This window comes from Streptomyces sp. NPDC052396 (genome assembly GCF_044593195.1).
GTDB lineage: Bacteria > Actinomycetota > Actinomycetes > Streptomycetales > Streptomycetaceae > Streptomyces.
Genome location: NZ_JBIUAW010000005.1, coordinates 495,499 through 541,275 on the forward strand (window position 1 = coordinate 495,499; position 45,777 = coordinate 541,275).

Below are 45,777 nucleotides of genomic sequence, written 5' to 3' on the forward strand. Positions count from 1 at the left end.
GCCCGTTCGCCCGGGAGCGGCATGTCTGGCTGGGGCTGCACGCGGCCGCCACCCGCAGCCTGGGACAGGGCTCGATGATCGTCTTCAGTTGACCTCCGCGCCCCGAAAGGGGCGCGGGGCGGCTGCATGATGCGGCTCCGCCGCGTGGGCGCGACCAGCCCCGGACTGCCCGCAGCCGAAGTACCGCCCTTCCAGCGGAGCGCTCGGCGGAGCGCTCAGCGGGGCGACTCCGGCGGCCGCTGTCGCGGCATATTGGGCCGGGAACCCGGCGGCAGCGGAAAACGCCCAACCGGCCCGCCGTTCTCGCCCCTTGGGCCCCAGGACACCAGGGACTGGGTCAGCAGCGGCGCCGGTCCGGCCCGGAACTCCACCATCCAGTCGGCCGTTTCGGCCCGGACCAGCTCCGAGACATCCTCGGAGAACCGGCGCAGCACGGACAGACAGCGCTCGGCCGCCTCGCTGGCGGTGCCCTCGGTGGGGCCGAGGACCTCCCGTACACACTCCGAGGCCCAGTCGAACTGCAGGGCCTCCAGGCGCCGTTGCACCGCCTGCGAGGTGGCCACCGCGCGCATCCAGCCGGTGGTCAGCCCGAAGTAGCGGTCGCAGGCCACACAGGCCACCGCGCCCAGCAGCGCCAGGAACGCCCAGGACCCGGTGTGCACCACCCGGGTCAGCTCCAGCAGCGGCAGTGCCGCCCCCACCACCGCGAAGACCGCCGCGCTCACCCGCAGGCCGCGCGCCCAGCGCCGCTTCCAGGCGCGGTCGGCCAGATACCAGTCGGCCAGGTAGAGTGCACCGCCCTCCACCCACCGGTACAGCTCGTCAAGACGCTGAGCGGGCTCCCCCCAGTCGCCGAGCGGGAAGGTCCTGCCGCGCAGGTCGCCACGGTGCCTCCCGCCTTGCTCCGTGGGGAGCCCATCGGGCTGCATCTCAGGCTGGCTCACCCCTGAACTCCCTCTGTCGCCGCTGCGTACTACCCGTGACACCGGCCTCATTCCTACCGCCGAACGGCTGGGTTTGGGGGACGGAATCCGCCATTGCCGCCCGTAAGTGCTGGGGAATGGCAGGGGAGCGCGGCGCGGTCCACTCGAAAGAGTGGCCGCCGGGGGTGTCCCGCCCGGCCGCCGGGCGGGCCCGCCGACCTTGCCGGAGCGGCCATCCGGCGAGGCAATAGGGTGAGCCCCGTGAAGGTCCTCGTCATCGGCGGCGGCGCCCGCGAACACGCCCTGTGCCGCTCACTGTCCCTCGACCCCGACGTCACCGCCCTGCACTGCGCGCCCGGCAATGCCGGCATCGCGGAAGTCGCGGAACTGCACCCGGTGAATGCCCTGGACGGCGCGGCTGTCGCCGATCTCGCCGTCTCGCTGGGCGCCGGACTGGTGGTGGTCGGCCCGGAGGCCCCGCTGGTCGCGGGCGTCGCCGACGCGGTGCGCGAGCGCGGCATCCCGGTCTTCGGCCCGTCCGCGCGGGCGGCCGAGCTGGAGGGCTCCAAGGCCTTCGCCAAGTCCGTGATGGCCTCCGCCAATGTGCCCACCGCCCGCAGCTATGTCTGCACCACGCCGGAGGAGATCGACGAGGCGCTGGACGCCTTCGGCGCCCCCTATGTGGTCAAGGACGACGGACTGGCCGCCGGCAAGGGCGTGGTGGTCACCGGCGACCTGGCGGAGGCCCGGGAGCACGCACTGGCCTGTGACCGGGTGGTCATCGAGGAGTACCTGGACGGTCCCGAGGTCTCCCTGTTCGCCATTACCGACGGCGAGACCGTGGTGCCGCTGCAGCCCGCCCAGGACTTCAAGCGCGCCCTGGACGGCGACCAGGGGCCCAACACCGGCGGCATGGGCGCCTACTCCCCGCTGCCCTGGGCGGACCCCAAGCTGGTCGACGAGGTCCTGGGGACCGTGCTCCAGCCCACCGTGGACGAGCTGCGCCGCCGGGGCACGCCGTTCTCCGGGCTGCTCTACGCGGGGCTGGCGATCACCTCCCGGGGGGTGCGGGTGATCGAGTTCAACGCGCGCTTCGGCGATCCGGAGACCCAGGTGGTGCTGGCCCGGCTGAAGACCCCACTGGCCGGGCTGCTGCTGGCCGCCGCGACCGGCTCGCTGGCCGCCCTGCCGCCGCTGCGCTGGACCGAGGGCGCGGCCGTCACCGTGGTGGTGGCCGCGCACAACTACCCGGGCACCCCGCGCACCGGTGATGTGATCGAGGGCCTGGACGGGGCGGCGGAGACCGAGGGCGCCTATGTGCTGCACGCGGGCACCGCTCTGGACGACTCCGGCGCGGTGGTCAGCGCGGGCGGCCGGGTGCTCTCGGTGACCGCCACCGGCGGGGACCTGGCCGAGGCCCGGGAGCGCGCGTACCGGGCGGTGTCCCGTATCCGGCTGGCGGGCTCCCACCACCGGACGGACATCGCGGCGAAGGTCGCCGAGGGGCTGGCGGAAGGCTGACCGCGCCGGGTGAACCGGGAGGGTGGGCGGGCGGAATACGTGCCGCGGGCGCGGGCCCACCCACGGGCCCTGGGTCGCCGCACCCACCTTTACCCAAAGCCATCCCATCGAGTGACGACCCCGCCAACCGGCTGACGTGGCCCCCACCCCCAACTACCGTGCGGCGCAAGCCGTCCGTCCACTGGCCCACCGGCATTGCGATGTCCGAACCCGGTGCCACAGTGGTGGGTGGACCACGACGGCACGACGCCACGGAAGGCCAGGGGGTGATCGATCACATGGCAGCCACGGAAAACGGCGGCGGCGCTCACACCGCCCGCACCCGCGCCCTCGCCGTGCTGCGCATCCGCGGCACCGCCCTGGCCGTCGCCCTGCTGCCGGCCGCGGTCGCCGTGGTGCTGCTGGCCGGCACCCTCACCGGCCGCATCCCGGACGGCAGCGTGGGGGATGCCATCCGCCCCGCGGTCAGCGCCGCCGCGGTGGCCGCCCTGGCGCTGGCGGCGGTGGTGGCCGTGGTGGTGACCAGGGCCAGACCGGCGCTGAGCCCCACCGTGCCGATCCCCGAGGCGACCGCCCCCGACCTCTACCGCCTGGTCCGCGACCTCGCCGACCGGCTGGAGGTCCCGCCTCCCTCCGCCATAGCCCTCACCCCCGACTGCGACAGCTGGCTGGAGGACCGCACCCACCCGGCGCACGGCCAGGGGACCGGCCGGCGGCGCGCGGCCGCCGCCCCGGTGCTGGTGATCGGCTCGCCCTTTCTGTGGTGGATGCGGGTCGCCGAGCTGCGCGCCCTGCTGGCCCCGGTGGTGGCCGGCACCGGCCCGGCCGCCCATCCCGACATAGCGGCCGCCCGCCGCTTCGTCCGGGGCCTGGACGCCGCCGTGGCCGTCGCGGCGAGCAGGCCCCCCCTCGCGTTCGTCGGCTGGATCGCCCGGCTGCTGCTGCGCTCCTGCCGGGAGCATGCCGCCGAGATGGAGCGCGGGGTGGCCACCGCGGCCTCCGAGCGCGCCCAGACGGTGGACTACGGCCTGCGGATCGTCGCCCAGGAGCAGGTCGGCCTGGCCTACGCCGGCTGGGACCGGCTGCTCAACCGGGTCGCCCTGCCCGCCTGGCGGATGGGCCGCTGGCCCTCCCGGCTGGACGCGGGCGTGGTCTCCGCGCTCACCGAGCTCTCCCGCCGCGACCGCCTGGCCGAGGGCTTCGCCTCCCGGCTGGGCGAGCGACCCGCCTGTGACCTGCTGGAGGAGCCCGGTCTGATCGACGAGGCCGCCTCCCTGCTGGCCGCCCGGCTCTTCCACGGCGGCCCGGCCGAGTCCGGCCCCGGCTGGGCCCCGGTCAGCTGGAGCCAGTACCCGGAGGAGGTCGTCGACCGCACCTGGCGGCTGGAGGCGGCCCGGCTGCACCGCGTCCTGGACGACCTCGCCGCTCCGGCCGTCTGCTCCACGCCCGTCGCCCCCACCGTGGCCCGGGTCCTGGACCGGCTCACCGGCCCGGCGGCCGACGGCATGGGGGAGGAGCTGGGCGTCAGGCTGAGCGCCGAGGTGGCCCGCGAGGCCAGCCGGCTGGCCGCGGGCCGGGCCGAGTCCGGCGCCCTCCGGGTGGACGGACTGGCCCCCCTCTTCCCCCTCCAGCCACCGCGCAGCGGCCGGGAGCTCCTCACCGACCATGTCACCGCCCTGGTCTGCTGCGCCGCCGTGGACACCGCCGGGGCCGCCCCCGGCCTCGACTGGCTGGACGGCCCCGCCCTGCTCATCGGCGGCGCCCGCCGCGCGGACCTGCTGCGCTCCGTCCACAGCCTGATCGATGACGGCGACGGCGAGCCGCTGCGCGCCTGGCTGGGCGAGGTAGGCGTCCGCCCGGAGAAGCCGGTCCGGCTGGGGTGACCACCATTGCCCCCTCCCGGCCCCGCCACCCCTGACCCCGCCGCCGGCCCGGCGGTTCGTCCGCCCCGTACCGCCCGGCTCGCCGGATTCGCCACCGAACCCTCCGTCGCCCCCGGCGACTGCCTCGATCTGAGGGTCACCACCGACCCGCCGTCGCCCTTCACGGTGCGCGTCCACCGGGTGGGCCACTACCCGGGCCACCCCACCGCCCAGGTGGCCGTCAGCCCCCGGCTGCCCGGTCTGGTCCAGCCGGATCCGCTGGTGGTGGAGCGCACCGCCTCCTGCCACCACTGGTGGCTCTCCTGGCGGCTGCGGGTCCCGGCGGACTGGCGGCTGGGCGCCTATCTCGCCGAGCTGAGAACCGCCGACGGGCGGCGCGGCCACATTCCCTTCACGGTCCACGACGGCGGCCCCGCCGATCTCCTGCTGGTGCTGCCCGATCTCAGCTGGCAGGCGGCCAACACCTACCCCGAGGAGGACGGACCGGGGCCGGGCCAGGACCCGCCGGCGACCCTCTCCCTGGACCGGCCCTACGCGGGCGGCGGCCTCCCCCCGGGCCTGGACGGGGTGCACGACTTCATCCGCTGGGCCGAGCGCTACGGCTACGACCTGGCCTGCGCCGGCAGCCGCGACCTGCACACCGGCCGGATCGACCCGGCCCGCTATCGCGGCCTGGTCTTCCCCGGCCACCACGCCTACTGGACCGCCCCCATGCGGCGCGCCGTGGAGCGGGCCCGGGACGCCGGCACCTCGCTGGTCTTCCTCTCCGCCGGCGCCCTGTACCGCAGGGCGTCACTGGCCCCTTCCCCGGCCGGCCCCGACCGGTTGCTGACCCGTCGTACCCAGCGCCCGCTCTGGCGCGACGCGGGCCTGCCCGAGCAGCAGCTGCTGGGCATCCAGTCGGCGGGCCGGGTTCCGGTGGCGGCTCCGCTGGTGGTCCGCAACGCCGGCCACTGGCTGTGGGAGGGCACCGGCACCGCCGACGGCGAGGAACTGCCCGGTCTGGTGGCCGGCGAGGCCGACCGCTACCACCCGCGCACCGCGCTGCCCGCGCACACCGAGCGCATCCTGCTCGCCCACTCCCCGTACCGGGACGCCAGGGGCACCCGCCGCCACCAGGAGACCTCCCTCTACCGCGCCCCCGGCGGCGCCCTGGTGTTCGCCGCCGGCACCCTCGGCTGGACCCGCGCCCTGGACCGGCCCGGCCACGCCGATCCCCGAATCCAGCGGGCCACCGCCAATCTCCTCGACCACATCTGCAAACGGGTCTGACCCCGCGGTGAACGGGCCGGACCCCGCCTGGCGGGGCACCCGCCGCCATACGGCAGAATTCGAGGCGTTTGGACAAACCACCAGGAGGACGCGTGTCCGGATTCGTCGAGAAGCCCGAACCCGTGGAGGTGCCGGGCCTTGTGCATCTGCACACCGGAAAGGTTCGCGACCTCTACCGCACCGAGGGCGGCGAGCTGGTGATGGTCGCCAGCGACCGGATGTCCGCCTATGACTGGGTGCTGCCCACCGAGATCCCCGACAAGGGCCGGATCCTCACCCAGCTCTCCCTGTGGTGGTTCGACCGGCTCGCCGACCTGGTCCGCCACCATGTGCTGTCCACCGAGCTGCCGCCCGGCGCCCCCGCCGACTGGGCCGGACGCACCCTGATCTGCCGGCCGCTGGAGATGCTCCCGGTGGAGTGCGTGGCCCGCGGCTACCTGACCGGCTCCGGGCTGGCGGAGTACCGGCAGACCCGTACCGTCTGCGGCCTGGCCCTCCCCGAGGGCCTGACCGACGGCTCCGAGCTGCCCTCGCCGATCTTCACTCCGGCCACCAAGGCGGAGGTCGGCGAGCACGACGAGAACGTCTCCTACGAGGAAGTGGCCCGCAAGATCGGCGCCGAGACCGCCCACCGGCTGCGCCAGGCCACCCTCGCCGTCTACAGCCGGGGCCGGGAGATCGCCCGCGAGCGGGGCATCATCCTGGCCGACACCAAGCTGGAGTTCGGCTTCGAGGGCGAGGAACTGGTGCTGGCCGACGAGGTGCTCACCCCGGACTCGTCCCGGTTCTGGCCCGTCGACCAGTGGCAGCCGGGCCGCGTCCAGCCCTCCTTCGACAAGCAGTACGTCCGCGACTGGCTCGGCTCTCCGGAATCCGGCTGGGACCGCCATGGCCAACTGCCGCCGCCCGAGCTCCCGGCCGCCGTGGTGGAGCAGACCCGCGCCCGCTATATCGAGGCGTATGAGCGCATCACCGGCCTCAACTGGGCCTGATCGCTTGATCAACGCCGAAGGCCCCGGTCGTAGAACGACCGGGGCCTTCGATTCCTGAGCGGACGACGAGGCTCGAACTCGCGACCTCAACCTTGGCAAGGTTGCGCTCTACCAACTGAGCTACGTCCGCATTTCGCTGCCCTCTCGGGCGGTGCGGGTTCCACTATAGCCAACCCTGGGACCGTGCGATGCGCGCTGCCGCATGACGGTTCTCCGCCCCCAGCTTCGCGGCGGCCGAGGAGAGGTAGTTGCGCACCGTGCCACGGGTCAGCGAAGCCCGCTCCGCGATCTCCGCGACGGACGCTCCGTCCTCGGCCAGTTCGAGCAGTTCCGCCTCGCGCGCGGTCAGCGGTGAGTCGCCCGCGCTGATCGCGTCGGCCGCCAACTCCGGGTCCACATAACGGCTTCCGCCGTGCACGGCGCGGATGATCTCGGCCAGCCGCTGGGCGGAGAGCGTCTTGGGAACGAAGCCCCGGACGCCCGCCGCCAGGGCCCGCTTGAGGTGCCCGGGCCGGCCGTGCCCGGTCACGATCATGACCCGGCAGGAGGGGAGTTCGGCCCGCAGGGAAGTGGCCACCATCACACCGTCCGCCCCCGGCATCTGAAGATCCAGCACGGCCACATCCGGGCGGTGCGCCCGGGCCATCGCGATCGCCTCCGGCCCCGAGGCGGCCTCCGCGACCACCTCCAGGTCCTCCTCCAGCCCCAGCAACACCGCCAGCGCCCCCCGGATCAGATGCTCGTCATCCGCGAGCAGCAGCCGCACACTCATCAGCGCCTCCCTTTCACTCCCCGCCCCCGGCGGGCTGCTGTACGCCCGCGCATCCCGCGAGCCCGCGCTACGGTCCCTTCCCTCCGCCGGAAGGCGTGCTCACGCCGACGCGCTCTTCTTCGCGTCGCGCTCCGCGAGGCTGTGGTCCGGTCCGGATTCCCTGGCCGGTCCGGATTCCCTGCCCGGTCCGGATTCCCTGTCCGGGACGGACGATCCCGTCGGCGCGCTTCCTCCGAGGCCATGGTCCGGGCCGGGATCCGCACCCGGAAGTCGCGGTCCCATGGGCGCGCACTCCGCGAGCCCCTGGTCCGGTCCGGATTCTCCGTCCGGCAGGTCGGAAACACCCGGCCCGCACGGTCCCACCGCCGCCATCAGCCGGAAGACCCGCCCCCGCCGTTCCACGGCCAGCGCACCGCCCAGTGCGGCAAGCCGGTCCCGCAGCCCGGCCAGGCCCGAGCCCTCGCCCCCGGTGCCGTCATCGGCGCGCGCCCCGTCGTTCTCCACCACCAGGACCGCCACCCCGTCCGTCACCGACAGCCGCACCGCGCACCGCCGCGCGTCCGAATGCCGCAGCACATTGGTGGTGCCCTCCCGGACCACCCAGGCCAGCACCGACTGCACCGGACCGGGCAGCACCTCCCGGGCCGAGTCCTCCACCTGGCAGTCGATGCCCGCCGAGGCCAGCACCCCCCGGGCGCCCGTCAGCTCGGTGCGCAGGTCCACCTCGCGGTAGCCGCGGACCACCTCCCGCATGTCCCGCTGTGACTCCCGGGCGATCCGCTGCACCTCCGCCAGCTGCTCCAGCGCGGCCGGGGAGCCCGGCTCCGCCCGCCGCACCAACTGCCCGGCCAGTTCGGTCTTGAGCGCGATCACCGTCAGATTGCGACCCAGCACATCGTGCATGTCCCGGCCGAAGCGCAGCCGTTCCTCGGCCACCGCCAGCCTGGCCTGCACCCCGCGCGCCGACTCCGCCTCCCACAGCACCGAGAGCATCCAGGCCGAGGAGCGCATGGTCATGCTCCACAGGGCCTGCACGACGATCACCACAAACACCGCGGCCGCCGGGCCCGCGCTCGCCCCGCCCAACAGGATGGCCGCCGCCAGCGCCGCGCCCCCCGCCGCACTCCACAGCAGGTACCAGCGGATGCGCAGCAGCATGCTCAGCCCGCCGAAGAAGATGTATCCGGAGCCCTGCACCAGCCAGATCCGGGTGGTGACATGGACCGGCCCGGTGATCCGCACCAGCACCACCAGCAGCACGACCGAGGCCAGGAACAGCCCGCCGGAGACGGCCAGCCGCAGCCAGGGCGCGGGCCGGCCGCGCAGATAGTGAGCAAGGCCACGCTTGGTCAGGCCGATGCCGACGACGCACTGGGCGCAGCACAGGGCGAACAGCAGCCAGCGCAACACCCGGTCCGCGCCGCCGGTTTCGACCAGGGCACCCAGGCAGGCCAGTGGGAAAAGGAAGGGCACCAGATAGAGCGTCCAGCGCATAAAGCTGTCGACCTGGGCGGCCCGGCTGCGTCCCCGCCAGCCCACCAGCCGCCGCTGTATGCCGTCGCCCATGTGCGCGTGTTCCCCTCGTCAGGAGCCCGCAACAGCGGCCCGGTCAGCGCCCGTTGCCCCCGGTGCGTCCTCAACGGCCTTCTCCGGAACGGACGAAGGCCCCGGTCGTAGAACGACCGGGGCCTTCGATTCCTGAGCGGACGACGAGGCTCGAACTCGCGACCTCAACCTTGGCAAGGTTGCGCTCTACCAACTGAGCTACGTCCGCATTTCGCTGCCCTCTCGGGCGGTGCGAACACCACTGTACCTGATCCACTTGCGTGGTTGGTAAGCGATGAGAGCGGGTGACAGGAATCGCACACTGCGCCTCCCCCTTGGAAAGGGGGCGCTCTACTACTGAGCTACACCCGCGCGACCATCCACCGGGTCACTTGCGTGACCGGTAAACGGTGAGAGCGGGTGACAGGAATCGCACACTGCGCCTCCCCCTTGGAAAGGGGGCGCTCTACTACTGAGCTACACCCGCGCGTTCCGGGGAGTCCGGCCTTTCGGCCTCGCCCCTCGGCGTGCTCCAGACTCTAGCGGATCATGGGGGGTGCAACGCAAATCCGGTTCCGGGGGAGGCGGTCAGGGCCCGGGTGCGGGGGCGGCCGGAGGGGCCGCCGGCGGCCCCTCCGGGGCGGCAGCCGTCACGCCCCTTCCCGGTTGGCCGCGTTGAACTCCTCGTAGACCTTCTTGGGGATCCGGCCGCGCGGCGGCACATCCATCCCATGCGAGCGGGCCCAGGCGCGCACCGCCGCCGGATCCGGTGCCACCGAGGTACGGCGGTAGGTCCGGCCGGAGCGGGCGCGCTTGCGGCCCATCGCCATGTAAGGCGCCAGGATCTCCCGGAGTTTCTTGGCGTTGGCCTTGTTGAGGTCGATCTCGTACGACTTGCCGTCGATACCGAACACGACGGTCTCGTCGGCTTCTCCGCCGTCGATGTCGTCAGAGAGCATGACCACTACGCGCTGCGCCACAAAAAGGTCCTTTCAGCTTGCATCCCCGCGTTGACCTGCGGTGATGTAAGGATTCCGAGGGCTCTCGGTCAATGTCGAATCATTTGTACAACAAAGGTCATTGAGTGGTGAAGCCCAGTTAATTCCGTCAGCGTGCCCGGGTGCAATCACGGCGGCGGGCCCTTCCGTGTTTTTTCCGCGGTTTTTCTTGCCTCCGCAGGGGCCGCCCGGTAAACGCGAGTGGGTTCCGCTGGATATCTATGCGCGTAGATTTTTCCGGACTGTACGCTGGCCGTACCGCTTCAGCTCACGCACCACACACCGGGAGTGCCAGTGGCACGCGTCGTAGTCGACGTCATGCTCAAGCCGGAGATCCTCGACCCGCAGGGGCAGGCGGTGCAGCGCGCACTGCCACGCCTGGGTTTCGAGGGGATCGCCGACGTCCGTCAGGGCAAGCGCTTTGAACTCGAGGTGGAGGGCCCGGTCGACGAGGCCGCCCTCGCCCGAATCCATGAGATGGCGGAAACGTTTCTCGCCAACACCGTGATCGAAGACTTCACCGTGCGGGTCGACTCGTGACCACGCGCGTAGGAGTCGTCACTTTCCCCGGCACCCTTGACGACCGCGATACCCAGCGGGCGGTACGGATCGCCGGCCTTGAACCCGTACCGTTGTGGCACCGCGACCAGGACCTCAAGCAGGTGGACGCGGTGGTCCTGCCCGGCGGTTTCTCCTATGGCGACTATCTGCGGGCGGGCGCCATCTCCCGCTTCTCGCCGGTGATGGAGACCGTCATCGAGCAGGCGAAGGCGGGCATGCCCGTCCTCGGCATCTGCAATGGCTTCCAGGTGCTCACCGAGACGCATCTGCTGCCCGGCGCCATGCTCCGCAACAACCATCTGCACTTCATCTGCCGCGACCAGAAGCTGCGGGTGGAGAACGCGGGCACGGCCTGGACCGCCGATTACACGGCGGGCCAGGAGATCTCCGTCCCGCTGAAGAACATCGACGGCCGCTATGTCGCCGACGAGCGGACCCTGGACGAGCTGGAGGCCGAGGGCCGGGTGGTCTTCCGGTACCTCGACGGCAACCCCAATGGTTCGCTCCGGGACATCGCCGGCATCACCAACGCGGCGGGCAATGTGGTCGGCCTGATGCCGCACCCCGAGCACGCCGTGGAGCCGCTGATCGGCACCGGCCGCACGGACGGTCTCGGATTCTTCACCTCGCTCCTCAAGAAGCTGGTCACCTCATGAGCCTGGATACGGTCAAGCACGCGGCCGAAACCCCGGACACCGCCCAGCCCTGGGCCGAACTCGGCCTCAAGCAGGACGAGTACCAGCGCATCCGGGAGATCCTCGGCCGCCGCCCCACCGGCGCCGAGCTCGCCATGTACTCGGTGATGTGGTCCGAGCACTGCTCGTACAAGAGCAGCAAGGTCCACCTCCGCCAGTTCGGCGAGAAGGCCCCCGAGAACGATGCCCTGCTGGTGGGCATCGGCGAGAACGCCGGCGTGGTCGATGTGGGCCAGGGCTATGCGGTCACCTTCAAGGTGGAGTCGCACAACCACCCCTCGTATATCGAGCCCTACCAGGGCGCGGCCACCGGCGTGGGCGGCATCGTCCGCGACATCCTCGCCATGGGCGCCCGCCCGGTGGCCGTGATGGACCCGCTGCGCTTCGGCGCCGCCGATCACCCCGACACCAAGCGGGTGCTGCCCGGTGTGGTCGCGGGCATCGGCGGCTACGGCAACTGCCTGGGCCTGCCCAATATCGGCGGCGAGGTGGTCTTCGACCCCTGCTACCAGGGCAACCCGCTGGTCAACGCGCTGTGCGTGGGCGTGATGAAGCATGAGGACATCCACCTCGCCAAGGCTTCCGGCGCCGGCAACAAGGTCATCCTCTATGGCGCCCGCACCGGCGGCGACGGCATCGGCGGCGTCTCCGTGCTGGCCTCGGAGACCTTTGACTCCACCGGTCCCGCCAAGCGCCCCGCCGTCCAGGTCGGCGACCCCTTCCAGGAGAAGCTCCTGATCGAGTGCACCCTGGAGCTGTTCCGCGAGCACCTGGTGGAGGGCATCCAGGACCTGGGCGGCGCCGGCCTGTCCTGTGCCACCAGCGAGCTGGCCAGCGCCGGCTCCGGCGGTATGCGGGTGGAGCTGGACACCGTTCCGCTGCGTGACGCGACCCTCTCGCCCGAGGAAATCCTCATGAGCGAGTCGCAGGAGCGGATGTGCGCCATCGTGGAGCCCGGCAAGGTCGGGCGCTTCATGGAGATCTGCGAGAAGTGGGATGTGATCGCCACCGCGATCGGTGAGGTCACCGAGGGCGAGCGGCTGGAGATCTTCTGGCACGGCGAGCAGATCGTGGACGTACCGCCGCGCACCGTGGCCCATGAGGGCCCGGTGTACGAGCGTCCGTACGCCCGCCCCGACTGGCAGGACGCGCTCCAGGCGGACGACGCCAACAAGCTGGCCCGGCCGGTGGGTTCGGATGAGCTGCGCGACCAGGTGCTCAAGGTGCTGGCCTCGCCCAACCAGGCGTCCAAGTCCTGGATCACCGATCAGTACGACCGCTTTGTCCAGGGCAATACGGTGCTGGCGCAGCCGGAGGACTCCGGCATGGTCCGCGTCGACGAGGAGACCAACCTCGGTGTCGCCGTCGCCACGGACGGCAATGGCCGCTACGCCAAGCTCGACCCCTACGCGGGTGCGCAGCTCGCCCTGGCGGAGTCGTACCGCAACGTCGCCGCCACCGGCGCCCGTCCGCTGGCCATCTCCAACTGCCTGAACTTCGGCTCGCCCGAAGACCCGGGCGTGATGTGGCAGTTCGCCGAGGCCACCCGTGGACTGGCGGACGGCTGCCTGGCCCTGGGCACTCCGGTGACCGGCGGCAATGTCTCGCTGTACAACCAGACCGGGGAAACCGCCATCCACCCCACCCCGGTGGTCGCGGTGCTCGGCGTCATCGACGACGTCAACCGCCGTACGCCGATGGCCTTCGCGGAGCAGGGCCAGCTGCTGTACCTGCTCGGGGAGACCCATGAGGAGCTGGGCGGCTCGGCCTGGTCCCAGGTGATCCACGACCATCTGGGCGGTCTGCCGCCCCGGGTGGACCTGGCGCGGGAGAAGCTGCTCGCCGAGATCCTTATCGCCGCCTCCCGGGACGGCATGATCGACGCGGCGCACGACCTGTCCGACGGCGGTCTGGTGCAGGCGCTGGCCGAGTCCTGTCTGCGCGGCGGCAATGGCGCGCGGATCCTGGTCCCCGAGGGGCTCGACCCCTTTGTCTTCCTCTTCTCGGAGTCGGCGGGCCGGGCGGTGGTGTCGGTGCCGCGCAGCGAGGAGCTGCGCTTCACCGACATGTGCGGGGCACGCGGCCTGCCCGCCACCCGGATCGGCGTGGTGGACGGCGAATCGCTGGACGTCCAGGGCGAGTTCACCATCGCGCTGGACGAGCTGCGCACCGCGCACCAGGGGACCATTCCCGCGCTGTTCGGCTGAACCGCGGTGCCGGGCGGGCCGGTTGGCCCGTCCGGCACTACGGTCACTTGGCGTTGACCGGCACCACGGGGTGCCCGCCGGCCCGTCCGGCCGCGTCCGGCCCGTCCGTCCGGCCCGGAATCCGCAGCCGTACGGCCAGGACCACGGCCAGCACCATGGCGCCGGCGGCGCAGGCGAACACGGTGTCCACCGAGGTCACCAGCGCCCTTACCGCATGGGCGTGCGCCTCACCGGACAGCCGGGCGATGGTGCTGGTGGAGCCGCCGGGGACCTTGGACTCGTACATCCGGCTGAGCACCGTGCCGAACAGCGCGGTGCCCAGCGCGCCGCCCAGGCTCTGGAAGAAGCGGATGCCGGTGGTGGCCACGCCCAGCTGCTCGCGCGCCGTGGACTCCATGGCCAGGGTGAGCACCTGGCCCAGCAGCAGGCCGAACCCCACGCCGAGGACCAGCAGTTCGGCGCCCAGCAGCCAGAGGCTGGTGTGCACTCCGGTGAAGACCAGGGAGACGGCGGCGACGGCGTTGGTGATGGTGCCGGTGAGCAGGAAGGTGCGGTGGGTCCAGCCCCGCTTCTTCAACAGGCCGGCGGACAGGCCGGTTCCCACCAGGCCCGCGGCCATCGGGATCATAAAGAGGCTGGAGTCGCTGGCGCTGATGCCACGGGCGATCTGCAGATAGATCATGATGTAGACCACGGTGCCCATCAGGGCGATGCCCAGCATGCCCTGGAGCGCGAAGGCATTGCGCAGCACCGGGTTGCGGAACATGGCCAGTGGCAGCACGGGTTCGGCCGCGGTGGCCTGCCGCCACAGGAAGAGGGCGAGCAGGGCGACAAAGGCGGCGCTCAGTCCCAGGATGGTGGCCGAGCCCCAGGAGTACTCCTTGCCGCCCCACTCGGCGATCAGCAGCAGCGAGGTGGAGAAGGCGGCGGCCAGGGCCGCGCCCGGGTAGTCGATGCGGTGCCGGCTGGCCTGGTGCGGCAGCTTGATCAGTACGGCGGCGAGGACGAACACCGCGACGCCGATGGGCAGGTTGATGTAGAACACCCAGCGCCAGTTGGCGTGATCGGCCAGTGCGCCGCCGACCACCGGGCCCAGCGCCATCCCCGCACCGGCGATCACCGCGCCGATGCCGGCGATGCCGGGACCCTTGCCACCGGGCCCCTTGAGCTGGGCCATCACCACCATGGTGATGCTCATCAGCCCACCGCCGCCGAGTCCTTGCAGCGCCCGGAAGGCGATCAACTGCCCCATGGTGTGGGCGGTTCCGCACAGTGCGGAGCCCACCAGGAAGGTGGCCACCGCTCCCAGGAAGACCCGCTTGGCCCCGTAGGAGTCGCTCAGCTTGCCGTAGAGCGGCAGGGCGGCGGTGGCGGCCAGAGCGAAGGCGCTGATCAGCCAGGGGATCCGGTCGACGCCATGGTCCGGGTCCAGGTCCCGGACGATCGGGACGGTGGCGGCCGAGACGATGTTCTGGTCGAGGACGGCCAGCAGGATCGTCACTATGCACACGGCGAAGGAGATCCTGCGGCGCCCGGTGGAGCTGGACATGGGTGCCCCCTTGAAGTGCCCGCGGTCCACGGGCGGTTGTGGTCGGTGCGTCCCCCGGGACCACCATGGGGCATAGAGCTATACCGAGTCAATTTTTCGGCTGGGTATGTTTTTCGACTCGGACAAAACAGATCTTGCTAAGGTCTTGGTATGGGGACCGAAGGAGTCAGCCTCCGCGAGCGCAAGAAGCTCCAGACGCGGGCCGTCATCTGGAGCACGGCGGCTGAGCTGTTCATCGAGCGCGGCTATGACCATGTCTCGGTCGCCGAGGTCGCCGCGGCGGCCCAGGTGTCCAAGATGACCGTCTTCAACTATGTGTCCACCAAAGAGGATCTGATCCTCGGCCCCATGGAGGTGCACCTCGCCGACGCGGCGCACGCGGTGCGCGACCGGCGGCCCGGTGAGTCGGTGGTGGCGGCCGTCCGGGGCCAGTTCCTGCGGGCGCTGGCCGAACACGACGCCTCGGTGGGGCTCTGCGACAGCGAGGCGGTCCTGCGGGTACTGCGGCTGATCGACCGGACGCCCGCCCTGCGGGAGCGGCGCCACCAGTTCGCCCTGCGCGCCCAGCAACTGCTCACCGAGGAACTGGAGTCGGCGGTGCCGGGCGACCCGCACCTGGTCAAGGTGGCCGCCGCACAGCTGATGGGCGCGCGGTACGCGGTGATCGACCACAACAGCCAGCGCCTGCTGGCGGGGGAGTCCGCCGCGGCGGTCCACCCGGACGCGGTGGCGCTGGCCGAGCGGGCCTTCGCCATGGTGGAGTTCGGGCTGGGCGGCTATGGGGCGGAGGCCGCCGGATGACCGCCAGGCCCAGGGCCCGCGCCTATGACCCGGACCGGACCCGCACCGCCCTGCTCCGTGAGGCCGAGGCGGTACGGGCCATGGTGGCGGAGATCGGCTCCGAGGCGCTCGGCGCGCCAACGCGCCTTCCCGGCTGGACGGTCGGCGGACTGATCACGCACCTGGCCGCCGTGCTGGCGGCGCTGCCCGGGCAGGCCGCCGGGCCCGCCCCCGGCGGTCAACGCCTGGACATCCAGGGCTACTTGGCCGCGTACCGGCGCCCCGCCGCGGTCGCTCCGGACCCCGACCCGGCGGCCCGGCTGACGGCGGCCACCGGGGCGCTCGCCGGGGCGCACCCGGACCCGGGAGCGCTGACCGGCACCCCCCATGGGCCCATGACCGCAGGGGACTTCGCGCTCACCCGGGTACTGGAGACCGTGCTGTACGCCGACGATCTGGCGGCGGCCACCGGCCGTACCGCCGCCCATGACCGGCAGGCGCTGGCCATCACCACCCGGCTGCTGGCCGACGCGCTGGCCGCCAGGGCGCCCGGCGGCTCGGTGGAGGTGCGCATCCCGCCGTTCGCGGTGGTGCAGTGCGTCCAGGGCCCCCGGCACACCCGGGGCACCCCGCCCAATGTGGTGGAAACCGATCCGCTCACCTGGCTCCGGCTGGCAGCCGGCCGCATCGGCTGGGCCTCGGCGGTCGAGGAAGCGGCCGTCACTGCCAGTGGTGAACGAGCCGACATCTCCGCACAACTCCCCCTGCTCGATTGAGCGAACAGTGATTCGCTGTGCCTGCCGGGTGGCTGTGCGTGGTGTGAGACATCCCTGGTCGTCCCCGGTTCGGATGAACCTTCCGGCTGCCATAGACTCAAGGTGTGCCTCGTGGTGACGGACGACTCAACCACGACCTGCTTCCCGGCGAAAAGGGCCCCCAGGACGCTTGCGGCGTCTTCGGTGTCTGGGCTCCGGGAGAAGAGGTCGCCAAACTCACCTATTTCGGGCTGTATGCGCTGCAGCACCGTGGACAGGAGTCCGCGGGCATCGCGGTGAGCAACGGCTCCCAGATCCTGGTCTTCAAGGACATGGGACTGGTCTCCCAGGTCTTCGACGAGACCTCTCTCGGCTCCCTGCAGGGCCATATCGCGGTCGGTCACGCCCGCTACTCCACCACCGGAGCCTCGGTGTGGGAGAACGCCCAGCCCACCTTCCGGGCCACCGCCCATGGCTCCATCGCGCTGGGCCACAACGGCAACCTGGTCAATACGGCCGAGCTGGCCGAGATGGTGGCCGCCCTGCCCAAGGAGAACGGCCGGGCCACCCAGGTCGCCGCGACCAATGACACCGACCTGGTCACCGCCCTGCTCGCGGGCCAGACCGATGACGATGGCAAGCCGCTGACCGTGGAGGACGCCGCCAAGAAGGTCCTGCCGGACGTCCGGGGCGCCTTCTCGCTGGTCTTCATGGACGAGAACACCCTCTACGCCGCCCGTGACCCACAGGGCATCCGCCCGCTGGTGCTGGGCCGCCTGGAGCGCGGCTGGGTGTTCGCCTCGGAGACCGCCGCCCTGGACATCGTGGGCGCCAGCTTCGTCCGCGAGGTGGAGCCGGGCGAGCTGATCGCCATCGACGAGGACGGCGTGCGCAACAGCCGCTTCGCCGAGGCCCGCCCCAAGGGCTGTGTCTTCGAGTACGTCTACCTGGCCCGTCCGGACACCGACATCGCCGGCCGCAATGTCTACCTCTCCCGGGTGGAGATGGGCCGCCGGCTCGCCGCCGAGGCCCCGGCCGAGGCCGACCTGGTGATAGCGACCCCGGAGTCCGGCACCCCGGCCGCCGTGGGCTACGCCGAGGCCAGCGGGATCCCCTACAGCTCCGGCCTGGTCAAGAACAGCTATGTGGGCCGGACCTTCATCCAGCCCAGCCAGACCATCCGCCAGCTGGGCATCCGGCTGAAGCTCAACCCGCTGAAGGAAGTCATCCGCGGCAAGCGCCTGGTGGTGGTGGACGACTCCATCGTCCGCGGCAACACCCAGCGCGCCCTGGTCCGGATGCTGCGCGAGGCCGGCGCCGCCGAGGTGCACATCCGGATCTCCTCGCCGCCGATCAAGTGGCCCTGCTTCTTCGGTATCGACTTCGCCACCCGCGCCGAGCTGATCGCCAACGGGATGACCGTGGAGGAGATCGGCAAGTCGCTGGGCGCCGACTCCCTGGCGTACATCTCCATCGACGGCATGATCGAGGCCACCTCCATCCCCAAGGGCAACCTCTGCCGCGCCTGCTTCGACGGCGAGTACCCCATGGAGCTGCCCGACCCCCAGCTGCTCGGCAAGCACCTGCTGGAGACCGAGCTCGCAGGCGGCCCCGACGCCGCGGACGCCCTGCGCCGTCCGTAATCACGACACGAAAGATCTCAGGAATATGACTTCCGAGACCACCGGTGCCAGCTACGCAAGCGCGGGCGTCGACATCGAGGCGGGCGACCGCGCCGTCGAACTGATGAAGGAATGGGTGAAGAAGGCCACCCGCCCCGAGGTCGTCGGCGGCCTCGGCGGCTTCGCCGGCCTCTTCGACGCCAGCGCCCTCAAGCGCTATGAGCGCCCGCTGCTCGCCACCGCCACCGACGGCGTGGGCACCAAGGTGGACATCGCCCGCCGGATGGGCGTCTACGACACCATCGGCCATGACCTGGTCGGCATGGTGGTGGACGACCTGGTGGTGTGCGGTGCCGAGCCGCTGTTCATGACCGACTACATCTGTGTGGGCAAGGTCTTCCCCGACCGGGTGGCCGCCATCGTCAAGGGCATCGCCGAGGGCTGCGCCCTGGCCGGCTGCGCCCTGATCGGCGGGGAGACCGCCGAGCACCCCGGGCTGCTGGGTCCCGACGAGTTCGATGTGGCCGGCGCGGGCACCGGAGTGGTCGAGGCGGACCGAGTGCTGGGTGCCGATCTCATTCGCAAGGGTGATGTCGTCATCGCGATGGCGTCGTCCGGACTTCACTCGAACGGGTACTCGCTGGTCCGCCATGTGCTCTTCGACCGGGCCGGCTGGGCGCTGGACCGCGAGGTGCCCGAGTTCGGCCGCACCCTGGGCGAGGAACTGCTGGAGCCCACCCGGATCTATGCGCTGGACTGCCTGGCGCTCACCCGCACCGCCCGAGTGCATGCCTTTTCGCACATCACCGGCGGCGGACTGGCCAACAACCTGGCACGAGTGATCCCGGACCACCTCCATGCGAGCGTCGACCGGTCGACCTGGGCCCCGGGTGCGGTCTTCGACCTGGTGGGCCGGCTGGGCGAGGTGGCCCGGCCGGAGCTGGAGAAGACCCTCAACATGGGTGTCGGCATGATGGCCGTGGTGCCTCCGGAGTCCGTGGAGGTGGCGCTGGCCACCTGTGCCGACCGGGGCCTGGACGCCTGGGTCGCCGGGGAGATCACCGAGCGCGGTGGGCACCCCGAAGCGGTGGCGCTGACCGGTGACTACTCAGCCTGACCCGAGCCGGGCAGCACAGAACCCGGTCCGGGGCCAGGCCCCGGACCGGGTCAGTGAGAGTCTTCGCGTCAAGCGCGGCGACGGTATGCGGAGTGCTCGGACGGAGCGGTGTGCTCGTCCTCGTCCTCGTCATCGTTGTAACGCGCCGCGTACTGGGCGTACGGGTCGTCGTCCAGCTCGTCTTCGAGCGGCTCGCTGTTCGGCGGCTGCTTCGTCGACGGCTGCGTTGCGCCCAGCTCATTGGCCAGACGTGAGAGGTCGGTCCCGCCGCTGTTGTACTTCAGCTGGCGGGCGACCTTTGTCTGCTTGGCCTTGGCCCGGCCGCGCCCCATGGCTCGACCCCCTCAATGACGGGGCTCGACGGCCCCAGAGTCTTGACACGCGTTCATTGCTCAGAGCGGATCCCCGCTTAGGGATCCGGCCTGTAGGACTTCAACGGTACCTGCTTCCGCGGCCGTACGGTACGTCGCCCGCATGACGTGCCACGGAGCACAACCCGCGAGGAGCCCTGTCCATGCTGGTCAGCCGCGATTTTAACCGGTTCTTGGCGACGACCCGCCGAGGGGTGGTGAGAGAAGTCTCCCTTGCCACCCCCCGGCGGTGTGTCTGTGGGGACCGCTGTGCGGCTCCCATGCGCCCAATCGTTACCGCTGGGTCTGGCGGGGCACCCGGGTTCCCCGTGCCTCGGCCATCCGTGCCTCCGCCAGCCGGTCGGCGGCGACCGCCGGCGGTACCCCGTCCAGGCGTGCCCGGTCGAATATGGCCAGCGTGGTGTCGTAGATCGTGGCCGCCTTGGCCTTGGCCCGGTCGAAGTCGAAACCGTGCAGCTCATCGGCGACCTGGATCACACCGCCGGCGTTCACCACATAGTCGGGGGCGTAGAGGATGCCCCGGTCGGCCAGGTCCTTCTCCACCCCGGGGTGGGCCAGTTGGTTGTTGGCCGCGCCGCAGACCACGGTGGCGGTCAGCGCGGCCACCGTGACGTCGTCCAGCGCGCCGCCGAGCGCGCACGGGGCGTAGACGTCCAGCGGGGTACGGACCAGGGCCGCCGCGTCCGGCACCGCCGTCACCTCCGGGTGGCGTCCGGTGATCCGGGCCACCGCGTCCGCCCGCACATCGGTGATCACCACCTGGGCGCCGTCCTCGATCAGGTGCTCCACCAGGTGGTGGCCGACCTTGCCGACGCCGGCCACGCCCACCCGGCGGCCGCGCAGGGTGGGCTCGCCCCACTGGTGGGCGGCCGCGGCCCGCATGCCCTGGAAGACGCCGAAGGCGGTGAGCACCGAGGAGTCACCGGCGCCGCCCTGCTCCGGCGAACGGCCGGTGGCCCAGCGGCACTCCCGGGCCACCACGTCCATGTCCTGGACATAGGTGCCGACATCACAGGCGGTGACATAACGGCCGCCGAGGGAGGCCACGAACCGGCCGTAGGCGAGCAGGAGTTGTTCGGTCTTGATCTCATCGGGATCGCCGATGATCACGGCCTTTCCGCCGCCATGCTCCAGACCCGCCAGGGCGTTCTTGTAGGACATCCCGCGGGAGAGGTTGAGCGCGTCCTGTACCGCCTCCTCCTCGGAGGCGTAGGGGTGGAAACGCGTACCGCCCAGGGCGGGGCCCAGGGCGGTGGAGTGGAGGGCGATGACGGCCTTGAGGCCGGTGGCCCGGTCCTGGCAGAGCACCACCTGTTCATGGCCCGCGAGGTCGGACCGGAACAGGGTGTGGAGCACGCTTTCGGTGCCCGGGGAGTGCTTGGGGGAGGTGGGACGTACGTCAGTCACGGTGGTGACTCCATAGGTCGCGCGGAGTTGCCCTCCCGGGGTACCGGAGGGCCGGTTGGCACGAGGGTAGGGCCTGTACGGCCCTCGCACGGGTGCGGTGCTGAGGATCACTCTCCCGGGCTCCGGCGTCATGGGACGATTTGCACCGGGTGGGGAGCGGCCGGCCAACTCCCCGGTGTGATCCTCCGGCTTGAGGGAGCGAGTGTGGGTCTGGCGTCGTCGGTGACCGTCCCGTACGCGGCGTATCTCCGGGTTTACGAACCGCTGGGCGCCTTCCCCGAACCGGAGCGTTCCCACTGGGCCGGCTATGCCCGCCGCGAGGAGCTGCCCACCGCCCAGGACGAACTGCGCCGTTCGCTGGCCGACTTGCTGCCCACCCCGCCGGTGCCGGTGCCGGTGCACGAGATCGGCGACGCCTTTGTGGCCGTGCTGGACGGCGTGGTCTGCGTCTGCCCCTGGCGCACCCGGTTGCGCGGCTGGCTGGCGCTGGAGGAGCTGGCCGAGCGGTTTCCCGGGCCGGTGCTGGACGCGGTGCTGCCGCCGGTGGTGCGCCGCCAGGCGGAGTCGGACTACGCGCGCTGGCAGGAGCGCAATCCCGATGCCCGGCCGTGGATCCGCACCGCCACCTGGCAGGTGCCGCTGCGCTGGTTCGTCCTCTTCGCGGACGAGGAGCGGGAGTACGGCAAGGCGCCGCAGGACGGCGGGGGTTCCGGGGGCGGGCTGCGGCTGCGCTACCGCACTCCGATGGTGCAGGCCCGGCGGCGGGTGGCCCGGGGGCTGCGTACGCTGCGGGATGCCATCGAGGAGGGGCCGTTGATCGACGGCCTGGTGGAGGTGGGGCGCTGGCTGGAGGAGTTCCATCCGCGCTCCTTGGTGGAGCTGGACTATGGCGGTCTGGTGCATATGGTTCCGGAGGCGGAACTCGCCGACGACCGTTCCGCCGCGGACACCGCGGAGGGGCTGGCCGCGCTGCGGGCCGGCGACGGGCAGCGGGCGGGCGAGGCGTATGAGCGGCTCACCGCACGCTGGCGAGCCGTCCGGGACCGTCAGTTCGCCAACTGACGCCGCCCGTCGGCGAGCTGAGGCCGTTGTGATTTCCGCTACGGACCTAGGTCCTGATCCGGACCATTGGAGCAACCGTGATCTAACGCACTTACTTCAGGTCTTGCGCCCATCGCCCACCCTCGTGGCAAAATAGGACAAGGAGTCCGGGAGGGGCTCCTTCTATCCGTGTACGGGTGGATTGATCGGTATTGCGCTCCTTGACGGCCCTGATGACCCCTGATCCCGCTGTGACTGATCGTCACGACTGCGTGACTGTCCGCTATGACATGGTCCATTGGGTTCCGCCGAGGTTGAACACCTGAGAGGGCAATTCCATCGGTTTGGCCGACGTGGCTGGACAGATGGTGTAGTTGTAGTGCCGAGGACAAGCCGTTCGTCCTATAACCGACTCGGCCTGCGTCTGCCATTTCGGGCAACGTGGGTCAAGGTGCAGAATTTAGAGGAAAGAACCGATCCTGAACTCGGTTCTCCCGAGGAGGCCGCTCATGACCGCTCGCACCCCTGATGCCGAGCCGCTGCTGACCCCGGCTGAGGTTGCCACGATGTTCCGCGTGGACCCGAAGACGGTCACGCGGTGGGCCAAGGCAGGCAAGCTCACGTCCATCCGCACGCTCGGAGGACACCGCCGATACCGCGAAGCGGAGGTCCGCGCCCTGCTGGCGGGCATTCCGCAGCAGCGCAGCGAAGCCTGAACAACTGAATGACGGGGCGATTTCCGGGGCCCCCAACCCGGTGACCGCCCAACTGGTACGTGAGAGCGCGCTGGACTCCGCCGGGTCCAGCGCGCTTTTCCATGCCCGCGGGACGCCGGTCCGCCGACTGCGGGGTGAGGCGGGGGAGTTGGTTGAGCGGTCGGTGCAATTGCACATATTAAATTGACCCGTAGTGGGCGGGGTCTGAGTTCCCCCCTTACGTAAGGATTTACGGTGACTACCGTCACAGTGCGAGGTTCTTGCTGCTCGCCGTGGGAAAGCGGTAGAGGTGGCCGACGGCGCCGACTGCCTTGCCGGAGGCCCCTGTTGGCCCTCCAGGGCCCCTATCGGCCGCGCCGGGACTCCTCGGTGCCCTCCTGGGCCAGCCGCAGCAGCCGGTGGCAGACCGGGCAGTGCCGGGTCAGGTGCCGGTAGCCGGTGGCGGCCGCGAGATGGGCCCGTAACAGGGCCCGGGTCTCATGCCGGATGCCGTCCGCCGTGCGGGTGCCCTCGGTCCGGGTGGTCATCGTCATCGAGCGCAGCACCTCCCACTGAGTGGGTACCCCTGGCACGTGTCGCAGTCAAGCGCGGAAACAAGAAGGCCCGGATCGGAGATCCGGGCCTTCAACTATGCGGTCCTGACGGGATTTGAACCCGCGGCCTCCACCTTGACAGGGTGGCGAGCACTCCAAACTGCTCCACAGGACCTTGCTTGCCGCTCCGCTTCCGCGGGGCTGCGAAACAAGACTCTACAGCAGGTCAGGGGGTGCGGTCGAACTCGATCTCCCCGGCCGCCCGCCGGCCGCTCCCGGTCAGGGGGCGAGGGCGTCGATCGCCTTGACGATCCGCTTGTCCGAGACCGGGAAGGCGGTGCCCAGCGCATGGGCGAAATAGCTCACCCGGAGCTCCTCGATCATCCAGCGGATGTCCAGTGCCTCCTGGGGCACCGGGCGCCCCTTGGGGAACTGTTCCAGCAGCCAGGCGTGCTCGTCCTGCATCTCCTTGATCTTCGCCAGCCGGGCGGCGTCCCGCTGGGCGTTGGTGGGCAGTTGGGCCAGCCGGCGGTCCGCGGCCACCAGGTAGCGCAGTAGGTCGGGCAGGCGGCGCACCCCGTGCTCGGTGACAAAGCCCGGCTTGATCAGCGCGGCCAGCTGCTGCCGGACATCGGTGAGCGAGGCCAGCAGCACCGGACTGGTGGTCGCCTTCAGCCGGCGCTCGCAGGCGTGCCAGGCGGCCAGCACCTCCTGGGTCTGGCGGATGGTGGCCAGCGTCACATTCACGATGTCGGTGCGCACCGCGTCGAAGAGCTTGCGGAAGCCCTCCTCGTCCCAGGCCGGACCGCCGTGCGCGGCGATCAGCCGGTCCGCCGCACCGGAGACACAGTCCTCGAACAGCGCCTGGATGGAGCCGTGCGGATTGGCGGACAGCGCCAGCTTCTGCTGGTTGCTCAGCTTGTCCTGGGCGAACTTCGCCGGGTTGGACGGCAGATTGAGCAGGATCAGCCGGCGGGTGCCCTGCCACATCGCGGCCTGCTGCTCCGGCTCGGTGTCGAAGAGCCGTACCGCCACCGAGGCGCCCTCGTCGACCAGCGCGGGATACGCCTTGACCGGCTGGCCGGCCCGCTTGGTTTCGAAAGTGCGCGGCAGGGAGCCGATGGTCCAACGGGTGAGGCCGGACCGTTGCTCGGGGCCCGCGGGGGCGCCGGAGGCGGTCTCGGCGGCCTTCTCGAAGGCCCTGGTGATGGCCGCCTGGGTCTTGGGCCTGAGCTTCAGCCGGAGGGCCTCCAGGTCCTTGTCCTCGGCGATCTTCCGCTTGCGCTCGTCCACTACCCGGAAGGTGATCTTCAGGTGGTCGGGGACCTTGGCCTGGTCGAAGTCCTCCGGCTCCACCCGCACCGCGGTCCTGCGGTGCAGTTCCCGGGCCAGGGCGGCGGTCAGCGGCTCCTGCAGGGGCACGGTGGCGTCCAGGAAGGCGGTGGCGTAGTCGGGCGCCGGGACGCAGTGCCGGCGGATCACCTTGGGCAGCGAGCGGATCAGCTCGGTGGCCAGGTCCACCCGCAGGCCGGGGATCTGCCAGTCGAAGCCCTCGGGGGTGACCTGGTTGAGCACCTGGAGCGGGATGTGCACGGTCACGCCGTCCGCGTCCGCGCCCGGCTCGAACTGGTAGGTGACCTTGAACTTCAGCCGGCCCTGGCGCCAGGAGTCCGGGTAGTCGGCCTTGGTGACCGCCTCCGCGTTCTCATTGATGAGCATGGAGTGCTCAAAGTTGAGCAACTCCGGCTCCTCGCGGTGCTTGTGCTTCCACCAGGAGTCGAAGTGGGCGCCGGAGACCACATGTTCGGGCAGTCGCTGGTCATAGAAGTCGAACAGGGTCTCGTCGTCGACCAGGATGTCCCGGCGGCGGGCCCGGTGCTCCAACTCCTCGACCTCGCCCAGGAGTTTGCGGTTGTCGTGGAAGAACTGGTGATGGGTGCGCCAGTCGCCCTCCACCAGGGCATGGCGGATGAACAGCTCCCGGCTGACCTCCGGGTCGATCCGCCCGTAGTTGACCTTGCGCTGGGCGACGATGGGCACGCCATAGAGCGTCACCCGCTCATAGGCCATCACCGCGGCCTGCTTCTGCTCCCAGTGCGGCTCGCTGTAGGTGCGCTTGACCAGGTGCTGGGCCAGCGGCTCGATCCACTCCGGCTCGATCCGGGCGTTGACCCGGGCCCACAGCCGGGAGGTCTCCACCAGCTCGGCGGACATCACCCAGCGCGGCGGCTTCCTGAACAGCGCCGAGCCGGGGAAGACCGCGAACTTGGCGCTGCGCGCGCCCAGGTACTCGTTCTTCTCGGTGTCCTTCAGGCCCAGGTGGGAGAGCAGACCGGCCAGCAGCGACTGGTGGATCCGCTCCGGGGCGGCGTCCTCCTCGGCGATGTGCACGCCCATGGTCTTCACCACCGTGCGCAGTTGGGCGTAGATGTCCTGCCACTCGCGTATGCGCAGGTAGTTGAGGAACTCCGACTTGCACATCCGCCGGAACGCGGAGGAGGACAGCGCCTTCTGCTGTTCGCGGATATAGCGCCACAGGTTGAGGAAGGCCAGGAAGTCGCTGGTCTCGTCCTTGAACCGGGCGTGCTGCTGGTCGGCCTGCTGCTGCTTGTCGGAGGGCCGCTCGCGCGGGTCCTGGATGGAGAGCGCGGCGGCGATCACCATCACCTCGCGTACACAGCCGTTGCGGTCCGCTTCCAGCACCATCCGGGCCAGCCGAGGGTCCACCGGCAGCTGGGAGAGCTTGCGGCCCAACGGGGTGAGGCGTTTCTTCGGATCCTTCTGCTGCGGGTCGAGCGCGCCCAGCTCCTGGAGCAGGTCCACGCCGTCCTTGATGTTGCGCCGGTCCGGCGGGTCGATAAAGGGGAACTTCTCGATGTCGCCCAGGCCGGCCGCGGTCATCTGGAGGATGACGGAGGCCAGGTTGGTGCGGAGGATCTCGGCGTCGGTGAACTCCGGCCGGGCGAGGAAGTCGTCCTCGGAGTACAGCCGGATGCAGATGCCGTCGCTGGTCCGTCCGCAGCGGCCCTTGCGCTGGTTGGCGCTGGCCTGCGAGACCGGCTCGATGGGCAGCCGCTGCACCTTGGTGCGGTGGCTGTAACGGGAGATCCGGGCGAAGCCGGGGTCGATGACATAGCGGATGCCGGGGACGGTCAGCGAGGTCTCGGCGACATTGGTGGCCAGAACGATCCTGCGGCCGGTGTGCCGCTGGAAGACCCGGTGCTGCTCGGCGTGGGAGAGCCGGGCGTACAACGGCAGGATTTCGGTGAACCTGAGCTTTTTCTTCTCCAGGGCGTCCGCGGTGTCGCGGATCTCCCGTTCGCCGGAGAGGAAGACCAGGATGTCGCCGTCGCCCTCGCGTGCCAGCTCGTCCACCGCGTCGCAGATCGCGGTGATCTGGTCGCGGTCCGGGTCCTCCGAGCCCTCCTCCAGCAGCGGCCGGTAGCGCACCTCCACCGGATAGGTCCGCCCGCTGACCTCGATGATCGGGGCGTCCCCGAAGTGCCGGGAGAAGCGCTCCGGGTCGATGGTCGCCGAGGTGATCACGACCTTGAGGTCGGGGCGGCGGGGGAGTAGCTGGGCCAGGTAGCCCAGGATGAAGTCGATGTTGAGGCTGCGCTCATGGGCCTCGTCGATGATGATCGTGTCGTACTGGCGCAGCTCGCGGTCGGTCTGGATCTCGGCGAGCAGGATGCCGTCGGTCATCAGCTTGACGTGGGTGTCCGGGCTCACCTGGTCGGTGAAGCGGACCTTCCAGCCGACGGACTCGCCCAGCGGGGTGCGCAGCTCCTCGGCGACCCGCTCGGCCACCGTGCGGGCCGCAATCCGGCGGGGCTGGGTGTGCCCGATCAGGCCCTTGACGCCCCGGCCGAGCTCCAGGCAGATCTTGGGGATCTGGGTGGTCTTGCCGGAGCCGGTCTCACCGGCCACGATCACCACTTGGTGATCGCGGACCGCGGCCAGGATCTCGTCCCTCTTCTGGCTGACCGGCAGCTGTTCGGGGTAGCTGACGGCGGGGACGGCGGCGCGGCGCCGGGCGATCCGCTGCTCGGCCTGGTCGATCTCGGCCGTGATCTCGGCGAACACCGCCGTGCGGGCCTCGGGCTTGTGGATGCGGCGTGCGCCGTCCAGCCTGCGGCCGAGCCGCTGCGCATCACGCAGGGAGAGCTCGGGCAGGCGCGCGGCGAGGTCGGCGACGGTGGGGGCAGGCTGCGTAGACATACGGGGTCCAGGATCGCACCAGGCCCTGTGAAGCGGCGAACCCATTTAAGGGAACGAAAAGAGCCCCCCGTCCGAAGACGAGGGGCTCTGCCCGTGGCTGGGGCCGGGGTCGAACCGGCGACCTTCCGCTTTTCAGGCGGACGCTCGTACCAACTGAGCTACCCAGCCTAGGGGTATCCCCCAGCTCGAAGAGCTTGGGGAACGATCTCCGAGGAGATCGCAGCGGTCCTGACGGGATTTGAACCCGCGGCCTCCACCTTGACAGGGTGGCGAGCACTCCAAACTGCTCCACAGGACCTGGTATGTGCGAGAACCAGTCTCGCACACGATCAAGCGTGCCCCCAACGGGATTCGAACCCGTGCTACCGCCTTGAAAGGGCGGCGTCCTGGGCCACTAGACGATGAGGGCTGATGGCCCACCTCTGCGCTGTTCAGCGCCTCGGGGACGTGAGAAGCATATGGGATGTGGGGTGGGAACGCCAAAACGGTTTGCCGGGGCCGCTGCCGCCGCCCGGCGGGAAGACCCCCGCTGCCGCAGAATGGCCAGCGTGCTGGAGATGACGCGCGAGGAGTTCGAGGAGCTGGTCGCCGAGGCGCTGGACCTGATCCCGCCGGAGCTGACGCGGCTGATGGACAACGTCGCGGTGTTTGTGGAGGACGAGCCGGCGGCGGACCGTCCGGGGCTGCTCGGGCTCTACGAGGGGACGCCGCTGACCGAGCGCGGTGAGTGGTACGCCGGGGTGCTGCCGGACCGGATCACCATCTACCGGGGGCCGATCCTGCGGATGTGCCACTCCCGGGAAGAGGCCGTGGCACAGGCCGAGGTGACGGTCGTTCATGAGATCGCGCACCACTTCGGCATCGACGATGAACGGCTGGACCAACTGGGCTATGGCTGAGGTCACGTCCCATGCGCCCGGGGGCCGCGTGTCCTGGGCGGGGCGGGGCCAGTTGGGCAGGGAGCCTGTCCCCTTGTGACCCGAAGGCGGTCCCCCATGCGCGTGATCCCCGTGCCCGCTGTTTCTCCCCTGCGCAGGGCGCACTCAACGGGAATCCGTCTCGCGGCCGTGGCCGTGGCGACCCTGGCGCTGGGCGGATGCATGAGCGTCAGCGACCCGGGCCGGCCCGCGCCCTCCGCCTCCGGCAAGCAGCGCGAGGCCGGGGCCGAGGCGGACGACGGGCTGCCGGTGGCCGGGGAGCGGCCGGGGCGGGCGGACGCCAGGGCGGCGCACGGCCCCAGCGGCAGCCCCTCGGTCAAGGGGACGCACTCCGGCTCGTCCTCCGCCGCGCCCTCCGCCGACGCCTCGGACGACGCGGTGCCGCCGGGCCGGCCGGGCAAGCCCGGGGGGCCGGCCAAGCCGCCCGCCAGCGCTCCGGCCCGGCCGCCGGCGTCCTCGCCGCCCGCCCGGCCGCCGGTCACCCCGCAGCCCCCGCCCACCTCGCCGGCTCCGCCGCCGCCCACCGCGACCTCGCCGGCGCCGCATCCCACGCCCCAGGCCGGGCCGGTGGCCTAGGTCCGGTACGTCGCTGAGCAGGCGGCTTGCGTCCGGGGGTGGTAGGTGCGTATGGTGGTAGATCGTTTGATCCCATTTGCCCGGCGCCGCACAGAAGCGCGCCGCGTGGCGCGTTCCTTACCTTGCCGTGGCTGACCGCATCGAGGCGGTCATTTGTGAAGCCGACACGGAGCTTGGGCGCGTGCCGAAACTCCGGAAGGTTTCGCATTTCGCATGTCTATTTCCACTGAGCAGAACGTCCTGCCCGAGGCCGTCGCCGAGACCGAGCTCGAGCTCGAGACCGTTGAGACGGCTGAGGCCGGGACGGTCGAGACCGAGGCGGCCGAGGAGCCGACCGTCACCTTCGGTGACCTGGGCCTGGACGAGGCCGTGGTCCGCAAGCTGGCGCAGAACGGTGTCACCACGCCCTTCCCGATCCAGGCGGCCACCATCCCGGACGCCCTGGCCGGCAAGGACATCCTGGGCCGTGGCCGTACCGGCTCCGGCAAGACCCTCTCCTTCGGCCTGCCGCTGCTGTCCACCCTGGCCGGCGGCCGCACCGAGAAGAAGCGCCCGCGTGGCCTGATCCTCACCCCCACCCGTGAGCTGGCCATGCAGGTCGCGGACGCCCTCCAGCCGTACGGCGATGTGCTCGGCCTGAAGATGAAGGTGGTCTGCGGCGGTACGTCCATGGGCAACCAGATCTACGCCCTGGAGCGCGGCGTGGACATCCTGGTCGCCACCCCCGGCCGCCTGCGCGACATCATCGACCGCGGTGCCGCCTCGCTGGACAAGGTGCAGGTCGCCGTCCTGGACGAGGCCGACCAGATGGCCGACATGGGCTTCCTGCCCGAGGTCACCGAGATCCTGGACCAGGTGCCGACCGGCGGCCAGCGGCTGCTGTTCTCCGCGACGCTGGAGAACGAGATCGACACCCTGGTCAAGCGCTACCTGGTCGACCCGGTCACCCATGAGGTGGACCCCTCGGCCGGTGCGGTCACCACCATGACCCACCACGTCCTGGTGGTGAAGCCCAAGGACAAGGCTCCGGTCACCGCCGCCATCGCCGCCCGCAAGGGCCGCACCATCATCTTCGTCCGCACCCAGATGGGCGCCGACCGCGTCGCCGAGCAGCTGCTCGACGCCGGGGTGCGCGCGGACGCTCTGCACGGTGGCATGACCCAGGGCGCCCGTACCCGGGTCCTGGAGGACTTCAAGGGCGGCCGCGTCAACGTCCTGGTCGCCACCGACGTCGCCGCGCGCGGTATCCACGTGGACGGCATCGACCTGGTGCTCAATGTGGACCCGGCCGGTGACCACAAGGACTACCTGCACCGCTCCGGCCGTACCGCCCGGGCCGGCCAGTCCGGCACCGTGGTCTCGCTGGCGCTGCCGCACCAGCGCCGCCAGATCTTCCGTCTGATGGAGGACGCGGGCGTGGACGCCTCGCGTCACATCGTCGGCGGGGCCGGCGCTTTCGACCCGGAGGTCGCCGAGATCACCGGCGCCCGTTCCCTCACCGAGGTCCAGGCCGACTCCGCGGCCAACGCCGCCAAGCAGGCCGAGCGCGAGCTGGCCAACCTCAACCGCGAGCTGGAGCGTGCCCAGCGCCGGGCCACCGAGCTCCGCGAGGAGGCCGACCGGCTGCTGGCCCGTGTCGCCCGGGAGCGCGGCGAGGACCCGGAGGCCGTGATCGCCGCCGCTGCCGAGGAGACCGCCGCCGAGGCGGAGCGGGAGGCCGAGGAGGCCGCCGCTGCCGCGGTGCCGGCCCAGGCCGCCGCGCCCGCCCAGGAGCGCCGTGACGAGCGGGGCAACTACGAGCGCCGGGGCGGCGGTTACCGCCGTGACGACCGTCGTGACGACCGCCGCGAGGACCGGGGTGGCTTCCGCCGCGACGACCGTCCGTCCGGTGGCTTCCGCCGCGATGACCGTCGTGACGACCGCCGTGACGACCGTGGTGGCTTCCGCCGCGAGGAGCGTCCGGGTGGCTTCCGCCGGGACGAGCGCCGCGATGACCGCCGTGACGACCGTGGCGGCTTCCGTCGTGACGACCGTCGCGAGGACCGTGGCGGGTTCCGCCGCGAGGACCGTCCGTCCGGTGGCTTCCGCCGCGAGGACCGGGGTGGCTTCCGCCGTGACGACCGTCCGTCCGGTGGCTTCCGCCGCGATGACCGTCGTGACGACCGCCGTGACGACCGTGGTGGCTTCCGCCGCGAGGACCGTCCGTCCGGTGGCTTCCGCCGGGACGACCGTCCCGCCGGCGGCTTCCGCTCCGGTGGCGGCGACCGTCCGTTCAACCGGGACCGCCGCGACGACCGTCCGTCCGGTGGCCACCGCGCCGGCGGCGACCGCCCGTACGGTCGACGGGACGACCGTCACTTCGACAACAACCGTGCCGGTGCCTCCAGCGACCGGCGTGCCGACAAGCCGCGCTGGAAGCGCAACGGCTGACGGCCCACCACCCCGTAAGAGCCCGCACGGCGCACCCGCGCCGCGCGGGCTCTCGCGCGTGGCGGGCGGCGCAAACCACTGCGGGTCCGGCGGGCGGCCGGGCTATGCTGCGGGGGCGGGCCGTTAGCTCAATTGGCAGAGCAGTGGACTTTTAATCCATTGGTTGTGGGTTCGAGTCCCACACGGCCTACCTGTACAGCGCCCCGTCCGGCACCCGCCGGGCGGGGCGCTGTTGTGTATCGGACGACAAACTTGTAGACAAAGGATTCCCGCACAGGATTGCGGAGGTTAATATTCCGTTCCATCCTTGCTTTGGGCGTGTCACGACAACACTGCCCAGGAGTACTCCGAAATGCCTCGGAAGTGACATGGGAACAGGTCCATGTACCCCCCGTATGTTCCCATCGCCGCATCTTGACCGGTCTTCCTTGAGGCGTGCTGTTGCCGCGATCTAGCGTCGAGCCATCGGGGGAGGCGTCAAGCCATACGGAACCTCTCGGCGATTTCTACCGGCAACAGTCTGCGTAAGGAAAAGCACGGTGAAGTTCGACATTCTCGGCCCGCTGAAGGTCACCGACGACCAGCGGGATTTCACGCCCAGTGCGGCGAAGACACGGCAGGTGCTGGCCCTGCTGCTGCTGCGCTCGGACCACACGCTCAGCCTTGACTCCATCGTCGAGGAGCTGTGGGGGGACAATCCGCCGCGCAGCGCGGTGACCACCTCGCAGACGTACATCTACCAACTGCGCAAGGCGTTCGCGGGACAGCCGGGCGGGGACGCGGACGGGCAGATGATCCGCACCGTGGCGCCGGGGTATGTGCTGCGCACCGAGGGGGCGCGCGTCGACATCCGGGAGTTCGAGCAGCTGGTCGACCAGGGCCAGACCCTGCTGTCCCTGGGGCAGACCGACAGAAGCGTGGAGGCGCTCAACCGGGCACTGGCGCTGTGGCGGGGGCCGGCGCTGTCCAATGTGGACAAGGGCCCGCTGCTGCAGGGCTATGTGGCACACCTGGAGGAGCGCCGGATCGCGGCCCTGGAGCTGCGGGTCACCGCGGAGATGGAGCGCGGCAACCACCGCGGCGTGATCGCGGACCTGCGCAAGCTGGTCACCGCGCACCCCTACAACGAGTGGTTCCACGCCCAGCTGATCATCGCGCTCAACAAGTGCGGCCGCCGGGTGGAGGCGCTCCAGGCGTACCAGACCATCCGGCTGCTGCTCAGCGAGGAACTGGGCCTGGACCCCTCGCCGGACCTGCAGCGCATCCACCACGAGGTGCTGTCCGGCACGGCGGCCGGCCCGCTGCGCGCGGCCGCTTAGCACGGCCGGGTAACGCGCACGCGGCCGATTCTCCAGCCGCGTTCGAGCGGTGCTCCTGACGATGACCCCATCGTTCGATGAGGAATCGTTTCTATGGAGGAGGCGGCGTGCGCTGGGAGAACGTCTATGTCGCCGGTCTGGGCACCTGCCTGGCGGAGCCCACCTCGATCACTTCGGCCGTCGAGGCCGGCCTGGTCGACCGTGGGCTCGGGCAGGCCCTGACCGATGTCTATGACTATCTGTCCGTGATCATCGCGGAGGATGTCGCGCCGCCGGACATGGCGGTGCACGCCGCGCAGGCGGCGCTCAAGGACTCCGGGCTGGCGCCGTCGGACTTCTCGCTGCTGCTGCACGGCAGCACCTGGTTCCAGGGACTGGACATCTGGCCGGCGGCCTCCTATGTCGCCCAGCGCACGCTGGGCCCGAAGGTGCCGGCCATGGACGTCCAGCAGCGCTGCAACATCGGGGTGAGCGCCCTGGACCTGGCCGCCGCGCATCTCACCTCGGGCCAGGGCGACGCGGTGCTGATCAGCATCGCCGACCGGTTCTGCGGGCCGGGCGCGGACCGGTGGCGGCTGCGGCACGGGACGGTGTACGGGGACGGCGCGGCAGCCGCCGTGATCTCCCGCACCGGTGGCTTCGCCCGGCTGCTGACCACCGCCACCCTCGCGGACAACTCCCTGGAGGCGCTGGCCCGGGGCGACGAACCGTTCCGTACCTCGCCGCGCGAGGCCACCGACATCATCGACCTGGCGCTGCGCTCCGACGCCGGTGCCACCCGTTTCGAGGAGAGCGAGGCGGTACTGCGCACCTTCCGCCTGATGCAGCGGGTGGTGCGCAAGGCGCTCAGCGAGGCCGGGCTCGGCATCGACGATGTCCACAAACTGGTGGTGCCCGCCAATGGCCGGGGCGAGAACGGCCACCATGTCTTTGAGCTGCTGGGCTTTGAGCGCGAGCGCACCACCTGGGAGTACGCGCGGCGCACCGGGCACATCGGCGCGGGCGACTGGTTCGCCGGGCTGGCCCATCTGGTGGAGACGGAGGCCGTGTCGCCCGGTGACCGGGTGGTGCTCTGGTCCGCCGGCGCCGGGTTCACGGCCACCGCCGCGGTCCTGGAGATCACCGACCGGCTGGCCGAGAAGTGAGAGGCCCTGGGATGACCCTGCACGAGCTGCTCGCGGACACCGTCGCCGCCCATCCGGACGCCACCGCCGTCACCGACGCCGAAGGCTCCTGGAGCTATGCCCAACTCGCCGCCGAGGCCCGGAAGTTCACCGGGTGGCTGCAGGAGAGGGGAGTGGGTCCCGGCGACCGGGTGTGTGTACGCCTGGGCAATGTGCGCGAGTTGGTCGCCATGCTCTTCGGCACCGCCGCCAATGGCTCGGTGTTCGTTCCGCTGGGCCCGGCCCTCAAGCGCTACCACCTGGAGTCGATCCTGGCCGACTGCGAGCCCGCGGTCACCATCGCGGACGGTGCGGACACCGCGCTGCCGGCCGGCCTCACCGGCCGGGTCGTGGACGCCGGGACGGTACGCGCGGAGCTCGACGGGGCGCCCGAGCCGGTGCTGAAGCCGGTGGGCGAGGACGACCTGGCGCTGCTGATGTACACCTCCGGCAGCACCGCCGCGCCCAAGGGTGTGATGTGCCCGCACGGGGCCGCGGTGTTCGCCACCCGGGCCATCGCCGAGCGGCTGGCCTACCGGGCGGACGATGTGGTGCTCACCGCCATCCCGCTCTCCTTCGACTACGGGCTCTACCAGGTCTTCCTGTCGGTGCTGGCGGGCGCCGAGGTGGTGCTGACCCAGCCCGACGCGCACACCCGGCTGATCGGGCTGCTCTATGAGCACGGGGTCACCGTGGTGCCCCTGGTGCCCTCGCTGGCCGAGATGCTGCTCCGGCTGTCGATGCGCAACCGGCGCGAACTCCCGCCGCCGGTACGGCTGTTCACCAACACCGGAGCCGCCCTGGTCGGCCCGGTCATCCAGCGGCTGCGCGAGACCTTCCCGCAGGCGCGGGTGGCGCCCATGTACGGCATCACCGAGTGCAAGCGGGTCACCGTGCTGGAGCCGGACGGCGACCTCCAGCGGCCCGGCTCGGTGGGCCGGGCGCTCACCGGCACCGAGGTGCTGATCCTGGACGAGGAACTGCGCCCGCTGCCGGCCGGCGGGACCGGGCAGATCGCGGTGCGCGGCCCCCATCTGATGGCCGGCTACTGGCGGGCCCCGGAGATGACCGCCGCGCGCTACCACCGCTCGCCCGACGGCACCGAAGTCACCCTGCTCACCGGCGACTACGGGCGGCTGGACGCCGAGGGCCACCTGTACTTCGAGGGCCGCCGGGACGACCTGTTTAAGCGGCACGGGGTGCGCACCAGTGTCTCGGAGATCGAGGCGGCCGCCCTGGATGTCGACGGCGTCACCGAGGCCGCCGTGCTGCCCCCGGAGGGCGAGCGCGACCTGACCCTGATCGCGGTCACCACCCTCACTCCGGACCAGGTGCTGGCCGCGCTGGGGGAGCGGCTGGAGCAGGTCAAGGTGCCGGCCGTGTGCCTGGTACGCGAGGCACTGCCGCTCACCCCCAACGGAAAGACCGACCGCAACCGGCTGCGCGACGAACTGCGGGCCGCCGGCCCGTCCCAGGAGAGGACTGCCTGATGCTGGACAGCGAATTCGAGAAGACCCTGCGCTCGGTGCTGCGCGACTCCGGGGGCCCGCTCGACGCGGACACCGACCTCAAGGACCTGGGGCTCAACTCCATAGGCACCATTGAGCTGTTGATGCGCCTGGAGGAGCAGTACGGGATCGAGCTGCCGGACAATGAGCTCAATGGGGAGACCTTCGCCACCCCGGGCTCGCTGTGGAATGTGGTCGAGTCCTACCGCGCGAAGGCCTAACCGGTGGACGGACGGCTCTTCCGGGATTTCTTCGGCTCCTTCCCGACGGCGGTCGCCGTGGTCACGGCGGTGGACGCCGACGGCAGGCCGCGCGGCATGACCTGCAGCGCCCTGTCGGCCGTGTCCGCCGAACCGCCGCTGCTGCTGGTCTGCCTCAACCGCGGCTCACAGACCCTGGAGGCCATCCAGACCTCCGGTGCCTTTGCGCTGAACCTCCTCGGCGCCGACGGGGAGGCACCCGCCAAGGTGTTCGCCGGATCGTCCGACGACAAGTTCGCCGGGGTGCGCTGGCGGCCCGCCCCGCAGGCGGGCGGGGCGCCGGTGCTGCTGGATGTGGCGTATGCGCACGCCGAGTGCTCGGTGGTGCGCACCGTGGAGGCCGGTGACCACCTGGTGGTCATCGGGCGGATGGACGCCTGTGCGGTACGGGCCGAGCCACCGGTGCTCCACCAGCGCGGATCCTTCTGGCCCTGGGCGCCGGAGCGGGTGTCCGCCCAAGCGGGACAAGCGCATTCCTGAACGGCTGTGAGGTGACTCGATCCCGGCTCCAGAGCCGGGTCCGAGGATCGGTGGCACACACGGAGTCCCGATTCCCACAGAGGTGTCACGCCATGGTCGCTCCAGCGATAGAAACGACCGGGCTTTCCAAGGTTTACAGGGCGGCGGGTCAGTCCGTCACCGCCGTCTCCGGCCTGGACCTCGAGGTCCAGGCCGGAGAGCTGTACGGGCTGCTCGGCCCGAACGGCGCCGGAAAGTCCACCACGATCGGCATGCTGACCACGCTGGTCAGCCCGACCGGGGGCAAGGCGACCGTCGCCGGTGCCGATGTGATCGCCAACCCCTGTGAGGTGAAGCGGAGGATCTCCGTGGTCACCCAGAACTCAGGCCTGGACCGAGGGTTGACGCTCAGTCAGAACCTTGAGATGCGCGGCCGGCTGTTCGGCATGAGCGGCCGGGAGGCCCGGCGCCGCGCCGGGGAGCTGCTGGAGATGTTCGGCCTGGCGGAGCGGGCCAAGGCCAAGGTCGGCTGGGTGTCCGGCGGCCAGGCCCAGCGCCTGAAGATCGCCCGGGCCCTGATGCAGCGGCCCGATGTGCTCTTCCTGGACGAGCCCACCACCGGCATCGACACCCAGGCCCGGCTCAACCTCTGGGACTCGCTGCGGGAGTTGCACGACGCGGGCCAGACCATCGTCCTCACCACGCACTATCTGGAGGAGGCCGAGTCGCTCTGCGAGCGGGTCGCGGTCGTCGACGGCGGCACCCTGCTGGCCTGCGACACGGTGGAGGGTCTGAAGAAGTCGGCGGGCGCCGACACCGTGTTCACCATGGACTTCGACGGTTCCGCCGAGCCGGTGGCCCCGGCGGCCGGGAAGCTCCCCGGCGTCGGCAAGGTCGAGACCGACGGCAACCGACTGCGGGTCCACTCCACCGCACCCGACGGCCTCTTCGCCCGCCTCGCCGACGCGGGCGCCGAACAGGGGCTGTCGGTCAGCAACGCCTTCTCCACCCCGCCCAGCCTGGAGACGGCCTTCCTCGCCATGACCGGAAGGGACTTCTCTGCATGAGTGCCTACGCCGCCCTGGACGCGGGCGGGCTCCGTACGCGGTCCACCTACCGCGCCGCCTTCCGCGCCCTGTTCTGGCGCGACCTGCTCATCTGGCGGCAGGACGCGGTGATGCTGCTGATCAAGGTGATGCTCCAGCCGGTGCTGATGACCTTCACCTTCGCCTATGTGCTGCCCAAGATCGGCCATGGCATGGGCGGCGGCGGCGCCGCGTACGCCACCACCCTGGTGCCCGGCCTGGTGGCCATCGCCATCGCCAACCAGGCCATCACCGGCGTGATGATGCCGCTGCTGATGGAGCTGGCCTACAAGGACATCGAGGACCGGGCGCTGGCCCCCATCCCGCTGTGGTCGGTGGCGGCCCAGAAGATCCTCTCCGCCGCCTTCCAGGGCCTGCTCTCCGGCCTGATCGTCTTCCCGGTGGTCATGCTGGTGCACGCCGACGGCCAGGCCCCCCAGGTCCATGTGCACAACTGGGCCATGCTGATCGCGGTGTTGGCGTTCTCCTCGCTGCTGGCCGCCAGCATCGGCCTGCTGCTGGGCACCATGATGGACATCCAGAAGGCCAGCACCCTGATCGTCCTGATCATGCTGCCGATGACCATGTTCGGCTGTGTCTACTACGCCTGGTCGGCCCTGGACCCCATCAAGTGGCTCCAGTACACGGTGCTGGTCAACCCCGTGGTCTATATGAGCGAGGGAATGCGCGCCGCCCTCACCCCGCAGCTGGGCCATATGCCGGTCTGGGCGGTGCTGGGCGTGCTGGCCGGCGGGTCCGCCGTCATGGGCTGGATCGCCTGCCGCCGCTTCGTCCGCCGGGTCCAGAGCTAACCGAAGGGAGCGAGCGAGATGACGCCACTGGAACTGCCCACCGACCGCCCCCGCCCGGGCACCGCCGCCACCGGCACCGGTCGGGCCGGCCTCACCCTGCCGGCCGGCCCCTGGCGGCGGGAGACCCTGCTGACCGCCTTCGCGGTGCTGCTGGCCCGGCACACCGGCCAGTGGGAGGTGCCCCTGGGCACCGAGGACGGCACCCTGCTGCCCTGCCCGCTGGCCGCGGACCTCGCCTTCGAGGAGGCCGAGCGCCGGGTGCGCGAGGCCGTCCCCGGCCCGTCCGCCGAGCCGTGCCCGGTGGCCTTCGGGCTGGGCCCCGAGGCCCGGACCCCGGCCACCGAACTGGCCCTGTGGCTGCGCCCGGAGCCGGACGGCACGCTGAGCGGTGAACTGACCTACGCCACCGCCCTGTTCGACCAGCAGACCGCCGAGCGCCTGGCAGCCCGGTACGTCCACCTGCTGACGGACGCCGCCCGCCGCCCCGGCGCCGCCCTGCACCAGCTGGAGCCGCTGCCCGCCGACGAACGGGAGCTGCTGCTGCACGGCTGGAACGACACCGCCGTGCAGCGCACCTGGACCTCGGTCTCCCAACTCATCGCCGAGCAGACCCGGTCGACCCCCGAGGCCATCGCCCTGGTCGACGCCGGCACCCCGGAGGGCGCCGGCTGGACCTACCGGGAACTGGACGAGCGCGCCGAGCGCTACGCCCGCCGGCTGCGCGCCCTGGGCGCCGGGCCGGAGTCGCTGGTCGCCGTGGTGCTGGACCGCACCCCCGAGCTGGTGGCCTGTGTGCTGGGCGTGTGGAAGGCGGGCGCGGCCTATGTGCCGGTCAACCCCGAACTGCCCGCCGACCGGCTGCACTTTATGATCGAGGACTCCGGGGCCACCGTGGTGGTCACCGAGCCCGCCCACCGGGCGCTGCTGCCCGAGGGCTATCCGGGGGCCGTCCTGGAGACGGGCGCCGCCGACGCGCCCGAAGCGGACGGGGACACCGCGCCGGACGCCGGGAACCTGGCGTACCTGATCTACACCTCCGGCTCCACCGGCCGCCCCAAGGGCGTCCTGATCGAGCACCGCTCGCTGGCCAACCTGCTGTTCGCCATGCGCGACCAGACCGGCTCCGGCGGCAACTGGCTGGCGGTGACCTCCACTTCCTTCGACATCTCCGGCCTGGAGCTGTACCTTCCGCTGGTCACCGGCGGCCGGATCGTGCTGGCCGGCCCCGAGCAGACCCGCGACGGCGGGGCCCTGCTGAAGGCGGTGGAGATCCATGGGGTGACCCATGTCCAGGCCACCCCCTCCAGCTGGAAGCTGCTCCTCCAGGCGGGCTTCGACGCCCCCGAGGTCACCGCCCTGGTGGGCGGCGAGGCACTGCCGCTGGACCTGGCCCAGGCGCTGCGTCCCAGGGTGGGCCGGCTGCTCAATGTCTACGGCCCGACCGAGACCACCATCTGGTCCACCAGCTGGGAGGTGCCCGAGAACCCCCAACGGGTCGCCATCGGACGGCCGTTGCAGAACACCACCACCTATGTGCTGGACGAGCACCGGCGGCCGGTACCGCTGGGCGTGGCCGGCGAGCTGTGCATCGGCGGCACCGGACTGGCCCGCGGCTACCGCAACCGGCCCGAGGAGACCGCCGCCCGGTTCGTGGACGACCCCTTCGGCCCGGCCGGCGCCCGTCTCTACCGCACCGGCGACATCGTCCGCATCCGCCCCGACGGCACCCTCGAGTACCTGGACCGGGCGGACAACCAGGTCAAGATCCGTGGCCACCGCATCGAGCCCGACGAGATCGCCGCCGTGCTGCGCACCCACCGGGGCGTGGCCGACGCGCTGGTGGTGGCCGCCCGGATCGGCGAGGACCGGCATCTGGTGGCCTACTGGATCCCGGCCGACCCCCAACAGCCGGTGGACGGCGCGGAACTGGCCGCCCACTGCCGCGCCGCCCTGCCCGAGTACATGGTGCCGATCGGCTTCCTGGCGCTGGACGCCTTCCCGCTCAACCTCAGCGGCAAGGTGGACCGCAAGGCCCTGCCGGTGCCCGACCTGGCGGCACTGGCCGGCGAGGACGACGGCGAACGGCCGCCGCTGGACGGGCCGGTGGCCGAGCGACTGGCCGGGCTGTGGAGCGAGCTGTTCGACGGACTGGCGGTGACCCACGGCGGCCACCACTTCTTCCGGCTCGGCGGCACCTCGCTGCTGGCCGCCCGGCTGCTCACCGCCATCCGCGAACACCTGGGCGCCACCCTGCCGTTGAGCGCGGTGTTCGCCAACCCCACGCTGGCCGGCCTGGCCGGCATCGTGGAGACGGCGCTGGGGGCCGCGGCACAGGAGGACGTCCAGGGCGACGAGGGCGAGGTGCGACTGCCCCCGCAGCCGGTCAGCTACCTGGAGGACGAGGGCGCCACCACCAACCGCTATCTGTGCCGGGTCACCTGGTGGATCGAGGGTCCGCTGGACCTGGCCGCACTGGCCGCGGCCCTGCCGGACGTCCACTGGCGGCACCAGGCGCTGCACGCCCGCTATGACATCAAGCGCGGCCTGGCCCTGCTGCCCGCCGACGGCGACACCGCGCCCCGGCTCACCGAGCTGCCCCCGGTGGCCACCGAGCAGGCGGCGATCGACACCGCGCTGGCCGAGCTGTTCGAGCCGCTGAGCCCGAGCACCGGCCGGGTGTGGCGGGCCGGCGTGGTGCGGGCCGAGGACACCGGCCGGACGCTGCTGTGCGTGGTGGCCCACCACGCCGCCTTCGACGGGCTGTCCAACGCCCCGTTCGCGGCCGACCTCGGAGTGGCCTACCAGGCCCGGCTGGAGGGCCGGGAGCCGGTCTTCGACACCCCCACGCCCACCCTGGCCCAGCACGCCGCCGAGTTCCACAAGGGCCTGGCGCTGGCCGACCTGGACGCCCAACGGTCCTTCTGGGCCAAGGAGCTGCGGCGGATGCCGGAGCTGGTCTTCCCGCAGTACCTGCGGGCCAAGGGCGCCTCCGGGCCGCTGGCCGAGGTCTCCGGCACGGTGACCGCCGCCGAGCTGGCCCCCTGGGACGAGCACGGCCGGCGCACCGGCGGCACCCGGTTCGCCCTGCTGGCCGGCGCCTACGGGGCGGCGCTGGCGCACTTCACCGGACACCGGGACCTGAGCATGCTGGTCCCGCTCGCCAAGCGCACCGCGCTGGAGGGGATCACCTGCCGCATCGACGCCCTGTGCGTCCGGCTGCGCTCCGCCGGCGAGCCCGGCTGGCTGGACGCCGCCCGGGAGACGGTCTCCGCCGCCCAGGCGGCCCAGGACCTGGTCTTTCACGAGGTGATGCGGGGCGCCTTCATGGCCGGCAGCGGGCCGGCGGTACTGAACCTGCCCATGCTGATCCTGCACGACGAGGAGGTGCCCGACCTCCGACTGCCGGGCTGCCGCACCGAGTTGCTGCACATCCCCCCGCCGACCACCGCCAACGAGGTGGAACTGGCCGCCCAGCCCCAACCGGACGGCGGGCTGCACCTGATGGTGAGCGTACGGGCCGACCGGCTGCCCGAGTCCTTCGGGCAGGAACTGCTCGACGAACTGGTCCGCATCCTGCGCGCCGGGCCCGGCGCCGCCGCGGCCGTCCGGGAGGGCCAGGACGTCCAGGAAGGAACACACTGATGGATCTCGGACTGACCGGCCGGACCGTGTTCGTCACCGGGGCGACCGGTGACATGGGCCGGGTCCTGGCCAAGGCATTCGCGGACGCGGGCGCCTGTGTGGCCGTCGGCTTCAACTCCGACCACGAGGGCGCCGAGAAGCTCGCCGCCGAGCTGGGCAACGACTCCTTCCCGGTGCGCTACAGCCTGGACGGCCCAGGCTCCCCGGAAGCCGCCCAGCGGGAGATCGAGCAGCGGCGCGGCGGGGTGGATGTGCTGGTCCCGCTGGCCGCCAAGCTCTCCGGCCGGCGCCCCGACGCGGAGTACTTCGCCACCGCGGAGCCGGCCGAGTGGGTGCCCTTCGTCCAGGACAACCTGCTGCCCACGCTGCGCACCGTCCAGCTGGCGCTGCCCGGGATGAGGGAGCGCGGCTGGGGGCGGGTGGTGCTGGTCTCCTCGCATCTGGTGCACGACGGGCGGCCCGGCATGGAGTTCTACGGCGCGGTCAAGGCGGCGCTGCACGGCTTCGCCCGCAGCCTGATGTGGGAGGCGGGGGGCGTCCTGGTCAATGTCGTCTCCCCCGGGGTGACGCTCACCGAGCGGGTGCTGAGCCGGATGCCGGAGGCGATGCGGGAGGCGGAGCGGTCCAGGACGCCCAGCGGGGCGCTGACCCGGCCCGAGGACATCGCCAACGCGGTGCTGTTCCTGGGCTCCGCCGCCAACGGGAACATCACCGGCGAGGCGGTGACGGTGGCGGGCGGCCGCTGAGTTCTCCGCCCCGGTCCCGCCCCGTCGTGCCATGCCCGGGGCGGGGCCGGGGCGGTCCGCCGTCCGCACCGTTCCGTGCCCCCGACTCCCGAGGAATGTCATGCGCATCCTGTTCACCGCCATCTGGCCCACCCATCTGATGCCGCTGGTCCCGCTCGGCTGGGCGCTGCGCGCCGCCGGGCACCAGGTGCTCGTCGCCGGGCCGGCCGATGTCGCCGCGACCGGCGTCAAGGCCGGCCTGCCGGCCATGGAGATCGACGAGACCCCGCCGGCCGGCCCCCCGCCCGTCACCGTCGCCGACCGGGCCCGCCGCCGGGTGGACACCTTCCTGCCCGGCTACCGGGCCGCCGCCGAGGCGTTCGAGCCCGATCTGGTCGTCACCGATCCGCTGGAGTGGAACGCGCTGATCGTCGGGGGCCTGTTGGGCGTGCCGGTGGTGCATGTCCGCTTCGGCCCGGGCGAGTTGCCCGACACCGCGCTCCGCGCGGCCCGCGAGGCGCTGCGGGAGACCTGCCAACGGCTGGGCCTGGCAGGTGGGTTGCCGGGCCCCGATCTGATCGTCGACCCCACCCCGCCAGGACTGCAGACGCAGGGGCTGAGCCCGGCCCAGCCGGTGCGCTATGTCGTCTACAACGGCCCCGGGGTGCTCCCGCCCGCCCTGGCCGCCGGGCCCCGGCCCGGTCGCCGGCGGGTGCTGGTGTTCTTCAGCGTCGACGGGCTGACCGACCGGGAACCGGTGGTCGACCAGGTGGAGACGCTGCTGCGGGCCTGCGGTGCGCTGCCCCGCACCGAGACCCTGGTGGCCGCCTCCGCCTGGCTGCGCGAACGCCTGGGTGAGAGCCCCGCGTTGGCCGGCGGCTCGGTACGGGTCATCGATCCGGTGCCGCTGCATCTGCTGCTGGACGACTGTGCGCTGGTGGTGCACCACGGCGGGCACGGGGTGTCCGGCACCGCCGCCGTGCACGGCGTGCCGCAGGCCGTGGTCATCCCGCCGATGCCCGAGGGGCCCCGGCGGGAGCTGCTCACCGACTGCGCCGAGCGGGTGCGCGCTTGCGGGGCCGGCCGGTGGCTGGACGACCCCGCCGTCCTGGCGGACCCGGAGCGGATCACGGCCGTCCTGGCGGAGGCCCTGGACGACCCGGCGCACCGGGCCGCCGCGGACCGGCTGCGGGCCGGTGTCCTGGCCCTGCCCACCCCTGCCGACCTGGTCGGCACTCTGGAATCCCTGTGCAAGGAGAGAGCTGGTGCGGATACTCATCGGGGCTACCTGGCCCACTCATCTGATGACCATGGTGCCGATGGTCTGGGCACTGCGCTCGGCGGGTCATGAGGTCCTGGTCGCCGGGCAGGAGGATGTGGTGCGCGCGGCCGAGGCGGCCGGGCTGCCCAGCGCCCTGCTCGGTGACCGGTCCGGTGACTCCGGCCGGCGGACCGCCCCCGGCCATCTGGGCGGCGGCCGCGCGGTGCAGCACGGCGGCGCCTGGGACTCGCGCTGGGAGACGCTCGGCAAGCGGTGGCTGGGCAGGGCCGACGCGGTACTCGACGACTACCTCGCCCTCGGCCGGCGCTGGCGGCCCGATCTGGTGCTCTGTGACCCCATCGAGTTCAGCGGGCTGATCGCCGGTGGTGTCCTGGGCGTGCCGGTGGTCTTCCACCGCTACGGCCCGGACCTGCTCACCACCCAGGCCCTGGAGGCCGCCCGGGAGATCCTGCGCCCGGTGGCCGTCGAGGCCGGCCTGGCCGCCCTCCCCGAGCCCGCGCTGATCATCGACCCCTGCCCGCCCGGCCTCCAGCACCCGGAAGCGTCCCCGGCCCGCCCGATGCGCTATCTGCCCTACAACGGCACGGGCGCACTGCCCGGCTGGCGTTCCGAGGGCAGCGAGCGGGTGCTGATCTCCCTGGGCACCCGGTCCCTGGACCTGGAGGGCCGCGGGGATGTGCTCGCCACGGCGCTGCGGGCCTGCGAGGGGCTGCAGACGGTGGTCACCTGCATCCCCGAGCACCAGGAGGCGCTGCGCGCCCAGGCGCCCGCCTCGGTCCGTATCGTCGATCCGGTGCCGCTGCACCTGATCATGGACGGGTTCGACTGCCTGGTGAACCACGGCGGCGGCGGAACCTTCCACACCGCCCTCTACTACGGGGTTCCCCAGGTGCTGGTCGCGGCGGACCACCCGGTGCTGCGGATGTCGGGCGAGCGGCTGGCGGAGTACGGCGCGGGCCGGATGGTGCCGGCCGAGCAGTGTTCCGCGGAGCAGGTCCGGGAGGCGGTGCTGGACGTGCTCCGGAACCCGGCGTACCGGGCGGCCGCCGGACGGCTGCGCGCGGAGATGGCGGCCCAGCCGTCGCCCGCCGAACTGGTCGGCACCCTGCTGTCGTTGGCGGGGTGAGCGGTCCATGGAGCACATGGTGCTGCTGGGCGGCCACGGCTTTGTGGGCCGCCATATCCGGGCCGCCTGGGGTGGCGAGGTCACGCTGATGGGGCGTGGGGTCACCGCCGGCGGTGAGCGGGCGATGGCGGAGCTGCTGCGCGAGGCCAAGCCCTCGGTGGTGGTGAACGCGGCCGGTGCCGTATGGGGTGCCGACGAGGAGGCGATGGAACTCTCCAACGCGGTCCTGGTCGAGCAGCTGCTGGCCGCCCTGGCGGCCGTCGGCGGCCGGACTCCCCGGCTGGTCCAGCTGGGCACGGTGCATGAGCACGCGGCCGTCTCCGACTACGGCCGCACCAAACTGCGGGCCACCCAGGCGGTGCTGGCGGCCACCCGCCAGGGCCTGGTGTCGGGCATGGTGCTGCGCCTGTCCAATGTGGTGGGGCCGGGGCTGTCCGAGCTGAGCCTGCCCGGGGCCACCGCGGCCCGGCTGCGCGCCGCCCAGGGCACCGGCCGGCCCGCGGAGCTCCATCTGGTGGCCCGGCCCGAGCGGCGGGACTTCATCGATGTGCGGGATGTGACCGACGCGGTCCTGGCGGCGGCCGGCTCCGATGCCGAGGGCGTGGTCGACATCTGCCGGGGCGAATCGGTCGGCATCCAGGCCGTGCTGGACATCCTGGTCGCCATCAGCGGGGTGCCCACCGAGATCGTGACCGACAGCGGCGCCGGCTATCCGGCCCGTGGTGCCGCCCACACCCATGAGTACGACATCACCGCCGCGCGGGAACTGCTGGGCTGGCGTCCGCGCCGTGGCCTGGCGGACATGCTCGGTGATCTGTGGCAGGCGGCGGTCTGAGACCGGGTCGCACCACACACGGAAGGGCCGGACCCTCTGGGGACGCTGTTGGTTAAATCCGGGCCCTGACGCTTCGCCCCGTCGTTATGCGACGGGGCGAAGTGCTGCCAGGGGGCTGGTGCGGGTGCGGGCTCGG

38 protein-coding genes and 9 tRNA genes (1 of these 47 only partly in view) are annotated in these 45,777 nt (G+C 71.6%); 30 read left to right on the plus strand and 17 right to left on the minus strand.

Annotated elements, in window-relative coordinates; genetic code table 11:
- A protein-coding gene (locus ACIHFE_RS16265; protein WP_400106921.1) for a hypothetical protein crosses the window boundary here: on the plus strand, positions 1-92 show its 3' portion. The gene continues 559 nt to the left of window position 1, outside the view; only the last 92 of its 651 coding nucleotides appear in the window; its start codon lies off the left edge, out of view; the stop codon is at positions 90-92.
- A 123-nt stretch (positions 93-215) separates the two neighbouring features.
- On the opposite strand, the gene ACIHFE_RS16270 is transcribed toward ACIHFE_RS16265, so the two are convergent.
- On the minus strand, positions 216-944 hold the full coding sequence (locus ACIHFE_RS16270; RefSeq protein ID WP_400106923.1) for an SLATT domain-containing protein: 729 nt from the start codon (positions 942-944) through the stop codon (positions 216-218).
- A gap of 240 nt (positions 945-1,184) precedes the next feature.
- Between ACIHFE_RS16270 and purD the strand changes: the two genes are divergently transcribed.
- The 4 genes from purD to ACIHFE_RS16290 all read left to right on the plus strand — a co-directional run bounded on the left by purD (position 1,185) and on the right by ACIHFE_RS16290 (position 6,591).
- Complete coding sequence (gene purD / locus ACIHFE_RS16275; RefSeq protein ID WP_400106925.1) at positions 1,185-2,444, plus strand: phosphoribosylamine--glycine ligase; 1,260 nt, start codon at positions 1,185-1,187, stop codon at positions 2,442-2,444.
- A gap of 278 nt (positions 2,445-2,722) precedes the next feature.
- Positions 2,723-4,327, plus strand: coding sequence for a hypothetical protein (locus tag ACIHFE_RS16280; RefSeq protein WP_400106927.1), 1,605 nt, complete (start codon positions 2,723-2,725; stop codon positions 4,325-4,327).
- A 6-nt stretch (positions 4,328-4,333) separates the two neighbouring features.
- Positions 4,334-5,599 carry a N,N-dimethylformamidase beta subunit family domain-containing protein gene (locus ACIHFE_RS16285; protein WP_400106929.1) on the plus strand — a complete coding sequence of 422 codons (1,266 nt, stop codon included), beginning with the start codon at positions 4,334-4,336 and terminating at the stop codon, positions 5,597-5,599.
- Between the two features lie 92 nt (positions 5,600-5,691).
- On the plus strand, positions 5,692-6,591 hold the full coding sequence (locus ACIHFE_RS16290) for a phosphoribosylaminoimidazolesuccinocarboxamide synthase (RefSeq protein ID WP_400106931.1): 900 nt from the start codon (positions 5,692-5,694) through the stop codon (positions 6,589-6,591).
- Between the two features lie 57 nt (positions 6,592-6,648).
- On the opposite strand, the gene ACIHFE_RS16295 is transcribed toward ACIHFE_RS16290, so the two are convergent.
- The 7 genes from ACIHFE_RS16295 to ACIHFE_RS16325 all read right to left on the minus strand — a co-directional run bounded on the left by ACIHFE_RS16295 (position 6,649) and on the right by ACIHFE_RS16325 (position 9,888).
- Positions 6,649-6,721: transfer RNA gene (locus tag ACIHFE_RS16295), tRNA-Gly, on the minus strand.
- A 33-nt stretch (positions 6,722-6,754) separates the two neighbouring features.
- Positions 6,755-7,363 carry a response regulator gene (locus tag ACIHFE_RS16300; protein WP_400106933.1) on the minus strand — a complete coding sequence of 203 codons (609 nt, stop codon included), beginning with the start codon at positions 7,361-7,363 and terminating at the stop codon, positions 6,755-6,757.
- A 99-nt stretch (positions 7,364-7,462) separates the two neighbouring features.
- Entirely contained in the window at positions 7,463-8,929 is a 1,467-nt protein-coding gene (locus ACIHFE_RS16305; RefSeq protein WP_400106935.1) for a histidine kinase, read from the minus strand.
- Positions 8,930-9,064: 135 nt separating this feature from the next.
- Positions 9,065-9,137, minus strand: a tRNA-Gly gene (locus ACIHFE_RS16310).
- Between the two features lie 71 nt (positions 9,138-9,208).
- Positions 9,209-9,280, minus strand: a tRNA-Gly gene (locus ACIHFE_RS16315).
- A gap of 43 nt (positions 9,281-9,323) precedes the next feature.
- Positions 9,324-9,395: transfer RNA gene (locus ACIHFE_RS16320), tRNA-Gly, on the minus strand.
- A 163-nt stretch (positions 9,396-9,558) separates the two neighbouring features.
- Positions 9,559-9,888 carry an Lsr2 family protein gene (locus ACIHFE_RS16325; RefSeq protein ID WP_400106937.1) on the minus strand — a complete coding sequence of 110 codons (330 nt, stop codon included), beginning with the start codon at positions 9,886-9,888 and terminating at the stop codon, positions 9,559-9,561.
- Between the two features lie 312 nt (positions 9,889-10,200).
- Here ACIHFE_RS16325 and purS point away from each other — a divergent pair, with 312 nt between their 5' ends.
- From purS to purL, 3 genes are read left to right on the plus strand one after another with little or no spacing between them, the layout of a single operon-like run.
- Positions 10,201-10,446, plus strand: a complete 246-nt coding sequence (gene purS / locus ACIHFE_RS16330; protein WP_042151546.1) for a phosphoribosylformylglycinamidine synthase subunit PurS — start codon at positions 10,201-10,203, stop codon at positions 10,444-10,446.
- Positions 10,443-11,123, plus strand: a complete 681-nt coding sequence (gene purQ / locus ACIHFE_RS16335; protein ID WP_400106939.1) for a phosphoribosylformylglycinamidine synthase subunit PurQ — start codon at positions 10,443-10,445, stop codon at positions 11,121-11,123. The genes purS and purQ overlap by 4 nt, the downstream gene beginning before the upstream one ends.
- The gene (gene purL, locus ACIHFE_RS16340; protein WP_400106941.1) at positions 11,120-13,369 is read left to right on the plus strand and encodes a phosphoribosylformylglycinamidine synthase subunit PurL; all 2,250 of its coding nucleotides are present in this window, start codon (positions 11,120-11,122) and stop codon (positions 13,367-13,369) included. Before purQ ends, purL begins: the two co-directional genes overlap by 4 nt.
- Positions 13,370-13,412: 43 nt before the next feature.
- On the opposite strand, the gene ACIHFE_RS16345 is transcribed toward purL, so the two are convergent.
- Positions 13,413-14,918 (minus strand): MFS transporter, encoded by a 1,506-nt coding sequence (locus tag ACIHFE_RS16345; RefSeq protein WP_400106943.1) that lies wholly within the window; start codon positions 14,916-14,918, stop codon positions 13,413-13,415.
- Positions 14,919-15,068: 150 nt separating this feature from the next.
- Here ACIHFE_RS16345 and ACIHFE_RS16350 point away from each other — a divergent pair, with 150 nt between their 5' ends.
- From ACIHFE_RS16350 to purM, 4 genes are all read left to right on the plus strand, one after another.
- Entirely contained in the window at positions 15,069-15,719 is a 651-nt protein-coding gene (locus ACIHFE_RS16350; RefSeq protein WP_400106945.1) for a TetR/AcrR family transcriptional regulator, read from the plus strand.
- Positions 15,716-16,474 carry a sterol carrier family protein gene (locus tag ACIHFE_RS16355; RefSeq protein WP_400106947.1) on the plus strand — a complete coding sequence of 253 codons (759 nt, stop codon included), beginning with the start codon at positions 15,716-15,718 and terminating at the stop codon, positions 16,472-16,474. Before ACIHFE_RS16350 ends, ACIHFE_RS16355 begins: the two co-directional genes overlap by 4 nt.
- Before the next feature lie 104 nt (positions 16,475-16,578).
- Entirely contained in the window at positions 16,579-18,096 is a 1,518-nt protein-coding gene (purF, locus tag ACIHFE_RS16360) for an amidophosphoribosyltransferase (protein WP_400106949.1), read from the plus strand.
- A gap of 25 nt (positions 18,097-18,121) precedes the next feature.
- Positions 18,122-19,192 (plus strand): phosphoribosylformylglycinamidine cyclo-ligase, encoded by a 1,071-nt coding sequence (gene purM / locus ACIHFE_RS16365; protein WP_400106951.1) that lies wholly within the window; start codon positions 18,122-18,124, stop codon positions 19,190-19,192.
- Positions 19,193-19,260: 68 nt separating this feature from the next.
- On the opposite strand, the gene ACIHFE_RS16370 is transcribed toward purM, so the two are convergent.
- Both ACIHFE_RS16370 and ACIHFE_RS16375 read right to left on the minus strand, forming a co-directional pair.
- Positions 19,261-19,524, minus strand: coding sequence for a DUF3073 domain-containing protein (locus ACIHFE_RS16370; protein WP_400106953.1), 264 nt, complete (start codon positions 19,522-19,524; stop codon positions 19,261-19,263).
- A 312-nt stretch (positions 19,525-19,836) separates the two neighbouring features.
- Positions 19,837-20,970: a Leu/Phe/Val dehydrogenase gene (locus tag ACIHFE_RS16375; RefSeq protein WP_400106955.1), complete on the minus strand. Its 1,134-nt coding sequence runs from the start codon at positions 20,968-20,970 to the stop codon at positions 19,837-19,839.
- A gap of 204 nt (positions 20,971-21,174) precedes the next feature.
- On the opposite strand from ACIHFE_RS16375, the gene ACIHFE_RS16380 reads away from it, so the two are divergent.
- Together ACIHFE_RS16380 and bldC are read left to right on the plus strand one after the other, a co-directional pair.
- A complete protein-coding gene (locus ACIHFE_RS16380; protein WP_400106957.1) occupies positions 21,175-22,032 on the plus strand; it encodes a hypothetical protein in 858 nt (285 codons plus the stop codon).
- Positions 22,033-22,520: 488 nt separating this feature from the next.
- The gene (gene bldC / locus ACIHFE_RS16385) at positions 22,521-22,727 is read left to right on the plus strand and encodes a developmental transcriptional regulator BldC (protein WP_003949541.1); all 207 of its coding nucleotides are present in this window, start codon (positions 22,521-22,523) and stop codon (positions 22,725-22,727) included.
- Positions 22,728-23,071: 344 nt separating this feature from the next.
- Here the strand turns inward: bldC and ACIHFE_RS16390 are convergent, their stop codons facing one another.
- The 6 genes from ACIHFE_RS16390 to ACIHFE_RS16415 form a co-directional block, all read right to left on the minus strand.
- On the minus strand, positions 23,072-23,260 hold the full coding sequence (locus tag ACIHFE_RS16390) for a DUF6274 family protein (protein WP_400106959.1): 189 nt from the start codon (positions 23,258-23,260) through the stop codon (positions 23,072-23,074).
- A 100-nt stretch (positions 23,261-23,360) separates the two neighbouring features.
- A tRNA-Asp gene (locus tag ACIHFE_RS16395) sits at positions 23,361-23,435 on the minus strand.
- A 104-nt stretch (positions 23,436-23,539) separates the two neighbouring features.
- The gene (hrpA, locus tag ACIHFE_RS16400) at positions 23,540-27,481 is read right to left on the minus strand and encodes an ATP-dependent RNA helicase HrpA (RefSeq protein ID WP_400106961.1); all 3,942 of its coding nucleotides are present in this window, start codon (positions 27,479-27,481) and stop codon (positions 23,540-23,542) included.
- A 94-nt stretch (positions 27,482-27,575) separates the two neighbouring features.
- Positions 27,576-27,649, minus strand: a tRNA-Phe gene (locus ACIHFE_RS16405).
- A 55-nt stretch (positions 27,650-27,704) separates the two neighbouring features.
- Positions 27,705-27,779, minus strand: a tRNA-Asp gene (locus ACIHFE_RS16410).
- Positions 27,780-27,817: 38 nt separating this feature from the next.
- Positions 27,818-27,890: transfer RNA gene (locus tag ACIHFE_RS16415), tRNA-Glu, on the minus strand.
- Between the two features lie 139 nt (positions 27,891-28,029).
- On the opposite strand from ACIHFE_RS16415, the gene ACIHFE_RS16420 reads away from it, so the two are divergent.
- The 16 genes from ACIHFE_RS16420 (at position 28,030) to ACIHFE_RS16495 (ending at position 45,641) form a co-directional block, all read left to right on the plus strand.
- Complete coding sequence (locus ACIHFE_RS16420) at positions 28,030-28,380, plus strand: metallopeptidase family protein (protein ID WP_400106963.1); 351 nt, start codon at positions 28,030-28,032, stop codon at positions 28,378-28,380.
- 96 nt (positions 28,381-28,476) lie between these two features.
- Complete coding sequence (locus tag ACIHFE_RS16425; protein ID WP_400106965.1) at positions 28,477-28,995, plus strand: hypothetical protein; 519 nt, start codon at positions 28,477-28,479, stop codon at positions 28,993-28,995.
- Positions 28,996-29,208: 213 nt separating this feature from the next.
- The gene (locus tag ACIHFE_RS16430; protein WP_400106967.1) at positions 29,209-31,425 is read left to right on the plus strand and encodes a DEAD/DEAH box helicase; all 2,217 of its coding nucleotides are present in this window, start codon (positions 29,209-29,211) and stop codon (positions 31,423-31,425) included.
- A gap of 117 nt (positions 31,426-31,542) precedes the next feature.
- Positions 31,543-31,615: transfer RNA gene (locus tag ACIHFE_RS16435), tRNA-Lys, on the plus strand.
- A 349-nt stretch (positions 31,616-31,964) separates the two neighbouring features.
- Positions 31,965-32,744: a BTAD domain-containing putative transcriptional regulator gene (locus tag ACIHFE_RS16440; RefSeq protein ID WP_400106969.1), complete on the plus strand. Its 780-nt coding sequence runs from the start codon at positions 31,965-31,967 to the stop codon at positions 32,742-32,744.
- A 107-nt stretch (positions 32,745-32,851) separates the two neighbouring features.
- Positions 32,852-33,889 carry a ketoacyl-ACP synthase III family protein gene (locus ACIHFE_RS16445; RefSeq protein ID WP_400106971.1) on the plus strand — a complete coding sequence of 346 codons (1,038 nt, stop codon included), beginning with the start codon at positions 32,852-32,854 and terminating at the stop codon, positions 33,887-33,889.
- 11 nt (positions 33,890-33,900) lie between these two features.
- Positions 33,901-35,397: a class I adenylate-forming enzyme family protein gene (locus ACIHFE_RS16450; RefSeq protein WP_400106973.1), complete on the plus strand. Its 1,497-nt coding sequence runs from the start codon at positions 33,901-33,903 to the stop codon at positions 35,395-35,397.
- On the plus strand, positions 35,397-35,636 hold the full coding sequence (locus ACIHFE_RS16455; RefSeq protein WP_400106975.1) for a phosphopantetheine-binding protein: 240 nt from the start codon (positions 35,397-35,399) through the stop codon (positions 35,634-35,636). The genes ACIHFE_RS16450 and ACIHFE_RS16455 overlap by 1 nt, the downstream gene beginning before the upstream one ends.
- Before the next feature lie 3 nt (positions 35,637-35,639).
- Positions 35,640-36,155, plus strand: a complete 516-nt coding sequence (locus ACIHFE_RS16460) for a flavin reductase family protein (RefSeq protein ID WP_400106977.1) — start codon at positions 35,640-35,642, stop codon at positions 36,153-36,155.
- Positions 36,156-36,247: 92 nt separating this feature from the next.
- Entirely contained in the window at positions 36,248-37,201 is a 954-nt protein-coding gene (locus ACIHFE_RS16465; RefSeq protein WP_400106979.1) for an ATP-binding cassette domain-containing protein, read from the plus strand.
- The gene (locus ACIHFE_RS16470; protein WP_400106981.1) at positions 37,198-38,031 is read left to right on the plus strand and encodes an ABC transporter permease; all 834 of its coding nucleotides are present in this window, start codon (positions 37,198-37,200) and stop codon (positions 38,029-38,031) included. The genes ACIHFE_RS16465 and ACIHFE_RS16470 overlap by 4 nt, the downstream gene beginning before the upstream one ends.
- Before the next feature lie 18 nt (positions 38,032-38,049).
- A complete protein-coding gene (locus tag ACIHFE_RS16475) occupies positions 38,050-41,673 on the plus strand; it encodes an amino acid adenylation domain-containing protein (RefSeq protein ID WP_400106983.1) in 3,624 nt (1,207 codons plus the stop codon).
- Complete coding sequence (locus ACIHFE_RS16480) at positions 41,673-42,419, plus strand: SDR family NAD(P)-dependent oxidoreductase (RefSeq protein ID WP_400106985.1); 747 nt, start codon at positions 41,673-41,675, stop codon at positions 42,417-42,419. Before ACIHFE_RS16475 ends, ACIHFE_RS16480 begins: the two co-directional genes overlap by 1 nt.
- Positions 42,420-42,519: 100 nt before the next feature.
- Positions 42,520-43,749, plus strand: coding sequence for a nucleotide disphospho-sugar-binding domain-containing protein (locus ACIHFE_RS16485; RefSeq protein WP_400106987.1), 1,230 nt, complete (start codon positions 42,520-42,522; stop codon positions 43,747-43,749).
- Complete coding sequence (locus ACIHFE_RS16490) at positions 43,703-44,806, plus strand: nucleotide disphospho-sugar-binding domain-containing protein (RefSeq protein WP_400106989.1); 1,104 nt, start codon at positions 43,703-43,705, stop codon at positions 44,804-44,806. Before ACIHFE_RS16485 ends, ACIHFE_RS16490 begins: the two co-directional genes overlap by 47 nt.
- A 7-nt stretch (positions 44,807-44,813) precedes the next feature.
- On the plus strand, positions 44,814-45,641 hold the full coding sequence (locus tag ACIHFE_RS16495; RefSeq protein ID WP_400106991.1) for an NAD-dependent epimerase/dehydratase family protein: 828 nt from the start codon (positions 44,814-44,816) through the stop codon (positions 45,639-45,641).
- The last annotated feature ends 136 nt before the right edge of the window (positions 45,642-45,777 follow it).

Excerpts from the sequence above, each read along its gene's own strand:
- ACIHFE_RS16280 (WP_400106927.1), top strand. The coding sequence starts at position 2,723 with ATGGCAGCCACGGAAAACGGCGGCGGCGCTCACACCGCCCGCACCCGC.
- ACIHFE_RS16300 (WP_400106933.1), bottom strand. The coding sequence starts at position 7,363 with ATGAGTGTGCGGCTGCTGCTCGCGGATGACGAGCATCTGATCCGGGGG.
- ACIHFE_RS16305 (WP_400106935.1), bottom strand. The coding sequence starts at position 8,929 with ATGGGCGACGGCATACAGCGGCGGCTGGTGGGCTGGCGGGGACGCAGC.
- purL (WP_400106941.1), top strand. The coding sequence starts at position 11,120 with ATGAGCCTGGATACGGTCAAGCACGCGGCCGAAACCCCGGACACCGCC.
- ACIHFE_RS16345 (WP_400106943.1), bottom strand. The coding sequence starts at position 14,918 with ATGTCCAGCTCCACCGGGCGCCGCAGGATCTCCTTCGCCGTGTGCATA.
- ACIHFE_RS16350 (WP_400106945.1), top strand. The coding sequence starts at position 15,069 with ATGGGGACCGAAGGAGTCAGCCTCCGCGAGCGCAAGAAGCTCCAGACG.
- ACIHFE_RS16355 (WP_400106947.1), top strand. The coding sequence starts at position 15,716 with ATGACCGCCAGGCCCAGGGCCCGCGCCTATGACCCGGACCGGACCCGC.
- purM (WP_400106951.1), top strand. The coding sequence starts at position 18,122 with ATGACTTCCGAGACCACCGGTGCCAGCTACGCAAGCGCGGGCGTCGAC.
- ACIHFE_RS16370 (WP_400106953.1), bottom strand. The coding sequence starts at position 19,524 with ATGGGGCGCGGCCGGGCCAAGGCCAAGCAGACAAAGGTCGCCCGCCAG.
- bldC (WP_003949541.1), top strand. The coding sequence starts at position 22,521 with ATGACCGCTCGCACCCCTGATGCCGAGCCGCTGCTGACCCCGGCTGAG.
- ACIHFE_RS16390 (WP_400106959.1), bottom strand. The coding sequence starts at position 23,260 with ATGACGATGACCACCCGGACCGAGGGCACCCGCACGGCGGACGGCATC.
- hrpA (WP_400106961.1), bottom strand. The coding sequence starts at position 27,481 with ATGTCTACGCAGCCTGCCCCCACCGTCGCCGACCTCGCCGCGCGCCTG.
- ACIHFE_RS16425 (WP_400106965.1), top strand. The coding sequence starts at position 28,477 with ATGCGCGTGATCCCCGTGCCCGCTGTTTCTCCCCTGCGCAGGGCGCAC.
- ACIHFE_RS16430 (WP_400106967.1), top strand. The coding sequence starts at position 29,209 with ATGTCTATTTCCACTGAGCAGAACGTCCTGCCCGAGGCCGTCGCCGAG.
- ACIHFE_RS16450 (WP_400106973.1), top strand. The coding sequence starts at position 33,901 with ATGACCCTGCACGAGCTGCTCGCGGACACCGTCGCCGCCCATCCGGAC.
- ACIHFE_RS16455 (WP_400106975.1), top strand. The coding sequence starts at position 35,397 with ATGCTGGACAGCGAATTCGAGAAGACCCTGCGCTCGGTGCTGCGCGAC.
- ACIHFE_RS16465 (WP_400106979.1), top strand. The coding sequence starts at position 36,248 with ATGGTCGCTCCAGCGATAGAAACGACCGGGCTTTCCAAGGTTTACAGG.
- ACIHFE_RS16470 (WP_400106981.1), top strand. The coding sequence starts at position 37,198 with ATGAGTGCCTACGCCGCCCTGGACGCGGGCGGGCTCCGTACGCGGTCC.
- ACIHFE_RS16475 (WP_400106983.1), top strand. The coding sequence starts at position 38,050 with ATGACGCCACTGGAACTGCCCACCGACCGCCCCCGCCCGGGCACCGCC.
- ACIHFE_RS16480 (WP_400106985.1), top strand. The coding sequence starts at position 41,673 with ATGGATCTCGGACTGACCGGCCGGACCGTGTTCGTCACCGGGGCGACC.
- ACIHFE_RS16485 (WP_400106987.1), top strand. The coding sequence starts at position 42,520 with ATGCGCATCCTGTTCACCGCCATCTGGCCCACCCATCTGATGCCGCTG.
- ACIHFE_RS16490 (WP_400106989.1), top strand. The coding sequence starts at position 43,703 with ATGACCATGGTGCCGATGGTCTGGGCACTGCGCTCGGCGGGTCATGAG.
- ACIHFE_RS16495 (WP_400106991.1), top strand. The coding sequence starts at position 44,814 with ATGGAGCACATGGTGCTGCTGGGCGGCCACGGCTTTGTGGGCCGCCAT.